Raw genomic sequence first — 56,736 nt, forward strand, 5'->3', positions numbered from 1 at the left:
CTGATGTACCGGGCCGTCGGCCTCAACGATTCCCATATCGGGCTGATCATCCTTTATACCGCCTTCAACCTGTCCTTTTCGGTGTGGCTGATGAAGGGGTTCATGGACGAGATCCCGAAGGAGTATGAAGAGGCAGCGCTGGTCGACGGCTACACCCGCATGGAAGCCTTCTTCAAGATCGTGCTGCCGGAGGCCGCCACCGGCATCGCCGCGACCGCGGTTTTCTGCTTCATCACGGCGTGGAACGAGTATGCTTTCGCGCTGATCATGACCAACCGCCGCGCCCAGACGGCGCCGCCCTTCATCCCCAGCCAGGTCGGCGCCGGCCTGCCCGACTGGACGGTGATCGCCGCCGGAACCTTCCTGTTCCTGCTGCCGGTCGCAATCTTCACCTTCCTGCTCCGCAACCATTTGCTGCGCGGCATGTCCTTCGGAGCGATCCGCAAATGAGCTTTCGAGCCATCAACCAGAAATATCTCGAACCGGGGTCTCAGGTGCTGATGGTCCTCGGCATCATCGCGCTTTGCCAGCCGTGGAACCTGCTGCTGCACAGCTATGGCGTGACCATCATCCTGATCGGCCTGATCGGCTTCAACATCACCTCGAAGATCGCGCCGGCGGAGAAGGCCGGTACCGGCCAGGTGCGCAATCCGGGAGCAGAGCATTGACCCAGATTGAGCTTCGCGGCGTCCAGAAATTCTTCGGTGCGGTCCAGGTCATCAAGGACCTCAACCTCAAGATCGACGACAACGAGTTCATCGTGCTGCTCGGTCAGTCGGGTTGCGGCAAGACGACGACATTGAGGGCGGTTGCCGGGCTGGAGACGATCGACGGCGGTGACATCCTCATCGACGGCAAGCCGGTGCAACACCTCAAGGCCGCCGACCGCGACATCGCCATGGTGTTCCAGTCGTTCTCGCTCTACCCGCATATGAGCGTCTATGAGAACATTGCTTTTCCCTTGCGCGCGACGCGCAAGAGCAAGGCCGAGATCGATAGCGAGGTGCGCTCGGTCGCCAAGACGCTGCAGATCACGGAACTGCTGGCCAAGAAGCCGTCGGCGCTGTCGGGCGGCGACATGCAGCGTGTGGCCATCGGCCGGGCTCTGGTGCGGCGGCCGAAGGCGATGCTGATGGACGAGCCGATCGGCGCCCTCGACGCCAAGCTGCGCGAAGAGATGCGGGCCGAGATCAAGCGGCTGCACATCAAACAGGGCTCGACCACCATCTATGTCACGCACGACCAGATCGAGGCGATGAGCCTCGCCGACCGCATCGTGATCATGCATGAGGGCGTGCTGCAGCAGGTCGGTTCGCCCGACGAGGTCTATTCGCATCCGGCCAATCTGTTCGTGGCGCAGTTCGTCGGCAGCCCGGTGATGAACGTCGCCGATGCCGCGATCGCCGAGACCGCATCGGCGGCCTCGGTCACCGTCGGTGGCGCTGCCGCCGGCTTCGAATTTCCGCGCACGCTTTTGTCCAAGCTCAACGGCCATGCCGGCGGCCAGCTGGCGCTCGGCATCCGGCCCGAAGGCGTGCTGGTGCGCCATGAAGCGGCGGAGGGTTTCTTGCCGGTCGAGACACAGATCGTCGAGCCGCTCGGCTCGTTCGACATTGTCGATCTCAAGGTCGGCTCCAAGATGCTGCGCGCGCGCACCAAGAGCGGCTTCGTCGGCGGCCCGGGCGAAAAGGTCTTCGCCAGGATCGATCCGACGCAAGCACATTTCTTCGACACGGCAAGCGGCAAGTCGCTTGAGGTGAGGCTCTGATGGCTCATATCCAGCTCAAGAATATTTCCAAGAGCTTCGGCAACCACACCGCACTGGCCGGGCTCGATCTCGAGATCGCCGATGGCGAGTTCTTCGTGCTGCTCGGCGAGACCGGCGCCGGCAAGACGACGACGCTGCGCATGATCGCGGGTCTCGAAAAGCCGACCGAGGGTCAGGTGTTGATCGACGGCGTCGACGTCGCCGACTGGGGTGCGGCCGAGCGCGACGTGGCGCTCGTGCTGCAGCAATATTCGCTCTATCCGCGCTATACGGTCCGCGAAAATCTCGAATTTCCGCTGAAGCCGAAGATACGTCGGCTGCCGGATGCCGAGATCAAGGACCGTGTTGCGCGGGCGGCCAAGACACTGCGGATCGAGCATCTGCTCGACCGCAAGACTGACCGCCTTTCAGGCGGCGAAATGCAGCGCGTCTCTATCGGGCGCGCCATCGTGCGCAAGCCGCGCGTGTTCCTGATGGACGAACCGCTGTCGGCGCTCGACGCCAAACTGCGCGAGGCGCTGCGCACGGAACTGAAGAACCTGCAGATCCAGCTTGGCGCCACCTTCCTGTTCGTCACCCACGACCAGATCGAGGCGATGTCGATGGGCGACAAGGTGGGCGTGCTCAACCATGGCCGCATCATCCAGACCGGCACGCCGTACGAGATCTATAACAATCCGCGCGATACCTATGTGGCGAGCTTCGTCGGCTCGCCGCCGATGAACCTGATCGATGGCAAGCTGGTCAACGGCCGCGCGGTGATGGCGCCGCTGAATTTCGAACTGCCTTTCTCTGGGGGTGCCAAGGCGGGCGGTGCGACCGACGGTCGCCCGCTCGTCTTCGGTATTCGACCTGAGGATGTGTATCTTGAAAGCGGTGCGCCGGTCGAGGCACGCGTCCACGATGTCGAGAACCATGGCGTGGAAAAGATCCTGACTCTGCGGGTCGGCGACACGACGCTGCGCGCCACGGTGCCGGCCAGAACCGATGTCCAGATCGAGCAGCCGGTGCGCTTTGCCTGGAATCAGGACAAGGTGGTGCTGTTCGACAAGGGCAGCGGCGTGAGCTTGCGGCACGCCAGCTAATTTAGACTACATCCACTCCCAACTTGCGCAGCGGCCCATCACGGTTTTCGGGCCGCTGTCTTGGTGATGGCTGCAACGAAGCACTTGAGGCTTTCCTCGACATAGGTGGCCACCTCGATCGTCGGGTCAAAACTCCACCACAGCAGTGAGCCCTGCCAATGCGATGCCATCAGCAGGCCGATGTCGCGCGGGGTGTCGGGCGTTCCGGCGAAGCAAGCTGCAAGGGCCTCGCTCAGGAACGCTTTCCAGGCGGCGCCCCGCGCCCTGAGCACGGGGTCGCGCAGATCCTCGCGCAGCACGAGCAGGCCTTCGGCATAGGCTTCGATGCCGCCATAGCCCTGCGATAGTCCCACCAGAAGCTCGATGGCGCCTGCCGGGGTTTTGGCAACCGTGGCCGTCAGCATCCTGGTCTTGTCGTCGAGACCGCCCCAGGCACAGAGCAAGGTGCGCTGCTTCAGCTGCGCCTTGTTTCCAAAGCGCTGCACCAGTGTCGCGCCCGAGAGGCCGCAGGCCTTTGCCAGCCGCTCAAAGGTGAGCGCCTCGGGGCCTTGATCGTGAATCAATCGCAGCGCGGCTTCCAGCACCTGCTCGTCGGATTGCGTTTTTGGTCGAGTCATCTTGACATCCAGATATAACCGAATGATCATATATATATAATGTGAGCGGCGAAGGCCAGCTGGATTAATCATTGTTTCGTTTGGGAGCGTACCATGACATTGCAGGGAAAAGTCGCTTTGGTCGCCGGCGCCACGCGTGGCGCAGGGCGGGGAATCGCGGTTGAGCTCGGTGCCGCCGGCGCCACCGTCTATGTCACGGGGCGCACCACACGCAGCCAGCAATCCGACTATGCCCGGCCCGAAACCATCGAGGAGACGGCGGAGCTGGTTTCTTCGCATGACGGCAAGGGCATTGCCGTGCAAGTCGATCATATGGTGACTGATGATGTGCGCAGTCTGGTCGAGCGCATCCGGGCCGAACAGGGTCGGCTCGACATTCTGGTCAACGATGTCTGGGGCGGCGAAAAGCTGTTCGAGTGGAATAAGCCGGTCTGGGACCACAATCTGGAAAACGGCCTGCGCCTGTTGCGGCTCGGCATCGACACGCATCTGATCACCGCGCATCATGCGCTGCCGCTGATGATCGAGCGGCCGGGCGGGCTGCTGGTCGAGGTCACTGACGGCACCGCCGAGTACAATGCCGATCACTATCGGCTGTCGCCGTTCTACGATCTCGCCAAGGTCGCGGTGAACCGAATGGCATGGGCACACGCCAAAGATCTTGCTGCGCATGGCGCCACCTCGGTGTCGCTGACGCCCGGATGGCTGCGTTCCGAAATGATGCTGGAGGCGTTTGGCGTCACTGAAGACAATTGGTGCGACGCCACCGCCAACGTGCCGCATTTCGTCATTTCCGAAACGCCGCGCTTTGTCGGCCGCGCGGTCGCGTCGCTTGCGGCGGATCCGGATCGTGCGCGCTGGAACGGCCAGTCGCTGTCCAGCGGTGGGTTGGCGCAGATTTATGGCTTTACCGATCTCGACGGCTCACGCCCGGACGCCTGGCGCTATGTTCCGGAGGTACAGGACGCCGGCAAACCTGCCGATGCGACGGGTTACCGGTAAGCTTAGACCGAGCGGCCATCGAAGTCGAAAATCGACAGACCGGCAGCATCAATATCCGCAACGCAGTTAAGGTTGACGTAGGCGCTGCGTTCGTTGCCCTGACTGACATCCTCGGCGAAGGGATGGATGCCGCAGGTCCGGCAGAAGCGATGCGCCAATACGTGATTGTTGAACGTATAGGTGCCGAGATCATCGCCCCATGCGAGCACCTTCAGGCTGTCATGCGGGATGGCGCATAACAGCACGCCCTTGCGCCTGCACATCGAACAATTGCACCGCACGGCGCCGGTCAGTTCGGCTTTGAATTCGAACGCTACCTTGCCGCAGTGGCAGCTGCCTTTGTACAGCATCAGTCTCTTCCTATCGCTGGCAGGTGCAAAGGCACGCTGTCCGGGTTATTCCTTCCGCTGACTAGCGGCCCATATGCCTTAAAGACGCTCCACCTTGACGGAATCCGACATCGACATGCAATCAATCCGCGATCGTCTCGAGATCATCCTGTCACGTCTTGCCAATTGCGCGGCAGGCGAGAAGGTGTTCACCAAACTCTATGCCGAGGCGGCGCGCGCAGCGGCCGAGGCCACCGATGCGCGCAAGAAGGCCGGCGTATCGCTCGGGCCGCTCGACGGCGCCATCATCTCGATCAAGGATCTGTTCGATGTCGCCGGTGAATCGACCACGGCCGGTTCGCTGATGTTGAGGGACACCGCGCCCCGTCGGCACGACGCTGCGGTCGTCAACCGTCTGCGCCAGGCCGGCGCCGTCATCATCGGCAAGACCAACATGACCGAATTCGCCTTCACCGCCATCGGCGACAACATGCACTACGGCACACCGGGCAATGCCGCCGACACCAGCCGCATTCCGGGCGGTTCGTCGTCGGGCGCCGCCGTGTCCGTTGGCGAGGGGACGAGCGACATTTCCATCGGCTCCGACACCGGCGGTTCGGTGCGCATCCCGGCATCGCTGAACGGCGTCGTCGGTTTCAAGCCGACGGCGCGGCGCGTGCCGCTGACTGGTGCCTATCCCCTTTCTGCGACGCTGGATTCGATCGGGCCGCTGGCGCTGAGTGTTGCTGCGTGTGCCCTGGCTGACGCCGCGATGACGGGCGAGCAGATGCCGCAACTGCACCTGCCGTTAGCGCTTGCCGGGCTTCGTGTCGGCATTCCGCGCGGCCTGCTTTTCGAAGACACGGAAACGGAGATTGCCGCCGCGTTCGATCGCAGCCTTGCCGGGATCGAGCAGGCAGGCGCGTGGCTCACGGACATTTCGATCGACGACCTCATTGCCGATCTGCGCCTGGCCACCAAACGCGGCTCGATCGCGGCCATGGAAGGTTCTGAAATCCATGCCGACTGGCTGGCGACGGGCGCATCGGTGCCGGTCGATCCCCATGTCAGCGGGCCGCTGTCGCGGGCGGCGGCCATACCGACGCCGGTTTATATCAGGGCAATGCGTCGTCGCGCGGCACTGTGCATAGCCATGGACGAGCGGTTGGGTTCGGTCGATGTGCTAGCTCTGCCGACCACGCCGGTGACAGCGCCGACTATCGTTTCGATGGCCGAGGATACGGCTCTGCGTGAACGCACCGAAGGTCTGCTGCTGCGCAATACCCAGGTCGCCAACCAGTTCGACCTCTGCGCGATCTCGCTGCCGATGCCCGGCATGACGCTGCCGGCCGGACTGATGCTGGTGGCGCGCAATGGCCACGACCACCATCTGCTGCGCATCGCGGCTGAAGTCGAGCGGCTGCTCCGATAGGCAGCGAGCCGTAGGTCGGCAGTCAACGTGCCGCGCAGCGCTTGCGCTCGCTTTTCTTGGAGGAGCGTTCGATTTTGGTAACGACCAGCATCGGCGGATCGTTCGGCTGGCCGCGATGCTGGATCGATCCTCGGACGACGAGTTTTCCAGCATAAAGCTTGTCGGAGAGGTCAGGTGCCGATCTGTCCAGCGGCGGCAATTCCGTAGTGTTGAGCTCCACGCCTTTAACGACATTGCCGGTGGTCAGATCCAGCGCATTGCCTGACGGGCAGGGCGCCATCATGCAGACGATCCCATTGCTGCAATAGACATAATCGCTGCTTTGTGCCGCCGCGAGCGAAGGTAAGGCCACGATCGACGACACTGCCAGAACCAGAGATGCGAAGCGAAAACCGGACATGGTTCACGCGTCCGCAGGAAACCGTCTGCGGTAATGCTCGACCACGTCGGGATTGCGCAGATTGACAGGCAGCCGGTTGGCCAGCACCAGCAAGGTCTCGCCGGCCGCGCCCACGCCCATGCGCATCATCGATTGCTCGGTAATCCCCGCCATATGCGGGGTGACGATAACATTGTCGAAACCGAAATAGGGATGGTTTGCCGGCAGCGGCTGCGTGGCAAAGACGTCGAGTGCGGCGCCGCCGATCCGGTCTTGGCGCAAGGCCTCGATCAGCGCCTCGTCGTCGATCACCGGTCCGCGCGAAATGTTGATCAAAAGCGCGTCCGGCTTCATGCGGGCAATGCGTTCGCGGCTGATCAGGCCGCGCGTTTCCGGCGTCAGCGGGCAGCAGAGCACGATAATGTCGCTCTGTTCGATCAGCGCATCGATCGACAGGAAGCCGATCCTGTCGGGTGCCGGCTGCATGCTGCGGGTCGTCGCCACGACGTCGAGGCCGAAGCCGTGCGCGGCGATATGGGCGACCGCCTGACCGATGGCGCCGAAGCCGATGATGCCGATGGTCTTGCCGGCAAGCTCGCTGGCATGGCTGGCGTGGTCGCGGCCGGCATTCCAGCCCTTGGCGCGCAAGTCGCGGTCGACCGAACGGAAGCGCCGAAGCAGGGCAAGGGCCGCGAACATCACATATTCAGCGACCGAACGCGCATTGACCGCCGGCACGTTGGCGACCAGCACGCCGGCCACGGCCGCGGCCTCCATGGGCACCATGTCGAGCCCGGCACCGTGGCGGACCGCTGCTCTGAGTTTCGTGGCGTTTTCGAACAGCGACGGCGGCAGCGGTGCGCGAACGATGATGACGTCGGCATGCTTCGCCTCGGCGGTCAGCGTTGCCGCATCGAGCGCTGAGGCGACGACGAGTTCACCGGCGCCCGCCAGCATTGCGGAGGCACGCGGATGCAGCGTGTGCGTCGACAGGATTCTGGGCATGGGGCTCTCGTGTTTGTCGCAAGCGAAAGCGCTGCGCGCTTTCCCGGGAAAACCGTTTCACACTTTTCCTGGAATTGCTCTAGGCTTTCTCAAATGCCAGGCTTTGCGCTTGCGCCTCGCGGCCCTCGATGATCCCCTTCCAGTAGCTTTCCGCGCCTTGCAGGTGGGCGCTCATCAGCGCCTGGGCGAGATTGCCGTCGCGACGCAGCAGCGCCTCGTAGATCTGGATATGCTCGGCATGCGAGCGCACTGAGCGCTCGGGATCGTTGAAGTAGATCGGCAGCCGCTGCTCGCCCATCAGGTAATAGACGCTGCAGATATTGTGGAAGACGCCGTTCTTGGTCGCCCGCACGATTTCGAGGTGGAATTCGCGGTCTTCCTTGGCGAGGCCTTCGCCGGCGGCGATGCACTCCTCCGAGGCTTTCAGGATCTCCCGCAGGCGTTCGAAATTCTCTTCGGTGGCACGCGAACAGGCAAGTTCGGCGGCCTTGATCTCGTGGATCTTGCGCAGTTCGACGGTCTCGTAGATCTGCACCGGATCGAGCGGCAGGCCCGCGCGGGCGAAAAGAGCCAAGGCTTCTACACTGGCCTGCCTGGTGTCGACATAGATGCCGGATTTGGCGCGGCGCTCGACGATGCGCATGGCCTCCAGAATGGCCAGCGCCTCGCGGATCTGGCCGCGGCTGACACCGAAATGCTCCGCCAGCTCGCGCTCCGAGGGCGTGCGGCCGCTCTCCTTGTCCGAATGGGCGAACAGATAGGCGGCGAGTTCGGCGAGAAGGTTCTTTTCTTTCATCGTCAACCGCGTTGCGCGTGCGCCTCCAGGAACCGCTCCGAAATGGTGAATCCCAGACCCGGCTTTTCAGGGATCGCTATCATACCGTCCCTTGCTTCGACAGTCTCTTCGATAAGATCGTGGATCATGGGGTTGGCGCCGAGCGAATATTCGACGGTAAAACTGGCAGGCGAGGCCGCACAAACATGCAGGCCGGCGAAGAAGCATGGCGCGCCGGCCCACAGATGCGGGGCAAAGCGCAGATTGAAGGCACTGGCGATGGTGCCGATCTTCATCGCCTCGCTGATACCGCCGCAAAAGGCCGGATCCGGCTGGAAGATGTCGGCGGATTTCAGCACCGCGAGATCGCGGAAGGCGTAGCGCGTCGCTTCGCTTTCGCCGGTGGCGATCGGGATCGAACCCGAGGCGCGCACCTCGGCCATACCAGCCTTGTCGTCGGCGATAACAGGCTCCTCGAACCAGGCGAGGTCGAGATCGCTGGCCAGGCTGATGAAGCGCTTGGCCTCGGCCACCGTATAGGTGCCGTGCGCGTCGACCATCAACTCGACGTCAGGACCGAGCGCCTGCCGTGCGGCGCGGACGCGGGCGGCGGAAATGTGCGGGGCGCCGTCCATGGCGCCGACGCGCATCTTCAGCGCCTTGAAGCCGCCTTTGGCGATGTAGGATTTGAGCTGCTCGCCGATAGCGTCGGCGGCAGCCCAGCCGCCGGAGGCGTAGGCCGGCATGCGGTCGAGCTTGCGGCCGCCGATGAGCCGCCACACCGGCTGTCCCAACGACTTGCCCAGAATATCCCAGAGCGCGATATCGACGGCGCTGATTGCCGCAATGCTCATGCCGCGCCGCGCCAGCTGCGGCATGGCATGGCCGGCGCGCGCGGCACTGTCATGGCGCACGCCGTTGTAGAGCAACTCCCAGATCATGCCGATGTCGGCGGGGTCGCGGCCGATCAGCTGCGGCCCGACCTCGTGATTCAGCATGTAGACCAGCGCACCATAGCTGCCGGCGCTGCCGGCGGCGTTCTTGCCCTCGCCCCAGCCGATCAGCCCGTCGTCAGTCTCAATGCGCAGGATGGCGGCGTCGAACGTCGTCACCTGGCCAAAGTCGCTGCGATGCTGCTTCGCGGCCTCAATCGGCACGCGGACCCACCACGCCTGGACCGTTTTGATGCGCATCCCGATCGGCTACTTGATCAGCGGCAGCAGCGTTTCGGCCGTGATGCGCATCTGGTCGGTGTAGAATTTCTCCGTCAGCACGCTGGAGCCGTGATCCTGGATGAACTTCAGCTGTTCGGGAGAAATGTCGACCGGATTGCGCTCGACCATGTCGGGATAGGGCGCGGCGGGTGTGCGGTCGACTGGCGCGACAAATTCGTTCGTCAGCGCGCCGTCATAGCCGACTTCCTTCAGCGTCTGCACGATCCGTGGCCAATCAATCTGGCCAAGGCCGGCGGCAAAGCGGTTGTTGTCGGCAACGTGGAAGTCGAACAGCCGTTTGCCGACCTGACGGATCGCGTCATGGACGTTAAATTCTTCCATATGGATGTGATAGGCGTCGAGGCAGACGCCGCATTCGGGGCTGACCGCATCGGCCAGGGCCAACGCCTGCGCGCCGCGGTTGAACAGATAGGTCTCGAAGCGGTTGAGCGGCTCGACCGCGATCTTGACGCCGACCTTCTTGGCATGGGTGAAGCATTCGCGGGTGGCGTCGACCACCCACTTCCATTCCTCTTCCTCGGTGCCGTCCGGTACCACTTTGCCGACGGTCGCGGGCACCAGCGTTATGATCTCGCCATCAAGTTCGCTGACCATGGTCAGCACGTCCTTGACGTACTGCACCGAGCGTTCGCGCTGGCCCTGGTCCCTGGCGGCAAGGTTGCGTTCGCCCAGCATCAGCGTCACCGACCCCCAGCAGCGGATGCCGTACTCTTTCAGCAGCGCGCGGGTCTCCTTGGTCTTGTATTGCTCGGGCTCGCCGGAAATCTCGATCGACTCGTAGCCGAATTTCTTGATGCGCTTCAGCGTCACCTCCAACGGTTCCGCGCGCATCCAGTTGTGCGTCGAAAGATGCATGGTCTATCCTTCCCAGAATTCGTCTGTGCCAGTTCGCCTGCGATGCGCCCCACAAGGCGCGTCGCGTGTTTCCTCCCCAAGGCGCTCCAGCGTTTTTGCGCAACTGGTTCGACCAATTGGGCCCTAATGGAGGTCTACAGCAATTTTTGTCGCGCGGCAAGAACCGCCGCCATGCGATACCGGCATCTGTGTACCGTATTGATTATGCTGGTATATATCGCCAAAAATGGAATGCCCTGGCAGCTTTGCGCGCGAGTCAAATGGCTTGACCCATTTTCGGTATTTGGTAATACCAGAATGCCGATACGAGAATGCACATCGCAAGAGACCAAAGAGGCTGGCCCTGCTTTCATCAGGCGCTATGCTTGGTCCTTGGAAAAATGAATTGGGAGGATGCCGATGCCGTCGACAATGAAGGGTCCGGGGCTGTTTCTGGCGCAGTTCGCGGGGGATACCGCGCCGTTCAATTCGCTGGGCTCGATCACCAAATGGGCGGCCGGTCTCGGTTACAAGGGCGTGCAGATCCCGACCTGGGATGCACGCCTGTTCGACCTCAAGAAGGCGGCATCTTCCAAGACCTATTGCGACGAGGTGAAAGGCATCTGCGCGGATGCCGGCGTCGAGATCACCGAACTGTCGACGCATCTTCAAGGGCAGCTGGTGGCGGTGCACCCGGCCTATGATGCCCAGTTCGACGGCTTTGCACCGCCTGCGGTGCACAACAACCCCAAGGCCAGGCAGAAATGGGCGGTCGAACAGATGGAGTTCGGCGCCAAGGCCTCGAAGAATCTTGGCCTGAAAACCTCGGTGACTTTTTCCGGCGCTCTGGCCTTCCCGTATCTCTATCCCTGGCCACAGCGGCCGGCCGGGCTGATCGAGGAGGCCTTTGCCGAACTCGGCAAGCGCTGGAAGCCGATCCTCGACGTCTATGACGAGAACGGCGTCGACGTCGGCTATGAGATCCATCCCGGCGAGGACATCTTCGACGGCGCCACCTTCGAAATGTTCCTCGATGCGGTTGGCGGCCACAAGCGCTGCAACATCAACTACGACCCATCGCATTTCCTTTTGCAGCAGCTCGACTATCTCGAATTCATCGACATCTATCACGAGCGGATCAAGGCCTTCCATGCCAAGGATGCCGAGTTCAATCCGACGGGGCGGCAAGGCGTCTATTCCGGCTATCAGAGCTGGACCAATCGCGCGGGGCGATTCCGCTCGCTTGGCGACGGGCAGGTCGATTTCGGCGGCATCTTCTCCAAGCTTACCCAGTATGGTTACGATTCCTGGGCGGTGCTGGAGTGGGAGTGTTGCCTCAAGCATCCGGAGGACGGCGCGGCCGAAGGCGCGCCCTTCATCCAGCACCACATTATCCGGGTGACGGAAAAGGCCTTTGATGATTTCGCCGGCGGCACCACCGACAAGAAGATGCTGCGCGCCATGATGGGTATTTGAGACAAGCAGGAGAAAGACATGGTCGGCGCATCGAAGTCGGAAGCGGGAGGCGGCCCGATCCGCTATGGCATGGTTGGCGGCGGCCAAGGCGCCTTCATCGGCGCGGTGCACCGGATCGCGGCGCGCATGGACAATGACTTCGTGCTGGTGGCCGGCGCCCTGTCGGCCAATCCCGAGCGCGCCAAGGCTTCCGCCGCCGAACTCGGTCTCGACCCGGCGCGCAGCTACGCCTCCTATGCCGAGATGGCCAAGGCCGAGGCCACGCGCCCGGACGGCATCGAAGCGGTGGCGATCGTCACCCCCAACAATGTGCACGTGCCGGCGGCCAAAGCGTTTCTCGAGGCCGGCATCCACGTCATCTGCGACAAGCCGCTGGCGACGACTTTGGCCGAGGCCAAGAAGCTCGCGGCCGTGGTTGAAAAGACCGGCAAGGTGTTCGTGCTGACGCACAATTACACTGCCTATCCGATGATCCGGCAGGCGCGCGAGATGGTGGCCAAGGGGCAGCTTGGCGACATCCGCATCGTTCAGTCCGAGTACCCGCAGGACTGGCTGACCGAGGATCTTGCCGCCACCGGCCAGAAGCAGGCGGCGTGGCGCTCCGACCCCAAGCAGGCGGGCGCGGGCGGCGCGCTCGGCGACATCGGCACGCATGCCTACAATCTGGCGCGCTTCGTCTCGGGTCTGGAGCTCGATTCCCTGTCGGCCGATCTCGACGCTTTCGTGCCGGGGCGGCTGCTCGACGACAATGTCAATGTCATGCTGCGCTTCAAGCCGGTCGGCAAGGTGCATCCGGCCAAGGGCATGATCTGGGCGAGCCAGGTGGCGCCCGGCCACGAGAACGGGCTGAAGCTGCGCATCTACGGCTCGAAGGGCGGCCTGGAATGGGTGCAGGCCGATCCGAACTATCTCTGGTACACGCCGTTCGGCCAGCCCAAGCAGCTGCTCACCCGCAACGGCGCCGGCGCGCTGCCAGTTGCGGGGCGCGTCAGCCGCGTTCCGTCTGGCCATCCGGAAGGCTATCTCGAAGGCTTCGCCAACATCTACCAGGAGGCGGCGCGGGCGATCCGCGCGGCACGCAAGAAGGGCGGCAAGCCGGGCAAGGACGTGGTGTTCCCGACCATCCAGGACGGCGTCGAAGGTATGGCGTTCATCGAGGCCTGCGTGAAGTCATCGAAGAAGAACGGGGCGTGGACGAAACTTTAGGGAGCGCCTGCGCCAAGTCTCTTCTCCCTTCGGGGAGAAGGTGGCCGCGAAGCGGCCGAATGAGGGCGCATGGTGCGAGGTGCGAAAGAAACCAGCGCGCGCCGTCAAACGGGGAGGGGCTGTCGATGAAAATCGGCATGTGCATGTTTTTGTGGACGACTTCCGTGTCTAAGAAACACGAGCCGTTGCTGCGCGACATCAAGGCGACCGGCTTCGACGGCGTCGAGATACCGATCTTCTCAGGCACGCCAGAGGACTACAAGAAGCTTGGCGATTTGCTCGACCGCATCGGGTTGGAGCGCACGGCTGTTACGGCGATGGGCGACCCGGCGATGAATCTGATTTCGCCGGATGCCGCGACCCGCAAGGCCGGCATCGGCTACATGAAATGGGCGATCGATTGCGCCCAGGCGCTCGGCGCGAGTACGCTGAGCGGGCCGCTGCATTCGACGCTCGGCGCCTTCTCCGGCAGCGGGCCGACCGCTGCCGAGAAGAAGCGCTCGATCGCCTCGCAGCGCGCCATTGGCGATCATGCCGGCAAGCGGAACATTACCATCGGGTTGGAGGCGCTCAACCGTTTCGAGTGCTATCTGCTGAACACGATGGCCGATCTGTCCGAACACGTCGACGCCATCGACCGGCCGCACATCAAGGCGATGTACGACACCTTCCACGCCAATATCGAGGAGGCCGACCCGATCGGCGCCTACATGAAGCACCGGCGGAATGTCGTGCACATCCACATTTCGGAGAACGATCGCGGCGTGCCGGGGCGCGGGAACATTCCGTGGAAAGAGACTTTCTCGGCCATCCGCAAGAGCGGCTATGACGATTGGCTGACGATCGAGGCGTTTGGCAGATCGCTGAAGGATCTGGCGGCGGCGACCAAGGTGTGGCGGGATTTTTCCGAGACGCCGGAGGCAGTTTATCGCGAGGGATACAGGCATATCAGGGATGGGTGGAAGCGGGCGGCTTAGCCGCTCACTTCCTCATCCACGGGCGGAGCGGGAGCGCAGCGGACGCGGAGACCCGAGGACCCATGCCGCGACTGTCGCGCGCCGCAGCGGTGCAGGTAGGAGATGCGAATGGACGCCTCTTTTTGCACCGCTGGATTTTAGCGCAGACGTCACCGAATGAATCCTCGGGTCTGCGCCGCGTCGCTTCGCTCCTTGCAACGCCCATGGATGAGGAAGGGACCGGGCTTTTCGCAAATCGCCGCGGTATGCGATCTGCCTCAACTCGGCACTTATCGCTCCACCAGATTTTTTCGGATGTCTTGCCCCACCTCGATCACAGCCTTGATCAACCCCGATTTCTCATGCGCCCAGCGGGTGAGATCATCCGGCGTGCCGGCCAGCGTGGTGCGGTGGGTGACGAGTTTTGCCAGCGGCACGGCGCCGTTGCGGATCGAGGCGGCGACGTGGTCGAAATCGACTTTCAGCGCGTTGCGGCTGCCGATCAATGTCATTTCGCGCTTGTGGAATTCCGGGTCGGAAAAGACGATGTCATCCTTGACGACGCTGACCAGCACGAGCGTGCCGCCATGCGCGACATGGGCGAAGGCCGACTGCACCGAGGCGGTGTTGCCGGTGGCGTCGAAGACGACGTCGAACCCTTCGCCGCCGGTTGCCTCGCGCACCAGTTCGGCTGCCGCTTTTTGTGAACCGTCGAGCGTGGCGAAGCCGAGTTCGCCTTTTGCAAAATCCAGCCGCTCCGTGCTCATGTCGAGCAGGCTGACATCGAGCCCGGCGATGCGCGCAAACAGCGCTGCGCCAAGGCCGATCGGCCCGGCGCCGATGACCAGCGTGCGGGCGCCTGGTTCGGCGCGGGCACGCCGCACGGCATGCGCGCCGATGGCGAGGAATTCCACCGCCGCCGCGTCGGCCAGCGACAAGCCGTTTGCCGGATAAAGATTCTGCGCCGGCACCAGGATCTGCTCGGCCATGGCGCCGTCGCGATGCACGCCAAGCACTTCGATCCTGACGCAGCAATTCGGCTTGCCGTTCCGGCAGGCGATGCATTTTCCGCAAGCGAGATAGGGATTGATGATGACGGGCTCGCCCACGGCAAGGTCGACATCTTCGCCGGTCTCGACGACGGTGCCCGACACTTCATGGCCCATGATGCGGGGATAGGCAAGGAACGGGTGCTTGCCTTCGAAGATGTGGTAGTCGGTGCCGCAGATGCCGACATGGCTGACGGCAACCAGCGCCCAGCCGGCAGGCGGCGCTCCTGGCGCCGGCCGGTCTTCCAGGACAAGCTCGCCGGGCGAGCGGCAGACAACAGCTTTCATTCGGCAATTCCAGTGTTCAAAAAGGCGCCGGTCCGTTGTTGAGCGGACCGACACGGAAGGTCAGGGAGGATTACTTGCCGCGACGGCGCAGCCCGTCGAAATAGACGATGATTATGATCAGCGCGCCGGTGATGATGCGCTGCCAGAACGAGTTGACGTTGAGCAGATTGGCGCCGTTGTTGATGGTGGCCAGGATGAAGGCGCCGAGCAGTGGGCCATGCACCGAGCCGACGGCGCCGAACAGCGAGGTGCCGCCGATCACCGATGAGGCGATCGCCTGCAACTCCCAACCTTCCGCCTGGGTCGGGTTGCCGATGCCGATGCGCGCCGCCAGCAGCACGCCGACGAAGGCCGCGCATAGGCCCGACAGCGTGTAGGCCATGTAGATGGTGCGCTGGACATTGACGCCCGAGAGGCGCGAGGCCTCGGCATTGGATCCCACAGAGAAGAGATAGCGGCCCCAGCGGCTGTGGTGCAGGAAGATGTAGGCCGGGATACCGACCAGGATCACCATCCAGAACAGATTGGGGATGCCGACAAAGGAACTGCGCGAGAACGCGGTGAAGCTGTCGCTGTTGATGTTGATCGAATTGCCGTTGGTCATCAACAGGCCGATGCCGCGCAACGAGGTCAGCGTCGCCAGCGTGATGATGAAGGGCGGCAGGCCCATCTTGACGATGCCGAAGCCATGGAACAGGCCGATGGCAACGCCGACCAGCAGCGTCACCAGAATGGCGACCCAGATCGGGAAGCCGGCATTGATCATCATGGCGACAATGACGGTGGCGAAGCCGACCACGGCGCCGACCGAGAGGTCGATGCCGCCGGTGATGATGACGAAGGTCTGGCCGACCGCCATGATGGCGATCATCGAGCCCTGCCGCAAAAGATTGGCGATGTTGTTGGAGGAGGCGAAGCTCGGCGTCGCCACCGACAGCACGATCCAGAGCAGAACCAGCAACGCCAGAAGCGTCAGCCCGAACAGGACGTTGTAGTTCCGTTTCGGTTTTTCGATCGCGGCGGTTTCGATGCTCATGGTTCCTCCCGTTTCTTCTTGTCTGGACGGCGTTTTCAGCCGATCGCCTGCGTCAGCACGTCTTCATGGCTGGCGGCGCGAAAACCGTGGCTGGCGACCAGTTTGCCGCGCCGGAACACGTGCAGCGTATCGGCGAGCTCGTAAACCTCGGGCAGATAGGACGAGATCAGGATGATGCCGGCGCCCTTGGACAACAGTTCCCCGAACAGGCGGTAGATCTCGGCCTTGGTGCCGACATCGACGCCGACGGTCGGCTCGTCGAAGATGAACAGCTTGGCGCCATGCGCCAGCCATTTGCCGATGACGATCTTCTGCTGGTTGCCGCCGGACAGGCTGGAGGCCAGGGCGCCGCGCGTCGGCGTTTTGATGCGGAGGCCGGCGATCTGGCGATCGGCCTCGGCCTTTTCCTTCGCACCGGAGATCAGCATGTTGCTGGAGATGCGCTTGTAGATCGGCAGGTTGAGGTTGAGGCCGACCGGCAGGTTCAGGCACAGGCCCTGGTCGCGGCGGCTTTCCGGCGCCAGCGCCATGCCGAGCTTGATCGCGTCGTGCTCGGAATTGATGTGGACCGGCTTGCCTTGCCAAAGGACCTGTCCGGCCGACTTCTTGTGGCGGCCATAGAGCGTGGTGACGAACTCGCTCCGCCCGGCGCCGATCAGGCCATAGAGCCCGACGATCTCGCCGGCGCGCACCGTCATCGAGACGTCTTCGAAACCCTTGCCCGACAGGTTTTTCGCTTCAACGATCACGGCACCGGGGGTGAAATGCTCCTTATGGTAGACTTGCTCGATCGAGCGGTTGATCATCATCTTGACCAGCTCGGCGTCATTGGTCTCGGCAATGTTGCGGGTGCCGACCAGCGTGCCGTCGCGCAGCACCGAGACGCGATCGGCGAGTTCGAACACCTCTTCCATGCGATGGCTGATGTAGATGATGGTGACGCCTTCGCCCTTGAGCCTGCGGATCAGCGTGAACAGCTGGTCGGCTTCCTTGCGGGTGAGATAGGCGGTCGGCTCGTCGAAGATCAGGAATTTGGTGCCGCGCACGGTGGCGCGGGCGGCGGCGATCAGCTGCTGCTGGCCGATGGTGAGGTCACCCAGCATGACATGCGCCGGCAGGTCGAAGCCGAGACCGTCGATGATCTTCTGCGCTTCCTTGACCATGGCGCGCTGCTGCAGGATGCCGAAGCGCGAATTCTCCTCGCCGAGGAACATGTTGGCGGCGACGGTGAGATGGCGACAGAGCACGACCTCCTGATGCACGGCGTTGATGCCCAGCGCCATTGCCTCGTGCGGGGTTGCCAGCGCTGCCGGCTTGCCCTCCCAGACGACATCGCCGGAGGTGCGCGGCATGACGCCGGTCAGAAGCTTGATCAAGGTGGATTTGCCGGCGCCGTTCTCGCCGACGATGGCGTGGATCTCACCTGCCTTGAAGGCAAGGTGAACGGGCTTCAGCGCATGCGTGCCGGGATAGCGCTTTTCCAGCCCGTGCAGTTCGAGGATCGTCCTGCCGGGCGCTAGCGTTGGGGCCGGGTGCAGTTCCTGCGCCATGGGCGTCATGACAATCCTCCCAGATTGGCCTTACGATTGGCACGTCGCGATGCAGTCAAGCCGCATCGTCGAGGTGATTCAAGCCGGTGGATATTCAAGCTTGTATCCGGTGTTTCCGGGGCGCGAGGCCCCGGAAAGGATTTTTGGTCGACGGGCTCAGAGCTTCGGGTTGAGCAGGGCGTCGATCTTGGGGTCTTTCATGTTTGCCTTGGTCACCAGGTTGGCGCCTGTGTCGACATTGGCCTCGACCTTCTCGCCCTTCGAGGCGGCGAGCGCGGTCTTGATGCCGTCATAGCCCATCCGGTACGGATCCTGGACGACGAGCGCGGAAATGACGCCGTCATTGAGGAACTTGATCAGCTTCTCGTCGCTGTCGAAGCCGACCAGCGCCAGCTTGCCGCCAAGGTTGTTCTCGGCGACTGCCTGACCGACGCCCTGCGCCATGATCAGGTTGGACGCGAAGATGCCCTTGAGGTTCGGGTTGGCGGTGATCAGGTCGGTGGCGATGTTGAGACCGGTCGTTGCCTGGCCGTCGGCATATTTGTCGGCGACGAGCTTCAGCCCCGGATATTTCGCGGCCAGCTGCTCGGTGAAGCCCTGCTTGCGCTGCTCCAGCGAACCGGCGCCCGGCGCGTTGGTGATCAGCGCGACGTCGCCCTCGATCTTGCCGCCATTGGCTTCGCCGATGGCTGCTGCAAGACCGTCAGCGGCGACGCGACCGCCCTGCACATTGTCGGTGGTCAGGAACGAGGTGAACGCCTTGGAGTCGGCGCCGGAGTCGATGCCGATGACCTTGACCTTGCTGGCCGCTTCATCGATGGGCTTGCCGAGCGCCTTGAATTCGGTCGGCGCGATGACGATCGCGGCCGGGTTGCCGGCGACGGCATTCTCGAGGATCGAAACCTGGCCGTTGACGTCGGTTTCAGCCTGGGCGCCGAGTTCGGGTACGTTGACGCCGAGATCCTTGCCGGCCTTGCGGGCGCCGGCCAGGACGATCTGCCAGTAGAAGGACGTGGTGTCCTTGACGATGATCGGAATGGTCACGTCCGCCGCCGAAGCCGGCGCCGTGTGCAGCGTGCCGGCAAGCATCGAGGCGGCAGCAAGTGCCATCAGTGAGCGGCGGTTGAGAATGCTGGTCACGAATTTCATTAGGAATCCTCCCTAGATCGCCCGGTGAAGGTTGCGGAAGCTCCATTTGGATAGGCGCGGCCCAAAAGGAACTTTATCAATAAAAAACAGTTGCCCTTTTTGATAGTGCATCGGTCCGGCCGACGCAAGCGGTGTTTCATATAGGCCTGCGCATGGCTCGGCGGGGAAACCTCCCTGCCGATCCTCAGTGCCACGTCCAGACGCTCCCGATCCTCCTTGATCATCATGGAATATTAATTCCACCGTCGAGTCAATATGGAATATTCATTCCTTCTTGAGAGCCGTGATCGTGGCGTTTCGTCAGCCGAGCTCCTGAACGATGGTGTAGGGAGTGTAGCGGGCGAATTCCGCTTGCGGCACCTGGACGTTGAACAGGTCGAGGTTGCGCGTCAGGTTGGCGGGCTTGGCCGTTCCGGTCAGCACGCTGGCCACGACAGGCTCCTGCAGCGGAAACTGCAATGCAGCCGCCGCCAGCGGATATCCGCCCTCATCAGCGATTTTCTCCATCGCCCCAACACGCTCGAGTATGTCCTGCGTCGCCGGCAGATAATCGAAATGCGCGCCGTGCACCGGCCCGGTCGCCAGGATGCCGGAGTTGAAAACGCCGCCGATGATGAGCGAAGTCTGTCGCTCACGACACAGCGGCAGCAACTCGGCTTCAGCCGAGCGGTCGAGCAGCGAATAGCGGCTGGCCAGCAGGATGCAGTCGAGCGGTGCTTCGCGCAATACGTCGAGGCAGATCTGCACCTCGTTGACGCCGAGCCCATAGGCGGAAATCACACCGGACGTTTTAAGCTCTTCCAGCGCCTTCAACCCGCCGTCCACCAGCTGGCGAAAGTGCAGCTTCGTCTTCTCGACGCCATGTGTGTAGGTGCCGATGTCGTGCACAAACAGGATGTCTATCCGGTTCAGCCCGAGCCGCGCATAGGAGAACTCGACCGAGCGCATGATGCCGTCATAGGAGTAGTCGTAGTCGAGCGCGAAGGGCAGCGGGTCGACATAGGAATGATCGGGAACCTGGTCTTCCGGCACCGGGCGGAACAGCCGTCCGACCTTGGTCGACAGCACATAGGAATCCCGCGGCTTGTAGCGCAGGAAATCGCCGGTCCGCCGTTCCGACAGGCCGAAGCCATAGAAGGGCGCGGTGTCGAAATAGCGCAGGCCGGCATCCCAGGCTGTCTGCAGCGTCTCCATCGCCGCTTCGCGCGGACAGGCCCGGTAGAGCCCGCCGATCGCCGCCCCGCCGAAGCTTATCTCGGTTACCTCGAGCGCAGTCGTGCCGATGCGGCGTTTGTCCATCCACAGCCTCCCCTTGTGAGCCGTCTTTGCAGCCCGCTTTTTTCGTCGGTGGTTAGAGCGTCGCGCCGAGGTGCCACGGCACGAACTCGTTGTCGCCGTAGCCGAACGCCTCGCTCTTGGTCTTGCGGCCCGATGCCGTCTCGACGATGAGTTCGAAGAGTTCCCGGCCCATGCCGGCGATGGTCTTCTCACCCGAAGCGATGACGCCGCAATTGACGTCCATGTCCTCTTCCATCTGGTGGTACATGGTCGAGTTGGTGGCGACCTTGATCGACGGCGTGGGCCGGCAGCCGAAGCAGGAGCCGCGGCCGGTGGTGAAGACGATGATGTTGGCGCCGCCCGCCACCTGACCGGTCGCCGAGACCGGGTCGTAACCGGGCGTGTCCATGAACACCAAGCCACTGCCGGTGACCTTTTCGGCATAACCGAAGACGCCGTTGAGCGGAGTCTGGCCGCCTTTGGCCACGGCGCCCAGCGACTTTTCCAGGATGGTGGTCAGGCCACCGCGCTTGTTGCCGGGCGAGGGGTTGTTGTCGATCGAGGCGCCGTGCTTGGCGACATGGTCCTCCCACCATTTGACGAAACCGTCGAGCTTCTTGGCGATCTCCGGCGTTGCCGCGCGATAGGCGAGCAGATGTTCGGCGCCATAGATCTCCGTCGTCTCCGACAGGATGCCGATGCCGCCGACGCCGGCCAGGATGTCGACCGCCGCTCCCAGCGCGGGATTGGCGGTGATGCCCGACATGCCGTCGGAACCGCCGCATTGCAGGCCGACGACGATCTCCGAGACCGGGATCGGCTCGCGCTGATACTGGCCGACTTCCTCGGCGATTTCGGCGAGCACGCCCATCGCTTTTTCGACCGATTTGCGCGAACCGCCGGCGTCCTGGATGTTGAAATGGCGTTTTCCCGCCGCCGCACCTTTCTGGCCGTAAAGGGTAAGCTGGTTGACCTCGCAGCCGAGGCCGACCATCAGCGCGCCGCCGAAATTCGGGTGGCGGGTGTAGCCGGCGAGCGTGCGGTGCAGCACCATCATGCCGTCGCCGGTGCCGCTCATGCCGCAGCCCTGGCCATGGACGATCGGGACGAAGCCGTCGATCCCCGGATATTTCGGCAGCAGCACGCGGTTGGCCTCGTCGGCGATGGCGTGGCAGACGGTGGCCGAGCAATTGACGCTGGCGATGATGCCGATGAAGTTGCGGGTGCCGGCACGGCCATCGGCGCGACGATAGCCCATGAATGTCCGGGCGCGGTCAGCTTCGGTGGCGTGCTCGGCCTCGCTCGGCGGCACCACCGGCAGGCGGCCGGATTCAAAAACCAGATTGTGCGAATGGACGTGGTCGCCGGGCGCGATGTCCTGGGTGGCGCGGCCGATGGCCTGGGCATACTTGACCACCGCCTCGCCGGCGGCGATAGGCTTGATCGCCACCTTGTGGCCGGGCTCGATCAAGGCCGTGGCGACGGCGCCGCCGGGCAGAGGGGTGCCGATCTCGATGCGGCCATTGGCGACCGCGACATTGTCGGCGGGGGACAGAAGAATGCTGTTCGAGGCGTTCACGGGCAGTTTCCTGGGTCTGTTCCTGGGGATGCGCGGATTGACACGCGTCTGTTTACATATAATGTCTTTTATCGTGAAAAAACATTTGTACGTCAATTGTTTTTTCAGGAGGAGACCATGCGTCCGATGGACGCTTGGCTTGTGGGGAGCGGCGTCTGACACGCAGAGCGTTTTGCTTTGCCGGGTGAGCGCCAGGACATATGTGATATCGCGCTTCAAGCCAGCCACAGCAAGCGCCGGCGCGCAACGGGGCAGGGATGTCGAAGAGCAACAACGTCTACAAGGACGCTTACAACAGGGGTCTGCGGCTGCTCGATGAGACGCAGAGCCTGCCGTCGGAGCCGGAGCTGGGCACTTTGCTTGGCGTCAGCCGTACCACCGTGCGCACCATTCTGGCGCGCATGGAAGAGACCGGGCTGATCGCGTGGAACAAACGCAGCAAGACAGTGCTCAGGACGCCGAAGCCGGATGATTTCTTCCCCGAGGAGGAGACAGACACACTGGCCCAGATCATCGAGCGGTCGTTTATGCGCAGGTTGCTGGCCGGCGGCGCCGAGGCCGGCATGCAGATCAACGAGCTCGAACTGGCGCGCGAGATCGGCGTCGGCACCACCAGCGTGCGAGAGTTCCTCATCCGCTTCTCCCGATTCGGCCTGATCGAGAAGCGGCGCAACAGCCACTGGGTGCTGAAAGGATTTACGCGAGCCTTCGCGCTCGAACTCACTGAAATCCGCGAGATGTTCGAGATACGCTCGGCGGCGGCCTTTGCCGCCTTGCCTGGGGACAGTCCGGTCTGGGCGGATCTCGACCGGCTGGAAGACGAGCACCGGCTTCTGGCCAGCGAAATCGCCGTCCGCTTCAACGAATTCTCTGAGCTAGACGAGCGCTTCCACCGGCTGATCCACCGGGCGTCGCACAACCGCTTCATCGTCGATTTCTACGACGTCATCGCCATGATCTTTCACTACCACTACCAGTGGAACAAGGCGCAAGAGCGCGAGCGCAACGAAGTCGCGGTGAGCGAGCATCTCGCCTACATCGCGGCGCTGAAATCGCGCGATCTCGGCAAGGTCGACGCCGCCTGCCGCAAGCATCTGAAGTCGGCACGCCACACGCTGTTGACGTCGATTCCGGAAATCGGCGGCCGCCCGGCTTCCTGAGCGCGACGTCCGAAGGGAGGTTATGCGCACAAGATCTTTGCCTATGCATGTCGTTATCCCAAACCGCAGCGCACTTTTTGGCGACATGGATTGAACGCGCCGCGTTGCCGCAGCGATGATTTGGCGATTTTCCGCCGACATGCCGCGTGCTAGATATCCAAGCGTTGCTGCGTGAAGAGGCAGGTCTTTGGACTTCCGGCGTAAGAGATGGAGCATGACGGCCGCCTTTGTCGCGGCCTGTGTGCTGCTGCTCCAGTCGACGCTCGGCGTGTTTGCCTTCGGCATTGCGCCGGATGCCTCGCAACTCGACGTTTTCGGCAACGTCATCTGTACACATGAGGGGGCGGTCCAGCTTCCCGGCGGCGATCCGCACCAGCAGCATATGCCGGCGTGCTGCATGCTCGGCTGCAGCATGGCCTCCGTCGCCTATGCGCCGCCGGCAGGCGTCGGCCTGGCGCCGGTCAGCCAGTACTTGGAAACAGTCGCTTTTGCCCCGCCGGCAGTCAGGCATCCCGACGTCACGCGCGAGCGCTCTCCGGCCAATCCGCGCGCGCCGCCGCTTGCGGGCTGAAAACCGCCGCTCGCTTTGCGTAACCTGCGCAGGCGATAATCATCCAATGACAAACACGTTCGCAGCCCGACAACGGCGCGACCTTATATTCATGGAGCCTACCCATGTTCCGTTTTCTTCGTGCCGGCGCGTTGCACCGCAGCACCCGTTTATTCAGCACTATCGAGCAGCGTCTCGGCAGCGCCCTGTTCGCCTTTGCACTGTTGTTCGTCGGCTCCCATTCCGTCCTTGCGCATGAATTCAAGGCCGGTGACATCGAGATCAAGCATCCCTGGTCGCGCGCCACGCCGGCCGGCGCCAAGGTTGCCGGCGGCTATTTCACCATCGTCAACAAGGGCAGCGCGCCGGACCGGCTGCTGTCGATTGCCTCCGATATTTCGGGCAAGGCCGAACTGCATGAAATGGGAGTCAAAGACGGCGTCATGACCATGCGCCCGGTCAGTGGCGGCCTGGATATCCCGGCGGGCGGCAAGATCACGCTGGGTCCCGGCGCCTACCACGTGATGTTCATGGATTTGAAGCAGCCGCCTAAAGAAGGCCAGATGTTTGCCGCCACGCTGACTTTCGAGAAGGCCGGAACCGTGACCGTCGAGTTTGCCGTGCAAGCCATAGGCAGCGCGCCACCCCTCGAAGACAACGACTGACCAATCAATTTGCCAACCGATTTTTCGAGAGGGACCATCATGAACAAGTATCTTTTGCCGGCCGCTGCATTTCTTGTCCTGGGGACGAGCGCTGCCTTCGGCCATATCACGCTCGAAACCCAGGAAGCGCCGGTCGGTTCGACCTACAAGGCCGTGCTGCGCGTGCCGCATGGCTGCGAAGGCAAGGCGACGATTGCCGTGCGCGTGCAGATCCCGGAAGGGGTGATCGGGGTGAAGCCGATGCCCAAGCCCGGCTGGACGCTGCAGGTCAAGAAAGGCAAGTACGAGAAATCCTACCAGCTCTATGGCGAGGCGGTGACCTCGGGCGTCAAGGAAGTCGACTGGAGCGGCGGCAGCCTGCCGGATGAATTTTATGACGAGTTCGTCTTCCGCGGCACGTTGGCCGCCGATCTGCCGGCCGGGCAAAAACTCTATTTTCCGGTGGTGCAGGAATGCGATGGCGCCACCACGCGTTGGATAGAGATTCCGGCGGCTGGTCAGGATGAGGATGCGCTGGAAGATCCGGCGCCCGGCCTCAACCTGCTGCCGAAGAAATGATGCATTGGCGGCGCGCTGCTTCGAAGCGGCGCGCCACTGTTTTGGTGGATGGCATGAACGTGGCCTGTTTCCAGCGGATGGAACGGACAGCCGGCAGGTGCTTCGGCCTGCTGGCCGCGATCCTGCTGCTTGCCGTCCTTGCCACGCCAAACCAGGCCTTTGCCCATGTGGCGCTGATCAAGGCCGAGCCTGCCGACGGCGCGGTTCTGGAGCGAGCGCCGACGCAATTTTCGCTGACCTTCAGCGAGCCTGTGTCGCCGCTGGTGCTGACCTTGGTGCGGCCCGACGGTACGCCTGTCGCTTTGACCTCGTTTCGGTTGAGCGACCAAACGGTTGAGATCGACAATCCACAAAAGCTCGGGCCGGGCACCCATGTCTTGAGCTGGCGGGTGATTTCCGCCGATGGCCATCCGGTCGGCGGCTCGGTGCTGTTTTCCGTTGGCGCGCCAAGTGCGGCGCCGGCGGTGGGGGAAGCTGTCGATATAGATTTGCGGTCAGCGATCTGGACCGGCAAGGTTCTTCTCTACATCGGGCTTTTCCTCGGCATTGGCGGCGCCTTCGCGCTGACATGGCTGGCGCAAGGCCAGCGCTCAGGCCAGCGCTTCGTCATTGCCGCCATCCTGTGCGGGCTGGTCGCAGCACCCCTGTCGCTCGGGTTCCAGGGGCTAGACGCGCTGGGCGCGCCACTCGCCCGGCTGGCGCAACCGGTGGTCTGGCGGACGGCGCTTGGCACCAGCTTCGGCTGGACGGTGCTGATTTCGCTGGCGGCGCTCGGGCTTGGCCTGCTGTCGTTGGTCGGATCGCGTGCTGGCGCCAGGCCGTTGGCGCTCGCCGGGCTGGCCGGTGTGGGTGCAGCCCTTGCCGCCAGCGGCCATGCCAGTGCAGCCGAACCGCAATGGCTGACGCGGCCTATGGTGTTCCTGCATGGCGCCGGCATCGCTTTCTGGGCTGGAGCATTGCTGCCGCTCGGCCTGGCGTTGAGCAGCCAATCGGTGGAAGCCGGGGCGTTCCTGCGGCGGTTTTCGCGCGCGATCATGCCCGTGGTGGTAGTGCTTGCCGCCGCCGGTGTGGTGCTCGCCATCATCCAGGTGCAGACACCGGCGGCACTGGTCAACACCGCCTATGGCCGGCTGCTGCTGATCAAGCTGGCGCTGCTGGTGTTTCTGTTCACGCTGGCGGCGGTCAATCGATGGCGGCTCACCGCCTTGGCCGAGGCCGGAGCGACGGAAGTGCGGCGACGGCTTAGCCGCTCGATCTCAGTCGAAATGCTGATCGTGCTCCTGATCTTCGGCGTTGCCGCCGGCTGGCGCTTCACGCCGCCGCCACGGGCCCTGGCAATCGCCGCGGCACAACCGACGTCGACCCATATCCACACTATGAAGGCGATGGCCGACATCGACATCACGCCCGGCCATACCGGGGAGGTCACCGCCTCCATCGTCATCATGACCGGCGATTTCGGCCCGCTCGACGCCAAGGAAGTGACGCTGGTGCTGTCCAAGCCCGATTCGGGGATCGAGCCGATCAAGCGTCCGGCGACCAAGCCAGGCGACGGCACCTGGCGCGTCGATAATCTCGTCATTCCGATTCCAGGCCGCTGGACGGCGCGGCTCGATATTCTGGTTTCGGATTTCGAAGTGGTAAAGATCGAAGCGCCGATCGATATCCGCGCCGAGTGATATTCAGCCCGCCTGCGAAGGGCGCTCAGCCGAGTTCCTGGGCTAACCCGATGAGATGCCCTTCCGGCCCGCGGATGTAGCAGAGCCGATACACGTCCTGGTAACGGACGACTTCACCGGCCAGCTGCGCGCCACGCTTGCGGAGCCTTTCAAGCGTGTCGTCGATGTCGTCCACGGTAAACATGACGCGCAGGTAGCCCAGGGCATTGACCGGGGCGTTGCGGTGATCGGCGACGACCGTCGGCGTGAGGAAGCGGGAGAGCTCGAGCCGGCTATGGCCATCCGGTGTGCACATCATGGCAATCTCGACGTGCTGATCGCCGAGCCCGGTGACACGTCCGGCCCACTCGCCTTCGATCGTCGCCCGCCCTTCCAGTTCGAGGCCGAGCTCGCGAAAGAAGGCAATCGTCTCGTCGAGGTCATCGACGACGATTCCGACATTGTCCATCCGTTTGACTGCCATAAGTTCAACCTAACGTCATATGTTCGATCGGCAAGGCGTCGCCTGGTCACCAACTGACCCTTCCTGACTCGGTCTGACACAACGCAGACGCAACACAATTCGGCGAGGCGGTTGACGTGGCGCGAAAGGCCCGTCAATCATCTCGCCGAAAAATGGGCATCCCGAAAAACGCGGCCTCAACAAAATCCGAAAGCAGGGAAGAAACGATGGAAAAAGCCGAAATAGGCCTGATCGGCCTTGGCACAATGGGCTCCAACCTCGCGCTCAACATTGCCGAGCACGGGCACCGCATCGCCGTCTTCAACCGCACCAAGGCGCGCACCGATGCCTTCCTCGAAGGCGCCGGTTCGCTCAGGGACATGGTGGTGCCCTGCTACAGCCTGGAGGAACTGGCAGCTGCGATCAAGCCGCCGCGCCCGGTCATCATCATGGTGCTGGCCGGCAAGCCGGTCGACGAACAGATCGAAGCGCTGCGCGGCGTGTTGTCTGACAACGATATCGTCATTGATGCCGGCAACGCCAATTTCCGCGATACGATGCGGCGCTTTTCGGAACTGTCGGGCTCAGGTCTCACCTTCATCGGCATGGGCGTATCCGGCGGCGAGGAAGGCGCGCGCCATGGACCGTCGATCATGGTCGGCGGCACCGAAGACTCCTGGAAGCGCGTCGAACGCGTGCTGACCGCGATCTCGGCCAAGTTCAAGGATGAACCGTGCGCTGCCTGGCTTGGCACAGACGGCGCCGGGCATTTCGTGAAAACCATCCACAACGGCATCGAATATGCCGACATGCAGATGATCGCCGAGATCTACGGCATCCTGCGTGACGGTCTCGGCATGGGGCCGAAGGAGATCGGCAAGGTCTTCGAGGACTGGAACAAGGGCCGGCTCGATTCGTATCTGATCGAGATCACCGCCAAGGTGCTGGCCGCCGACGATGCAAAGACCGGCAAGCCGGTGGTCGACATCATCCTCGACCGTGCCGGCCAGAAGGGCACCGGCAAATGGTCTGTCATCGAGGCGCAGCAGCTCGGCATTCCGGCGACGGCCATCGAGGCGGCGGTGGCGGCCCGCGTGCTGTCCTCGATCAAGGATGAGCGGCAGGCGGCCGAAAAAGCCTATGGCAATATCGGCGTCACCGAGATCTCCGGCGACAAGGCGGCACTTCTGAAAGACCTGGAGCTGGCGCTGCTCGCCGGCAAGATCGCCGCCTATGCACAAGGTTTCGCGGTGATGAGCGCCGCCTCGAAGGAGTTCAACTGGAACTTGCCGATGCCGACCATCGCCAAGATCTGGCGTGCCGGCTGTATCATCCGCTCGCAGATGCTCGACACCATGGCGGAAGCCTTCGGCTCGGGCGGCGCGTCCACCAACCTTTTGATGGCGCCGGCTTTCACCACCATGATGCAGGAGGCGCATCCGTCGCTCCGGCGCATCGTCGCAAGAGCGTCGGAGGCCGGTTCGCCCGTGCCGGCGCTGGCGTCGGCGCTTGCCTATTTCGACAGCTACCGCCAGGGCCGCGGCACCTCGAACCTGATCCAGGCGCAGCGCGATTTCTTCGGCGCGCATGGTTTCGAGCGCATCGGCGAGCAGGGGGCTTTCCATGGCCCATGGGGCAGCGGCGCTGCCGGCTAGGGTCAGGTGAGGCGGCCTCTCAGGTCGTGCCAGTCAGCCCTGATACGCGACGACGTCGCCTGGCTTGACCACAGTCTGCAAAGAGCCAGGTGCCGCGCCGCCTATCCAGCCCAGCACGGCGCGGGCAAGCTCGGTGCCGGCGAGGCGGAAGTCTTCGTTGACGATCAGCAACTCCCGGCGGAACAGATGCAGCAGTTCCGACGATTGCTTGGATACGACATCGACGTCGCGGCCGAGTTTCAGGCCGGCATCCTCGATGCCGGCGACGATGGCCAGCGTTGCTGCGGCGGCGCTGCTGACGAAACCGTCCGGCCTGACGTCGCGGCGCATCAACTGCGCGGTCCGCGTCCTGATCTGATCGATCGACTGGTCGATCGAAACAGCGTTGAACGGCACTTCGCTGGCGTCGACCTCGCTCAGTGCGTCGGCAAAGCCATTGACCGTGTGGTCGTAATAGGTGAGCCCGACCGGCGGCGCTACCAGCGCCAGCCGGCGCCGGCCGACGCTGGCCAGATGGCGCACCGCTTCGGCGGCGAAGGCGTAATTGTCGAAGTCGTGATAGGGGTGGACAAGCCCCATATCGGTGCGGCCATGCGTGGCAAAGGGTATGCCACGCTCCAGCATGTAGCGGGCGCGCGGATCGTTGGGCTGCGTGCGTGAGATGATGACGCCATCGGCCGAGCCGGACTCGACCAGATACTTTACCGGGTCCAGCGGATCCTGCGAGCGCGAGTAGGGCGTGACGATCAGGTGATAGGGTGTGTCGGCAATGACCTCCGAGACGCCGTAGATGATGTCCGAGACAAAGCTCATGATCTCGCGCTCGGTATTGAGCACGAGGCTGATAACATTGGTCTTGCCAGTCCGCAGGCGCACGCCGGCGCGGTTCGGCCGGTAGCCGATCTGCCTGGCGACGAGTTGAACCCGCCGCCTGGTCTCGGCGCCGATCTCGGGTGCATCCTTCAGCGCGCGCGAGACGGTGGTGACGCCGAGCCCGGTCATGAAGGCAAGCGTTTTCAGCGTCGGCCGCTCATGCGCCGACGCCTCGTCGTCCTTCTCCGTCTGGTCCCTGTCCATTCGTCCCGCCCCGTCAGGCGCATAGCAGCCGCCGGACCAGCCGACAATCGCTTCGATGACGATGTGGCACGGTTCTTCGCCGTCAGGCCTCAATATACTGAAACGTTACAGATTTCCAACATCGCAGCGCGTGGGTCTCTCAAGCCATGGTTGGCAGGGTTTTGGCGGCCAGAAACGTTGCGCGACAATCAGGTTCGAGACGGTTTTCTTGCGCTGCAGCATGATTTTGCAGCGCAGCACCCGGTTTTGCGCGGAGTTTGCCGGTTTGCACGCAACGAATTTGTTCGCGCCTCGAAAAAACATTCGAGCGCGTTTATCTCAGGGGTTGCACGCACCGCATAATTGCCGTATCGAAAATCTGTAACGTTTCAGATTCTGGGAGGAACCGAAATGCGCTATAGACTTTTGACCGCTGCCCTTGCCGCGGCGGCCGCGCTTCAGCTTGCCGGCCCGGCGGCCGCCACCGACCTGGAAGTCACCCATTGGTGGACGTCGGGCGGCGAGGCGGCGGCGGTTGCGGAATTCGCCAAGGCCTTCGACGCGACCGGCAATCACTGGGTCGACGGCGCCATTGCCGGATCCGGCGGCACGGCACGGCCGATCATGATCAGCCGCATCACCGGCGGCGATCCGATGGGCGCCACCCAGTTCAATCACGGCCGGCAGGCCGAAGAACTGGTGCAGGCCGGCCTGATGCGCGACCTCACCGATGTCGCCACCAAGGGCAAGTGGACGGAAATCGTGCGGCCGAAGAGCCTGCTCGACAGTTGCACCATAGACGGCAAGATCTACTGCGTGCCGGTCAATATCCACTCCTGGCAGTGGTTGTGGCTGTCGAACGAAGCCTTCGAGAAGGCCGGCGTGCCGCTGCCGAAGGACTGGAATGAATTCGTGGCGGCAGCGCCCGCCCTGGAAAAGGCGGGCATCATCCCGCTCGCTGTCGGCGGACAGGCCTGGCAATCTTCCGGCGCCTTCGATGTGCTGCTGGCGGCGGTCGGCGGCACCGATGCATTCCTCAAGGTCTACAAGGACAAGGACGCCAAGTTCGCCGCTGGGCCCGAGATCGCCAAGGTCTTCAAGGCCGCCGACGATGCCCGCAAGATGGCGAAGAACACCAATGTGCAGGACTGGAACCAGGCGACCAATCTGGTCATCACCGGCAAGGCCGGCGGCCAGATCATGGGTGACTGGGCGCAAGGCGAGTTCCAGGTTGCCGGCAAGGTCGCCGGCAAGGACTATGCCTGCCTGCCGGGCCTCGGTCTGAACGAAGTTATCGCCACCGGCGGCGACGCCTTCTATTTCCCGCTGCTCAAGGATGCCGACAAGTCCAAGGCGCAGGAGGTGTTGGCAGAGACGCTGCTCGACCCTAAGACTCAGGTCGCCTTCAATCTCAAGAAGGGCTCGCTGCCGGTGCGCGGTGACGTCGATCTCAATGCGGCGAACGACTGCATGAAGAAGGGTCTGGCCATCCTCGCCAAGGGCGCCGTCATCCCGTGGACGGACCAACTGCTTTCGCAGGATACCCAGAAGCAGAAGGAAGATCTCTTCGCCGAATTCTTCGCCAAGCCGGACCTGACCATCGAAGACGCGCAGAAGCGCTTCGCCGACCTCATCGCTTCGGCAGACTGACGTTGGAGGCAATACACCTCGCTCCCGGCCTTGCGAAAGCAGGGCCGGGATCGCACCGCCCTTACCCAGCCGGCTGACGAGATGAGCAAGAGCGAACGCCCCAACCCGCTGTTCCGCAACATCAATGCGAAGGTCGCCTCGATCCCGATGATCCTCACCGCGTCGGTGGTTTTCGTCGGCGGCACCGTCTGGACGGTGTTCTATTCCTTTACCAATTCGAAGCTGCTGCCACGGCTGAATTTCGCCGGGCTCGACCAGTATTACCGGCTGTGGGCGACGCCGCGCTGGCTGATCTCGATCGAGAACCTTTTGATCTACGGCGCGATCTCGCTGGTGTTCTCACTGGTCATCGGCTTCCTGCTTGCAGCGCTTCTCGACCAGAAGATCCGTTTCGAGGACACGTTCCGCACCATCTTCCTCTATCCGTTCGCGCTTTCCTTCATCGTCACCGGCCTGGTATGGCAGTGGCTGCTCAATCCGGATTTCGGCATCCAGCATGTGGTGCGGGACCTCGGCTGGACGAGCTTCAACTTCGACCCGCTCTACAATTCCAGCATCGTCATCTACGGCATTTCGATTGCGGCGCTGTGGCAAGGCACCGGGCTCATCATGTGCCTGATGCTGGCCGGCCTGCGCGGCATCGACGAGGACATCTGGAAGGCAGCGCGGGTAGACGGGATCCCGATGTGGAAGACCTATCTGTTCATCGTCATCCCGATGATGCGGCCGGTTTTCATCACCACGCTGGTCATCATCGCGTCGGGCATCGTCAAGGTCTACGACCTCGTTGTCGCCCAGACCAGCGGCGGCCCCGGAATCGCCTCCGAAGTGCCGGCCAAATATGTCTATGACTACATGTTCTTCGCACAGAATCTTGGCCAGGGCTTTGCCGCCTCGACCATGATGCTGCTCTCGGTGGTGATCGTCGTCGTGCCGTGGGCCTACCTTGAATTTGGAGGCAGGAAGCGTGGCTGACCCGGCCGTCCCTTTGCCCGCCAGCGCGGGTGCCGCCGAGCGCGAAGCCTCGGGGCCGCGCGGGCCGAAGCCGCGGCATGTCTTCTCGCGCCGCAATATCTTCCTCTATGGCACGTTGATCGTGGTGGCGGTCTACTATCTGCTGCCGCTCTACGTGATGGTCGTAACCTCGCTCAAGGGCATGCCCGAGATACGGATGGGCAATATCTTCTCGCCGCCGCTCGAAATCACGTTCGAACCGTGGGTAAAGGCGTGGGCGACCGCCTGCACCGGCCTCAATTGCGACGGGCTTTCGCGCGGCTTCTGGAATTCGGTGCGCATCACCGTGCCGTCGGTGCTGCTGTCGATCGCGATCGCCTCGGTGAACGGCTATGCGCTCGCCAACTGGCGCTTCAAGGGCGCCGACACATTCTTCGTCATCCTGATCGTCGGCGCCTTCATCCCCTATCAGGTGATGATCTATCCGATCGTCATCATCCTGCGCGAGATCGGCCTCTACGGCAGCCTCAGCGGCCTGGTGATCGTCCATTCCATCTTCGGCATGCCGATCCTCACGCTTTTGTTCCGCAACTATTTTGCCTCGATGCCGGAAGAGCTGTTCAGGGCGGCACGGGTCGACGGCGCTGGCTTCTGGGGCATCTTCCTGCGGATCATGGCGCCGATGTCGCTGCCGATCTTCGTCGTCGCCATCATCCTGCAGGTGACCGGCATCTGGAACGACTTCCTGTTCGGCGTCGTCTACACCCGCCCCGACACCTATCCGATGACGGTGCAGCTCAACAACATCGTCAATTCGGTGCAAGGCGTGAAGGAGTACAACGTCAACATGGCCGCCACCATCCTGACCGGCCTTGTGCCACTCATCGTCTACTTCATTTCCGGCAAGCTTTTCGTGCGCGGCATCGCCGCCGGTGCGGTGAAAGGGTGATGGCGATGACGGCAGCCAACGGCACCAGCGTTTCGATCCAGGACCTGTCCCTGAATTTCGGCTCTGTATCGGTGCTGCAGACCCTCAATCTCGAGGTCGCAGAGGGCGAGTTCATCGTGCTGCTCGGTCCCTCGGGCTGCGGCAAGTCGACCTTGCTCAACTGCATCGCCGGGCTGCTCGATATTTCCGAAGGCTGCATCTTCATCAAGGGCAAGAACGTCACCTGGGAAGAGCCCAAGGATCGCGGCATCGGCATGGTGTTCCAGTCCTATGCGCTTTATCCGCAAATGACGGTGGAGAAGAACCTGTCGTTCGGCCTGCGCGTTGCCGGCGTGCCCAGGGATGAGATCGCCAAGCGCATCGCCCGCGCCGCCGAGATCCTGCAGATCGAGCCGCTTTTGCAGCGCAAGCCCGCGGCCTTGTCCGGCGGCCAACGCCAGCGCGTGGCGATCGGGCGAGCGCTGGTGCGCGACGTCGATGTCTTCCTGTTCGACGAGCCACTATCCAATCTCGACGCCAAGCTGCGCTCGGAACTGCGCGTCGAAATCAAGCTTCTGCATCGCAAGCTGCAGAACACCATGATCTACGTCACCCACGACCAGATCGAGGCGATGACGCTGGCCGACCGTATCGCGGTCATGCGCGGCGGCGTCATCCAGCAGCTCGACGCGCCGCAGACGATCTACAACCGGCCGGTCAACCGGTTTGTCGCCGGCTTCCTCGGCTCGCCGGCGATGAATTTCCTCGAAGGGGAGCTGGAGGCCAGTGCTGCTCCAGTGTTCAGGACCGACGGTGTTTCGGTGCCGCTCGATCGCTATACCTTTGACGGCACGGAGCGCCCGGCCGGCGCTTGCGTGCTGGGCATCCGGCCTGAACATATCGCTTTCGGTGACGCTGCAAAGTCGATGCCGTTTTCCGCCGGCGGTTCGGTCGAGATCGTCGAGCCGATGGGTTCCGACACGCTGGTGTGGACGAAGCTTGCCGGCCGCAACCTCTCCTTCCGCGTCGAGGCGGAACGGACGCTGCGCAGCGGCGATCCGATCCAGTTCGGTTTCGATCCGGCGCGCGCCTCGCTGTTCGACGCCGCGACCGGCAATCGCCTGTGACCCTCTAGAATCATCCGCAAACCATCCTCCCAAGAACGATCCCCCTAATCGCGAAAACGATCCCCCGAAACATCCCCAAGCCTTAACCACCCAAGAAACGGACAGAGACGATGAACTGGTCATTCCAACTCTACAGCGCCCGCAATTTCCAGCCGTGGGACGGCATCCTGAAAATGCTTGGTAAGCTCGGCTACAAGGAAGTCGAAGGTTTCGGCGGCGTCTATGACGACCCCAAGGCGTTCCGCGCCGAACTCGACAAGAACGGGCTTTCGATGCCGACCGGACATTTCTCGATCGATGCGCTGGAGAATGATTTCGACGGGGTACGCAAAACAGCCGATGCGCTCGGCATCACGCTGGTCATCTGTCCCTATCTCGTGGCCGAACAGCGCCCGGCCGACGCTGCCGGCTGGCGCGGCTTTGGCGAGCGTCTGGCCAAGGTCGGCGAGACCGCAAAAAAAGCCGGCTACGGCTTTGCCTGGCACAACCATGATTTCGAGTTCAAGACACTCGCCGACGGCTCGGTGCCGCAGGACCATATCCTGTCGGCTGCGCCCGACATCGGCTGGGAGATGGACGTCGCCTGGGTAATCCGCGGCGGCGTCGATCCGCTGCCGTGGATCGAAAAGCACGGCAAGCGCATCAGCGCCATCCATGTCAAGGACATGGCCAAATCAGGCGAAGGCCTTGACGAGGATGGCTGGGCGGATGTCGGCCACGGCACCATCGACTGGGCCGGCCTGATCAAGACACTTCGGGCGAAGAGCGCGGCCAGATACTACGTCATGGAACAGGACAACCCCAACGACATCGAGCGCTTCGCCAGCCGCTCGCTCGCATCCGTCAAGGCTTACTAGGAACAATCATCATGGCAAAGAAACTGGGTATCGGCGTCATCGGCTGCGGCAACATCTCGAAAGCGTATTTCTCGCTGGCGCCGCTGTTTCGCGGCATCGAGATGCGCGCCTGCGCCGACATCAACATGGACGCGGCGAAGGCACGGGCGAAGGAGTTCAAGCTGCGGGCCGAGACCGTCGAAGAACTGCTCAAGGATGACGAGATCGACATCATCGTCAACCTCACCATCCCGGCGGTGCACTACGAGGTGTCGAAGCAGATCCTCGATGCCGGCAAGCACGTCTATTCGGAAAAGCCGTTCGTGCTGTCGGTCAAGGAAGGCCTCGACCTCAAGAGCCGGGCCGAGAAGAAAGGGCTGCGCATCGGTTCGGCTCCGGACACTTTCCTCGGCGGCGCGCACCAGCTGGTGCGCAACCTCATCGACACCGGCGCGCTCGGCAAGATCACCAGCGGCACCTGTCATGTGATGGGCCACGGCATGGAGCACTGGCACCCCAATCCCGATTTCTTCTTCCAGCCGGGCGCCGGGCCGGTGCTCGACATCGGGCCTTACTACATCACCAACCTGATCCAGCTGATCGGGCCGGTGAAGCAGGTGGCGGCCTTCGCAACGACGCCTGCCAAGGAACGCACGATCTCATCGAAACCGCGCGCGGGCGAGAAAATCCCGGTCAACACGCCGACGACGATCCACGGGCTGCTGGAGTTCGAGAACGGCGCCGTGATCACGCTCAACACCAGCTGGGACGTCTGGGCGCATGGTCACGCGCCGATGGAACTCTATGGTGAGACGGGCACGGTGTTCGTGCCGGATCCGAATTTCTTCGGTGGCGACGTGCGCATAACCAAGGCGGCAAAACCGGTGAAGAAACTGCCGAAATGGCAGCATCCGTTCGGCGTGCCCAACGAAATGCACGGCCAGGGCATGATGGCCAACTACCGCACCGCAGGCCTTGCCGACATGGCGCTGGCGATCGCCGAGGGCCGGCCGCATCGTTGCTCGATGGAGCTCGCGCTGCATGCCGTCGACGTCATGACCGGCCTGTTGCGGTCGGGCGAGACCGGCAAGTTCGTCGCCATGCAGACCAGCTGCGAGCGGCCGGCTGCACTCGGCGTCAAGGACGCAAAAGAACTGTTGGCGAAGCAGAAATGAGGTAGAAGGGTGTGGGCGCGCGCGCGCCGACACCCATACAATCCAGGATCTGTACCCATGCGCTGGCAGCCGGCTGAACACCGCTATGAGAAAATGCTCTACAACAGATGTGGGCGATCCGGCCTGAAACTGCCGGCGATCTCGCTCGGCCTGTGGCACAATTTCGGCAACGACACGCCGCACAAGACCAAGCAGGCGATCGCGCGCAAGGCCTTCGATCTCGGCATCACCCATTTCGATCTCGCCAACAATTACGGTCCGCCGCCGGGCTCGGCCGAGATCGCCTTCGGCGAGATATTGCGCACCGACTTCGCCAGCTATCGGGACGAGCTGATCATCTCGACCAAGGCGGGCTATGAGATGTGGGCAGGGCCTTATGGCGAATGGGGCAGCCGCAAATATGTGCTGGCGAGCCTCGACCAGAGCCTGAAGCGGATGGGGCTCGACTATGTCGACATCTTCTATTCGCACCGCTTCGATCCGGATACGCCGCTTGAGGAAACGATGGGCGCTCTCGACCATGCGGTGCGTTCCGGCAAGGCGCTCTATGCCGGCATCTCGTCCTACAATTCGCAGCGCACGCGCGAGGCCGCCGACATATTGAAGCAGCTCGGTACGCCCTGCATCATCCATCAGCCGAGCTATTCGATGCTCAACCGCTGGGTCGAAGAGGACGGACTGCTCGATACGCTGGAAGGGCTCGGTGTCGGATCGATCGTGTTCTCGCCGCTGGCGCAAGGCATGCTGACCGACAAATATCTCGGCGGCATCCCCGAGGGTAGCCGCGCCAGCCAAGGCAAGTCGCTGCGGCCCGCCTTCATCAACGAAAAGACCATCGCTAACATCCAGGCGCTGAACGCGATCGCCGGCAAGCGTGGCCAGACGCTGGCGCAGATGGCGCTAGCCTGGGTGCTGCGCAAGGGCCGGGTCACCTCGGCGCTGATCGGCGCCAGCCGGCCCGAACAGGTCGAGGACTGCGTCGGCGCGCTCAAGGTGCTCGAGTTCAGCGATGCCGAGCTCGCCGAAATCGACACTTACGCACGCGAGTCCGACATCAATCTGTGGGCGGCGTCGGCCGAGCGCAAAGGCCCGCCGCGGAAGTAAGCGGAACAGCCGGCACCGGACATGAATCAAAACGGCGGGAAAGATCCCGCCGTTTTGCGTTTATCAAGCTTCGGGCCCGTTCAGGGCTTCTTGGCCGTGCCGAGACCGGCCTTGGGCGCCGCCGCGGCTGCGGGAGCCGGGGTCTTCATCTTGGCTTCGATCCAACCCGTATAGTTGGCCAATCGCGTGTAGATGCCATAGGCATTCTTGTGGCCGCAAGCGGCGGTGCCGTCGGACGGACCTTCGCCCCAGGAGACGACGCCGACCTGGACCGGACCGTTGGCGCCGGTCATGAACAGCGGACCGCCGCTGTCGCCGTTGCAGGCGTCGCGTTCGCCGCTGTCGGTGCCGGCGCAGATCATGTTCTTGGTCAGCGGATCCGACATATCGGCGGCGATCGCATTGGCGGCGGCATCGATGCCCTTTTCCGAATAACGCATCCGATGCGAGAGATCGCCAAGTGCCGCCTTCAGGTCATGCGCATAGATCGACTTGATGCCGCTGTTGCAGGCAGCGCTCGGCTCGAGATCGAGATCGGCCACCATCAGCGCGGTCGGGAAGGTGCCGTCCTGCATCTTGCCCCAGCCGATGACCGTGGTCTTGCCGCTGTCTGGCGTCGGCTCATTGGTGATCTTGATGACCGGCGCATCGGCGGGCTCCGCCAGCCGGAGCAGGCCGAGATCATTGTCCAGCGTCTGTTCGCTGTAGCCCTCGTTGACGATGACCTCGACCACCTTGTAGCGCTTGCCTTCGGTAAGATCGGTGGCGCCGGTCAGCACGGTCACCGTGTCGGGCGAAATCGGCCGGCCCTTGTCGTTGAGGCAGTGCGCCGCCGTCAGCACCCATTGCGGAGCAATCAGGCTGCCGCCGCAGAATTGCGCGTTCGGCTGCGAGGCCGGGCTGGGGTCCAGCCGGGCGCTGGTCAGCAGCGCCACCTGGAACGGATAGGCCCCTTTGTCGGCTTCCTTGCCGCCATAGACGCGGTCGGCCCCGTCGGGATTCTCGGCCTTGGCCTTGTCCCGGGATTCGGCGACGCGCTGCATCGGCGAGACCGCCGCTTCCGGCCTGGCGGCGTCGTCGGCTGCATAGAGCGCGTTGACGGCGGGGAAAGCGGCCGCGATGCCCAGCAGCGATGCAGCGGCAAGCGGCCTGAACCGATGGATAATGTTCACCTTGAAACCCTCCTGAGATGAAAAATGCCGAGCCATGCCGCCATGACGCATAACCAACAGAAGCGGTACCGGTACCTCGATCGCCTTCTGCCAGAACGAACGACATCCGCGCGGTCATAAAACCGAAATACGACTTTTGCTAATCGTGCCCCATCGGGCAGAGCCCACCCAAACCCTATAGCCCCCCACGGGCTACGTGGAAGCGATTTGTCATTGCCAATGTTGGATTATTTTAGGCAGTATATCGACGCGGGTGCGTTTGGCGGAGGGCTTTAACGAGGCCGCCCGGACCGATGATCCGATACGGGCGGGTAACCAAACTAATTTTTTAACTCCACCACGATCTCGACAATATTTCTGTATTTTGCTCCACTCCTTGCTGACTTTTGGGAGAGTCTCACCATGACGAAACTGACAAGCACTATCATTGCGTCCGCACTGCTATCCACCGCACTGTGGACGATGCCTGCCTTCGCCGCCGATCCCGGCTCAGCGAATGCCGGCAATGGCGAAAGCATGCGCGATCTCGGAACGGGCGACTACCAGCCCGGCCGTGCAAAGCCGATCGCGCCGCCGAAACTGACCGAAGATGAAGCCAGCCGGGCAGCGCCGCTGACCGACGAGGGCACGGCGGTCAAATCCTATGGCATCGTCGGACGTTCCGCCGATGGCAAGGACATCAAGATCGATGCCGGCGAGACGCTGAAGGACCTTGTCATCAAGGAACTGAATGCGCCCGCTAACGCACCAGCGGCCAACAAGACCGGGCTGACGGGCGGCGACGAAGCCGGCCGCCAGGTGTTCGGGGCCGACGACCGCGAGCAGATCAAGAACACCAAGACGTACCCGTTCACCGCGATCGGCTATATCGAAGGCAAAGCCAAGAGCGGTTACGGCAGCTGCTCGGGAACCCTGATCGGTCCGCGCACGGTGCTCACCGCGGCGCATTGCCTCTACAGCAATGAAGACAAGGCTTGGCTCGACGACGTCATCTTCGTGCCGTCGCTCAACGGCAACACCGCCGACGATGCACCGTTTGGCGCTTTCAGCTACGAGAGCGTCTATATCTTGCAGGGCTTCATCGACAATTATCAGGGTTACTACGGCTCGGTCATTCCGTGGGATCTCGGCGTCATCACGCTGAAGCAGGATGTCGGCACCAATCTCGGCTGGCTGGGTTATGCCAACTATGAGAACCTCGGCGATTTCACCGCAAACATCGTTGGCTACCCCGGCGACAAGCCGATGGGAACGATGTGGAAGGCGACCTGCGAAGTGAAAGCCGAAAACGTCGGCGCGGAGTATTTCCAGTATGACTGCGACACCTATCCGGGATCGAGCGGCAGCTCGGTCTACGCCTATGATAATGGCGCCAAGCAGCGCGTCGTCACCGGCGTGAACGTGGCCGAAAGCCCCAACGCCAACACTGCGGTGCGCCTGAACGCCGCCAACGTGGCGTGGATCAACAGCCTGTACAAATAAGGCTGAATGATCTTTCGCCGGCAAACAGCGGCGATAACCAGCACTACCAAACCGGCGGCGGGACGTTCCTGCCGCCGGTTTTTTTTGTATCGAAACACCTCTCTTGCACTGTGTTGCAGCGGTGCTTACGCTAGGCGATCCAAGGGGTTGGGTAAGATGGCGCGGGCAAGAATGATCTTCGGGGTCAAAGCGATGGCGGCTGCATCCATGCTGGCCGCACTGACATGCTTTTCCGCTATGGCCGATCAAGGCGGTGCCGCACCCGATGGCGCCTGGGCCGAGCGGGTGCAAATCCTCTATCAAAGCGAAACACGTTCGGTGCTGCGCAAGAATGTACGGGTCTGGGATTCCCACCCGGAATTGGGTCTTGATTTCACCTGGGAGCCGGCAGCCGGCGTGTCGCCGGACCGCACCGTCGCAGCCGACGGCACCGTCAACGGCAAGGGCAGGCTGGTCTGGCGCGTACGCGGCTCGGCGAGCTACGACCCCAAGACGATCTATTCCAGCTATTTCGGCGAGATCAGGAATGGCCGCCCCGAAGGACAAGGCCGGCTGGAGCTGCGTTCGGGCGAGATTCTCGACGGCCATTGGGTCGCCGGCCAGCTCGACGGCCATGCGATCCATGTCGATGCCGACGGCAATCGCTATGAAGGGCAATTCAGGGCCGGTGTGCCGAATGGCGAGGGCAGGCTGGAGACGAAGACAGGCGAGATATTCGTCGGCTCTTTTGCCGATGGGCTGAAGGACGGCAAGGGCCGCACCCGGCTGCCCGGCGGCACCGTCTACTGGTCGCAATGGGCGATGGGCAAGGAGATCGGCGGTGCGCGCCCCGATGTGCTGGCCGATGCCAGAGTGGGCGGGTTGCTCAAGGCGCAGACCGGCGGCGGTTCCGCCGACAAGGTCGAGATCGGCATTGCCGTCGACCAGCGCATGACGCAGCAGGCCGACATGCAGTACCAGCATCTGGTGCGCGACGAAGACATCGCGATCTATCCGGTGTCGGACCAGTACAACGATGCCTGGAACGGCACCGGAGAGATTCGTACCGGCAATGTCTATGAAGGCATGGACTGGGAGACGGCGCCGGCCTTCGCCGAAGTCGACCTCAAGACCACCGACCAGTCGAGGGTCAAGATCGACAGCCTGGAAATGAAGGTGGCCGCGAGCGAGGCCTACCGCAAGCCGATGCTGTCGATCAGCGAGCACTATGGCTGCGTCGGCTTCCGCCCCGACTTCTCGATCGTCAACAATGGCTGGGGCGACGTGAAAGACATGAAGATGTCGATCCAGTTCACCAGGACCGACGAGGAGGACAACGCGACCGGCGAGCCGAGCCGCATGTTCACGAAGGACATCGGCACTTTCGGCGATGGCGTCGACGTCTCGATCAAGGACGTGCTGACTGAAGCCGGCGTCGACACAACCACGCTCGAGACCGAGCGCTTCACCTGCCCGTCAAGGGACAGCCTGGATGTCTGCCGCGCCCAGGTGGCCAACAAGGTCAAGTTCGGCGACGTTGCCGATTACATCAGCGGCAGCGTCGAGAAAATGAGCGTGACCGGGATTGGCAAGCTCGATTATTCCTGGGCGGACGATCAGGGCGCTGTCTACCAGCAGAGCGAGCCGTTTCGCGTCATCGTCTCGCTGGTCAGCATCGAGGTCCCAGAATCGCTCGCCGAATGCGGCGATGGCGGCGGCGCGTCGCCCGAAGCGCTGCGCTACCAGAACATCGAATTTCCGATCGGCAAGACCGATTACAGCATCCCCATGCCGGTGCGCGGCAACAAGAATCTCAGCGCCTACACGGCACGGCTGAAAATGTGGTCGTCAATGTCGTCGATCCATCGCTTCAGCATCGCCGCCCATTTCGCCGATGGCAGCACACGCGAGAGCAAGCCGGCCACGTTCTTCTATTTCAGGCCGAAGCAGTCGCTGTTCGAAACCAGCACCAAGCCGGCGGTCTGCTATCTGCCGGAAGATCTGCAAGGCTGTTGAGGTCTTGTCACGTCCTTTCGGGAATCGCGTCATTTCGAGCCCATCTCGAAAAAATTGGGCAGCGGGATCAGCCGGGCAAAGATCGTGCCCTGGCTGAACACCCTGAGTTCCAGCATCGACCCGGACGATCGTTCGGCTTTCTGGTCGAACAGGAAATTGCCGAGCGAATAGATCTCCGCAACATCGCCGCCGCCGAGCGGCAGGATCGCCTCGCTCGATACATGTGGATGACCGCCGACGATTGCCGTGACACCGCGCAGCCGCATCTGGTCGGCAAGCATCTCCTCGCGAGGCGACGGCTCCGTCTTGTACTCGCGGCCCCAATGGACGAAGGCAATCACCGGCCGCTCGGCATTGTCGTGCAACAGCCGGTCGAGCAAAGCAGGCGTCAGAAGGTCGGTGTTCCTGGAGCCGTTGGTATCGATGTCGGTCAGCCCGACCAGGTCGAGATCGGCAAGCGCCAGCGTCTCGCCCTGCCCGAAATGGGCGATGCCGGCCGCATCGAGTGCGGCCAGCGTCTCGGCATAGCCTGACGGGCCGAGGTCGTAGGCGTGATTGTTGGCGAGGCTGACAGCGGCGACATGCAATTTCTTGAGCATGTCGATGGCGAGGTCTGCGGGCATGGCCAGCGTCATGTCGTCGATCGCTTCAGGGACGTTGGGCAGGATCACGCCTTCGAGATTGACGATCAGCGGCCGCGAGCGGGTCAGGGCCAGCACGCTTTCGACGATCTTCTCGGCAACACCGTCGCGGACCAGGATCTTCTTCATGGCGCGGCCGAAATTCACGTCGCCCGCGAAATAGTAGAGCTTGTCGTCGGGACGGGCAGGATTGTTGAAGCCGGGGCCGAAGGCGCCGAACAGCGCCACGACATAGCTGGTGGTGCGCTCGACATAGTCGCTTGAATGCGCCTGCGAGTTCTCGTTGGCGACGACCAGCGGCGCAGCACCGAACAGTTCGCGCTGCAGCCTGGTCTGGATATAGAGCGCACCGACCGAATCGGCGTGATCCGGCTGGCGCAGCGCCGCGATGCCGTCGAGCGAACCGGCGGCGAGCATGTTCAGCGTCTGCTGGTCGAAACGCCTGGCTTCGTGCTGCGGCAGATAGTGGGAGAAATCGGTGGATTCGACGATCAGCGTGTCCTTGTCGACGATCGCTTTCAGCGCCTGCGCCAGCCGGTCCCAGTCGGCTCGCTTGGCTTTGACCGACATCGCCACCGGCACGATTTCAGCTTCGGGGAAATAGTGATGCAGGAAAGGCAGCATCGCCTGCACGCCATGCTCCCTGGCGAACAGGCAGGAGTCTTCGACCATGTCGCTGTTCGCTTCCAGAAGGTGCACGGCTTCCGTGTCGGCCTGGACTGGACCGAGCACTGTTTCAAAACCGCGCGGCGTCGTGGCGAAGAGTTTCTGCGTCTCGTGGAAATGGTCCGGCGACAGGATGACGATGCGCTTGTAGCGGAAGCCGGACGCGGCGTGGAAACCGAGTGCGACGAGATCTGAGACGAGCAGGTGGTGGGGGACTGTGATGCCGGTGAGGCGTTGGTTGGACGGCTCGATTCTGGCGACGGCGGCGATGGCGTCGGTGAAGAGTGTGGGGTCGGAGTAGAAGGACGGGAAGTTTGTGTCGCCGGGCGGGCAGGTGATGGGGGCGGCAGACGCTTGGAGAGGAGACAAGGTGAGGAGGGTGACTGCAAAGATCAGCAGAATGGTCTGCGCCCAGGCACCCCCCTCTGTCCTGCCGGACATCTCCCCCTCAAGGGGGGAGATTGGCAGCTTGATCGCCGGCCCATCTTCTGAAACTTCGATGATTGGCGAAGTCGCGGATGTCAGCTGATCTCCCCCCTTGAGGGGGAGATGCCCGGCAGGGCAGAGAGGGGTGTCCGGGCGCAAACCTCTCACGGCTCAGCCAGCACAATGTTCTCCACGCCGCCGACATAGTAGAACGGCTTCTGCTTGGACGCGGTCAGCCGCAGCACTTCGCGCGAGATGTAGTCGGCGAGGCCGAACAGCGTCACGCCGCCGTCGGAGGTCTTGGCCCGGCCGCGCAGGCCTTCGAGGATCGAATAGGTGAAGACGCCATGGCCGAGCTCGGGCAGTTCGGCGGCGGTGTTGTTGGCAGCGGTGGCCGAGAAGACGACGATGCGTGCGTCCTGCGCGTCTTTTTCCAGGCGCGGGTTGAAGGCGTTGGCGGCGTGGCAGGTGTCGAGCAGCATGAAGCGCATGCCCTTGGCCCGCTCAACCGATTTCTGGATGTCGCCCCAGTCGACCAGCGAGGAGCGCTTCCAGCGGTCGGCATCCTGTTTGCGGCCGTCCGTGGGGATGAAATAATAGTCTTCGTCGATGTTGATGCCGTGACCGGCGACGAAAATGATGGTGGTGTCGTTCTCGCCGGGTCTGTCGAGGAAGTCGGCGAGCTGGTCGTCGATGGTGTCGGAATCCGGTTCCAGGATGGTGTCGGCGCTGGCGACCTTGAACACGTCCTTGCCGGAATCGGGCGCCTCATCCAGCGCTTCGCGGTTGACCAGAACCAGCGTCTCCATCGCCGAAAACAAGGGCGCGGATTTCTGCGAGATCACCTTGAGGAATTCGGTGGCGTCATCGACGGGATAGCGCAGATCGCAGGCGTGGCCGGCGCATGCATCGGTGAGGAAAGGATATTTGTCGACGCCGATCACGGCGACGTAGAGCTTGCCCTTGTTGGCGGGCTTTTCGGTTTTCCTGCCAAGTGCTGTGACACTGCGCTCGGTCAGATAGCCGAACTCGTTGGTGCCGGTGATGCGAATGGTGTTCTCGCCATTCTCGACCGGCACTTCGACGATGGTGCTCTTGCCGCCATCGGCCGAGCGCGCCGTGACATTGCCGACATTGCGGCTGTTCGACAGGATCGAAAACCCGGCGACGTCGGCGCCTGCTTCCTGCACGCCTGATATTTCGACGGCGACATAGCCTTCGCGGACACTGCTCTGGTCGGCGGCAAGCTTGATGCCGAATTCCGGCGGTTTGCGCTCGAGCAGCTTTTCCAGCTGGCGGTCAACGCCGGGACGCATTTCCTGGACCGCCTGTTCGGCGCTGCGCAGGATGATGGCCCGGCGCACCATTTCCGGGCTCCAGAGATATTTCTTCAGCTGGCCGGCGCTGATGAAACGCCCTTCGTGGTCGCGGCCCTGATTGACGTGCCAGCCGATCAACTTGTCGCCATCGGCGGAGGAATAATAGTAGCCCTGCGGCATCCAGGCGATCCATTCGGAGTCGGCGAAGAACATCGACACGATCAGTTTGTGGCTCTTCAAATTCCACAGCCGCACGGTCTGGTCGGCGCTGCCGGTGACCAACAGCCTTTCCTTCTCGACGGCAACCATGGCGTTGATCTCGCCGGTGTGGCCGGTGAATTCACTCGATACCTCGGCGGTCGCGGTTTTGTATTCCAACAGCGTGCCGTCGCTGCCGCCGGTGATCAGGCCAAGCCCATTGCCGATCAGCGTGTAAGCCGAATGGAGGAAGCCATTGGTGGCGGAATTCTCGATGCTGTGCATCACCTTTCCGCCGCTCGCGATTTCGAGCACGGCATTCTCCAGGCCGTCCTTGCCGCCGGGGACGGCGCGAAGCAACCACCCACCGTCGGTCAGTGCCGCGCGGGCATAGGCGCCCTGTTCCGCCAGCGCCTCCGGGTCCTCGAAGAACCGCTCGGCCGTCGGTAGCGCCAGTACCTTGTCCAGCGTGCCCTGCAGCTCGGGACAGGACACGCGTTCAGGGCAGGGGTTGGTGTTGCCCCAAGCGATGGAGCTGCTCGCCGCATCGATCCCGATCGCCGTCACCGGTTCGCCGACCCCTTGCAGCAGCGCCTTGCGCTCGCCGGTCATGGGGTTCCAGACCTGGATGGCGTTGCGGGTGCCGCCGGCTGTCGCCACCAGCGAGCCGTCGGCATTGCCGGCGCCAGCAAAGACCGTGCCGTCATGGCCGTTATAATCGAGCAGTTGCTCGCGGCTGTCGGTATTCCAGACCGCCGAGCGATGCTTGTCGGCGCAGCGATAGCTGCATGACGCCACAAGCCGCGAACCCGTGGCGAAGCTCAGAGCGCCGATCTGGAAATCCTGCTTCGGCATGGCGCGGACGAATTTGCCGGTGCTGGCCTGCCAGAGCTGGACGTCGCCGTCCTTGCTGCCGGTGGCGAACAGCCTGCCATCCAATGACACGGCGAGTGCGGCGACGCCGACATCGCGCAGCGGTTCGGCCTCGGCGGGCAAAGCGATTTCCTCTGACTTGGCGATGTCCCAGAGCCTTATGCCGTTGTCGGTGGTCGTCGCCACCAGCCGGGTTCCCGCAGCGGCGAAGGCGAGCTTTTCCACACGCCAGGAATCGGCATCGAGTTTTTCCGCCAGCGTCCAGCCCGACGCGGATTTGTCGTCCGCCCGCCAGAGGTAGACGAGACCATCGCCACCGCCGGCGGCGAGCGTGTTTCCGTCGGGTGAAAAGGCGACATCATACATGGCATAGTCAGCGGCCTTGAGCACGGTTTTGATCTTGCCGGTGGTGAAATCGAACAGCCTGACATCGCCATAAGGGGGCTCGTCGCCGATGCCGGCGCCGAAATAACCGCCGGCGGCGATCGTCTCGCCATCCGGCGACACGGCAATCGCAAAGACCTTGCCGTCATTGCCATTGCCAAGATAGCCGCGGATGGTGCGGAGCGTCACCCCGCTCTGCCAGTCCCAGATGCGGATGGTCTTGTCGTCAGATGCGGAGACCAGTTCCTCGCCGTCCGGCGTGAAGGCAAGGTCGGTGACCCTGGCGCTGTGGCCGCCGGTGTTGAGATCGAGATGGAAATCGAGGTCCTCGGCACGGGCGACCGACGCCAGCGCCAGAAGACCGAGCATGACCAGCCACCGGAAAGCACGCAGGGCATGGGAGCTGACCGGCACCTTGTTGCGCCGCTATTTGGAGTCGGCGGACGGCGGCGACCCGTGACGCACATAATTCTCGATCGCCTGGGCATAATTGGCGGAACCGGCCTTGCGTTCTTTTTCGATGTAGCCGGCAAAATAGCTCCAGAACGACACCGCATAGTCGCGGAAATAGGCATCGGCGACATCGCGCGAACAGAGCTTGCCCTCAACGCAGATGGAGAGACGATTGAGGAAATAGACGATGCGATCAAAATTGTCGTTGAAATCGGCGATCGGCATGGTGCCGCCGCCGGCAGTCATCGCCTCGATGCCAATGCGTTGCCGGAAGACCTGTTCCTCGGTCGGCGACGGCGTGGCGCTGAGCAGATTGTCGTATTTGGCGTTGAGCGACGACAGGCGCTCCTTGAGCGCGCGCTGCGCCTGCTGAAAATCCTTGCTTTCCCAAAGCTCGACCAGCGACATCGTCTGCTCGACGCGCTTCTGTTCCTGGTTTGCGAGAAACTGGAAGACCGAGAAGGCCAGGGTGAAGACGATCGCCAGGCGCACGGCGAGACCCGACCAGGCATAGATCAGCATGCGCCAGTCGCGGTCGGTGAACGGGTTGGCTTCCTTCTTGATCTCGTGACTGCTCGGCCACGGAAAGCCTTCGGTGGTTTCGGGCAAGGTCGCCGGCTTCTTGGCCGGCGGAGGCGCCGATGTGACCGGCGATTTCTGCGTTGCAGTGCCCCCCGGCCTTTTCATCCGCAGCTGTCCAGTTGGATGATGGCGGTGGGATCGAGCACGATGCCGGGTGTCTCCAGCTTCTTTTTCAGGCAATCGAGCTGCGTGCGCGAAATCATGAACTGCACGTCCGGTTCGGCAGCCGCCTTGCTGGGTGACGGCAAGGGCTCGACCACGCCGCGCGAGGCGCAGCTGGAGAGATCGACGACAACGGCCGTGTTGCCGGTCTTGGCGATCTGGTCGTACTGGTCGAGAAAGCAGGTGGCGAGCTCGGAATTGGTGACGATCTGCTTGGCGCACAGGCCGCAATTCTCGTCCGCCGAGGCGCTGGCAACCAGCAACAGGCTGCCGGCAAGGCCGACCGTCGCTGCACGCCAGGAGAGCACGGGGATAGTCACTGATGTCCTCATCTGTTGCATCCAGCCGCGGCGCATAGAAGTGTCGCGAGCCGGGAATGTTCCTATATCACGCCGGCAAGAGCCGGCGAAGCGATGTCAGGTCAGGCGCGGGGCACCGTCTCCATCGGGAAGATCATCACCGCGCCTTTGGGACCGCTCTTGTCGGCAAGCCGCATCACCGAGCGCGTCGCCGGCGCCATGCCGATGTCGGCCAGCATGTCGGAAAAACCAGGCGTTCCCGATGCGGCACGCGTCACGGCGCGCACGCCTTCCTGGGCAAGAAAGCTCAGATCCTCTTTCTCGCTCTGCGGCGGCGCCTCGGTCAGCACGGCAATCATGCGCTCCATGCCGAAGCTGGTGTCGGTGAAGGCGAGCAGCCCTTCCTTCAGGCCCTGATCGGCCTGCTGGTTGATCGGCGCCAGCCGCTCGGCGACGATATGGGTGATCGAATAGTCGCTGCCGATGTAGAGCACGTTGATGTCGACGAACTCGTCGGACCCGTTCTTGGCCGCAATGTGTACCTGATCGCCCGGCGAAACGCGCGGCACCGTCGAGGATTCGATCGGCTCCAGCACATCGCTGTCCTGGCGCTTGATCAGGAACTGGACGCTGACCTCGTCCGGCCGGTAGTCGGACGCCGCGGCGAGCCGCGACAGGCCGGTGGCGCGGAAGATCGTGGTCAGGTTCTTGGCTGTGTTTTCCGCAAGCTTGTCGCGGCCATCCTGATGGATGACGATGCGCGGCGGCTTGCTGCCGTCCTTCAAGCTGATGTCGCCGGACGCCGGCAGGAACCACAGCGCCGGTTCGTCGCTGGCGTTGGCGGCAGCGCCGTCCATGGATTTTTCGCGCAGCACCGCAAGCCGCAGATCGGCGCTCTTGCCGGGCTCGACCAGCGCGATGTGGAAGCCGGACTTCGGCTTCGCCACCAATTCGTCCAGAACCGAATTGACCAGCTCGGTTTCTTTATCGAGCCCTGCGGTCGGCGCCGGCTTTGCCACCAGCAGCTTGTAGTCGACTGCGAGTTCGGCAACGCGCGCATAGGCGCCGGCGGGCACCGCCGTCGGCGCAAGCGCCGGCTTGCCGTCGAATTCGACCGGTGCGAGCTGGCTTTCGAGGTTTTTTGCCAATTTCACTTCGAGATAGCCGACGGCGTCGGAGAGCTTCGACAGCGCCGAAGGCAAAATGGCGAGCTTGCTGCCGGGGGTCAGACCCTGCAGCAGCCCGGCGCCGATCGCGACATCGCCGTCCTTGACGGCAATCGGCCATTGCATGACGGCGTCGGTCTTGTCGGTGCCGAACACGCGGGCGTCCAGTTCGCCCTCGAACAGGGGCGTCGGCCTTGTGCGGCCGTCGGCCGAATATTGCTGCAGCACGGCCTGGCCGAGCTGGCGATAGGTGACGTTGGGGTTCTCGGCCAATTTCGACAGGATGGTGAAGGTGAACAGGCCGAAGCGCGGCGCGTCGGGCGTGCCCTTGGGCAGCGGCATTTCCGGCGTCGTCTCGACCGTCTGCGCGGCATAGAAGGCGACCAGCTTGCCCCTGGCGATCGGCTCTGCGCCGGTCGGCGTCAGGTTGAAGGCCGGCTTGCGGCCGCCATTCTCGTCGAAACCGCGCGATGCGCTTGCCGAGATGTCGTCATAGGCCTTCACCGCCGCTGCTCTCGCCGCGTTGTCGCCGCCGACGAGGTCGGCGAACTCGACCTTGCGCTCCAGTTCGTCATCGACTTCCGCGGCGCGCGTCGCGGTGCCCGAATGGCAGCAGTCGAACACCACCCAGACAAAGGCGCCCTTGTCGCGGATGGCGTCGAGTGCGGCGCCGACCTCGTTGTCGACCAGCGCGTTCGGCACGCCCTCTTCGCGGTTGATCCATTTGTCGATATCGGACGGCAGGAAAATCTCGTCGAGGCCGTCGGTCTCGTCACCGGCCTTGGCTTGCGGCTGCTGGGCGCCGTGGCCCGACAGATGCAGATAGACGAAATCGTCGCGTTGCACCTTGCCGGCGAGGTCGGCAAGGGCGGCCTTGATCGCCGCATGCGTCGGCGGGCCGTTGGCGCCTTCGACGTCCTTGGCGAGCAGGATCACATTCTCGGCCGAGAACTTCACCGGATCGGGCGTGTTCTTCAGGAGATAGTCGCGCACCAGGCCGGCATCGTTCTTCGGCCCGATCAGCCAGTTCTTCTGCGGCAGGTTCGGATAGTCGGTGCAGGCAACCAGCAGCGCGTGATAGGTGCGCGAGGCGGCGAGAGCGCGGAACGAAACCGTACCGGCAGCCACAAGCGCCGACGTGCCGACGAGCAGCGTCCGTCGTGTCAGTTTGATCATAATTGCTTCCCCAAGCCCGATCGAATTTGCAAGTGCGGCACCTTTCGTCGCGAATTTTGTCAGTATTTTGAATGTGGTCGGTGCCGTCAATCGGCGGTGGTGGTCATGGTGTCGATGGCGATAACGGAAACAGTGGCAAAAAGCCTGCTTCATCGCTATCTCAAGAGAATTGAGACCGTCGCATGGCAGAAATGATTTGCGAGCGGCGCTGGATCAAACAGATGGAACGTGATGTCGTCCGAGAACCGCTCCACACTTTTCGGCATCATGCTCTAAACGATCGGAAAACGGGATCATGGCGGCAAGGGATGTGCTGACGAAGAATCAGCTGAGCGTGCTCGAAAAGCTCGAGGCCGCCAGCGGACCGCTCAGCGCCTATACGCTTCTCGACCAGCTGCGCGAGCGCGGTTTCCGCGCGCCGCTACAGGTTTACCGGGCGCTCGACAGCCTGGTGAAGTCAGGCTTCGTGCACCGGTTGGAAAGCCTCAACTCCTTCGTCGCCTGCGCCGAACCGCACGACCATACGCATTCGATGACAGCCTTCGCTATCTGCGACACATGCGGGCAGGTGATGGAGATGTCCGACCATGACGTCGACCATCGGCTGGACGAATGGGTGCGCTCGACCGGGTTTGCTGCGAAGAAGGCGGTGATCGAGTTTCGAGGGACGTGTGCCAAGTGCCTGGCTGAGGCGGCTTAGCTTGCTTCCTACTTGAGCCGAGGCGGTGCGCTATTCTCGAATTCGTTCAAGAATGTCTCATAGACGACGTACCGCGTAGGCCCAGGTGTTAGCTGCTCCATAAGCAGGGGTTTCACCTCGTCGAGCCAAGATAATTTGCCAAGGCCAGACCCGATTTTTGGCAAGGCGATGGATTCTACCCGGTTTTTGTCGGCCCATTTCACAAGCCCGCGAACTGCTTTCCGTAAATAGGGAAGCGTGGCGTGATACATATCTGGCTGGGTTGCCAGATAAATGAAGCCCGGCCGATTGCCGTCTGGCTCCAATGTCCAGATATGACCGCCAATAAACCTGCCGGTCCGAGCATATTTCTTGAACGCAGCCTGCACATTCGGCCACTTTTTCGAAATCTTCAGCGCAAGTCCGGTGCCAAGGCCCTCTTGATTGCCCTCTGCCACGCCTTGAGCGATATAGCTTTCCTTGGCGGCCAGCAGGTCTCCCGTGACAAAGACAATCATCGCACCTTCAATGCGCCTCGTCCCAGTTGTTCGCCGCCCGCGCATCGACATGCAGCGGCACCGACATCGAGATGGCCGGCATCGGCGCGTTCTCCATCACCCTGCGCACCACGGGGATCGTCGCCTCGACTTCCGCTTCAACCGTCTCGAAGATCAATTCGTCATGCACCTGCAAGAGCATGCGGGCGGACAGGCCGGCCTTTTCCAGCGCCTCGTCCATATGCACCATGGCGCGGCGGATGATATCGGCAGCGGTGCCTTGCAGCCTGGCGTTGATCGAGGCGCGCTCGTTGAAGGCACGGATCGACGGGTTTGACGACCGGATCTCAGGATAGTGGATGCGGCGGCCGAAGATGGTTTCGACGAAGCCATGTTCGCGCGCATAGGCCTTTGTTGCCTCGATATAGTCGCGGATGCCGGGGAAACGCTCGAAATACTTCTTGATGTAGGCGCCGGCCTCCTCGCGCGGGATCGACAGCTGGTTGGCGAGCCCAAAGGCCGAGATGCCGTAGATGATGCCGAAATTGATCGCCTTGGCGCGGCGGCGCACTTCGGACGGCATGCCTTCGACCGGCACGTTGAACATTTCCGAGGCGGTGATGGCGTGGATGTCGGCGCCATCGGCGAAGGCCTGCTTCAACTGCGGGATCTCGGCGACGTGGGCAAGCACGCGCAGTTCGATCTGGCTGTAGTCGGCCGAGACCAGTTTCTGGCCCTTGTCGGCGATGAAGGCCGTCCTGATCTTGCGTCCCTCCGCGGTGCGCACCGGGATGTTCTGCAGATTGGGATCGGAGGAGGACAGCCGGCCCGTCGTCGTTGCGGCCAGCGCATAAGATGTGTGCACGCGCCTGGTGTCGGGATGGATGAAACCGGGCAGCGCGTCGGTGTAGGTCGATTTCAGCTTGGTCAGCTGACGCCAGTCGACGATCTTGCGCGGCAGTTCGTGGCCTTCGGCGGCGAGGTCTTCCAGAAGCTGCGCGGAGGTCGACCATTGCCCGGTCTTGGTCTTGGAGCCGCCGGGCAGGCCCATGCGGCCGAACAGGATGTCGCCGAGTTGCTTTGGCGACCCGATGTTGATGCGCTCGCCGACAAGGCCGTAGATTTCCTCTTCCAGCCGTGCCGCGCCTTGCGCCAGCTCGCCGGAGAGCCGCGACAGAATCTGGCGGTCGACCGAGATGCCGCGCTGCTCCATACGCGCCAGAACCGGCACCAGCGGACGCTCCAGCCGCTCATAGACCGAGACCAGGCCCTTGGCGGCCAGCCGCGGCTTCAGCACCTGCCATAGCCGCAGCGCTACGTCGGCATGGCCGGCGGCGTAGGCGGTCGCCCGGTCGATGTCGACCTGCTCGAACCCGACCGAGCTTCTGCCGGAACCGGCGAGGTCCTTGAGCGGCGTCGTGGCATGGCCGAGCCATTTGTCGGCAATCGAGGACAAAGTGTGGTGGCCGGTGCCGGCGTCGAGCACATAGGAAATCAACATCGTGTCGTCGAAGGGTGCGATATCGATGCCGTGGCGGCTCATGACGACGATGTCGTATTTGGCGTCCTGGGCGATCTTGAGCACCGATTTGTCTTCCAGCAGCGGCTTCAGCAGCGCCAGCGCCTCGCGGACCGGAATCTGGTTCTCCAGCGTGCCGCCGCCGAGCAGGTCGCCGGCGCCGCTCTTGTGGGCGAGCGGCACATAGGCGGCGCGGCCGGGGCCGATCGCCAGGGAGAAACCGATGAGGTCGGCCAGCATCGGATCGGAAGACGTGGTTTCGGTGTCGAAGGCGACGATCCCGGTCTCCTTGGCTTGGGCCAGCCAGGTCTTGAGCGTCGCCGTGTCGCGGATGGCGACATAGGCGGCGGGATCGATTTTGGCCGCAGCGGCCGTTTCCAGGCGAAGTGCGGCAAGCAGCGAAGGGGCGTCGCCGGCCCTGGCGGTTTCGGTTTTGGCTTCATCCTGTGTTGCCGCAGGCGCCGCTATGCCGGAACCGACATCGGGGCCGTGCGCGGTGTCGGCGCGCTCGACGGTGACGGCGACAGCCTGCACATCGCCGGCTTCGGTGCTGGTCGCTTCAGCAACGCGCCGGGTCAGCGAGGTGAATTCCATGGTTTTGAGAAAGCCGATCAGCTTCGGCCCATCCGGCGCATGCAGCACGAAATCGTCGAGCCCGTCGGTCACCGGCACGTCGTTCTTCAGCGTCACCAGCTGGCGCGATATGCGCGCCTTGTCGGCATTGGCGATGATGGATTCGCGCCTCTTGTCCTGCTTGATCTCGCTGGCCCGGGCGAGCAGCCCGTCAAGGTCGCCGAACTGTTCCAGAAGCTGCGCCGCCGTTTTCGGCCCGATGCCGGGTACGCCCGGCACATTGTCGACGGAGTCGCCGGTCAGCGCCTGCAGGTCTATCATCTTTTCCGGCGGCACGCCCCATTTCTCGATGACTTCGGGGATGCCGATCTGGCGGTCCTTCATCGGGTCGTACATGCCGACCGTGGGTCCGACCAGCTGCATCAGATCCTTGTCGGAGGAGATGATAGTGGTGTCGCCGCCGGCCTCGCACGCCAGCCTGGCATAAGTGGCGATGAGGTCGTCGGCCTCGTAGCCTTCGATCTCGATGCAAGGCAGGTTGAAGGCCACGGTTGCCTGGCGGATCAGACCGAATTGCGGGATCAGGTCTTCGGGCGGTGCGTTGCGGTTGGCCTTGTATTCCGGGTAAAGATCATTGCGGAAGGTTTTCGACGAATAATCGAAAATGACCGCTAAATGCGTCGGCACGATGCCTACATCGGTGTTGCGGGCGTCCTGCATCAGCTTCCACAACATGTTGCAGAAGCCGGAGACCGCGCCGACCGGCAGCCCATCGGATTTGCGGGTCAGCGGCGGCAGCGCATGATAGGCGCGAAAGATGTAGCCGGAGCCGTCGATAAGGAAGAGATGGTCGCCTTTTTTCATGCCGGCAGGGATAGCGCGGCAGGACGGCGCGGTCCATGGCAAAGGCGGGCTTCCAACAGGTGTTGCGGCGACATGCTGACAGAGCCTGCCTGCCGATAGGTCCTGCTGCTGTTTGCCTCGGCGCTCACGGCTATGTTACAAAAGTGTAATTTTTGTGCCCTTGAAACGCCACGATCCGAGACACAAATAAAGGTCATCGGCAGTTTTCGCCGAGTCCGGAGCAAGGCCCGTCCCCCGCCTATCCCGGACAATTGCGGCAGCCTATCCCCCCTCTCCGGGCTGCCGCATCGTTTCGAGTAAAAGACCGCCGTGGTTCCCCTCCACCACGGCGGTTCTTTTTTGCCTTCTGACAAGTGTTTACGGTCCGTGGTCCAACGATCGCGGGCTTTTCGTTTTGATGCGCTGCCTTTACGGTCCCGGCACCGAAAAGAAAGGCCCGCAGTAATGTCCACCATTTCCTCCGTCCTCGACCGTCTCGACAAAAATCTCGACCAGAGCCTGGAGCGCCTGTTCGGCCTGCTCCGCATCAAGTCGATCTCCACCGATTCAGACTATGCCGCCGACTGCCGCAAGGCCGCCGAATGGCTGGTGGCGGACCTCAAGCTGATCGGCTTCGACGCTTCGGTGCGCGACACGCCGGGACACCCGATGGTGGTTGCGCACCATGAAGGCCCCGCCGGTTCGCCGCATGTGCTGTTTTATGGCCATTACGACGTGCAGCCGGTCGATCCGATCGAGCTTTGGGAGAACGACCCGTTTGCGCCGGCGGTCAAGGAGATCGAGCCCGGTCACAAGGTAATCACCGGCCGTGGCTCGGCCGACGACAAGGGGCAGCTGATGACCTTCGTCGAGGCCTGCCGCGCCTGGAAGCAGGTGCATGGCAATCTGCCCTGCCGCATCACCATCCTGTTCGAGGGCGAGGAGGAGTCCGGTTCGCCGTCGCTGAAGCCGTTCCTCGAGGCCAATGCCGATGAGCTCAAGGCCGATTTCGCTCTGGTCTGCGACACCGGCATGTGGGACCGCGAAACGCCGTCGATCTGCGTTTCGCTGCGCGGAATGGTCGGCGAGGAGGTCACCGTCAAGGCCGCCGATCGCGACCTGCATTCGGGCCTCTATGGCGGCGCCGCCGCCAACCCGATCCGCATCCTGGCGAAAATCCTCGCCGACATCCATGACGAGAACGGCCACATCACCATTCCCGGCTTCTATGACGGGGTCGAGGAGACGCCGTCGCAGATCCTGAAATCCTGGGAGACATTGGGCGAGACAGCCGAGACCTTCCTCGGACCGATCGGCCTCTCGATCCCGTCGGGCGAAAAAGGCCGCTCGGTGATGGAACTGACCTGGGCGCGGCCGACGGCCGAGTTCAACGGCATCATCGGCGGCTATACCGGCAAGGGGTTCAAGACGGTGATCGCTGCGGAAGCATCATCGAAAATCTCCTTCCGTCTTGTCCACAAGCAGGACCCCGAGAAGATCCGCGCCGCGTTCCGGGAATTCGTCGAGGCGCGCATTCCCAGGGACTGTTCGGTCGAATTCCACCCGCATGGCGGCGGGCCGGCAATTCAGCTTTCCTACGACTCGCCATTCCTGGCCAAGGCCAAGACTGCGCTGTCGGATGAATGGCCGAAGCCAGTGGTGACGACGGGCAGCGGCGGCTCGATACCGGTGGTCGGCGACTTCCAGACCTATCTCGGCATGGAATCGCTGCTGGTCGGGTTCGGCCTCGACGACGACCGCATCCACTCGCCCAACGAGAAATACGAGCTGACCTCCTTCCACAAGGGCCAGCGCTCCTGGGCGCGCATTCTCGATGCGCTGACGCGCTGAGGAGGCTGGGAAGTTTTCTTGTTGATTTTTCAGCGGATCGCGGCGAGGACGAGTTACGCCGCGATCCGGAGACAACTATGCCCGACATCCGCTTCCACAAGAACGATCTGCCCGACCTCGCCCACTACAATGTCGACGCGGTGGCCATCGATACCGAGACGCTGGGCTTGAACCCGCACCGCGACCGGCTGTGCGTGGTGCAGATCTCGCCCG

Annotated in this window: 50 protein-coding genes (2 of these 50 running past the window's edge); 27 read left to right on the forward strand and 23 right to left on the reverse strand. The window is 62.9% G+C overall.

The genetic code is table 11. The features are described 5' to 3' along the window. The 4 genes in view from NKI06_RS03965 to NKI06_RS03980 are tightly spaced (each overlapping or abutting the next) and all read left to right on the forward strand, a layout consistent with a single transcriptional unit that may run on beyond the window. Positions 1-450: the final stretch of a carbohydrate ABC transporter permease gene (locus NKI06_RS03965; protein WP_352984152.1), read on the forward strand. Its footprint begins 510 nt before the window's first position; the window shows 450 of its 960 coding nt (coding positions 511-960); the start codon falls outside the window, past its left edge; its stop codon occupies positions 448-450. Beyond that, positions 447-668 carry a hypothetical protein gene (locus tag NKI06_RS03970; RefSeq protein ID WP_023669846.1) on the forward strand — a complete coding sequence of 74 codons (222 nt, stop codon included), beginning with the start codon at positions 447-449 and terminating at the stop codon, positions 666-668. The genes NKI06_RS03965 and NKI06_RS03970 overlap by 4 nt, the downstream gene beginning before the upstream one ends. Beyond that, entirely contained in the window at positions 665-1,768 is a 1,104-nt protein-coding gene (locus NKI06_RS03975) for an ABC transporter ATP-binding protein (protein WP_023683000.1), read from the forward strand. Before NKI06_RS03970 ends, NKI06_RS03975 begins: the two co-directional genes overlap by 4 nt. Further along, on the forward strand, positions 1,768-2,853 hold the full coding sequence (locus tag NKI06_RS03980) for an ABC transporter ATP-binding protein (RefSeq protein WP_023740794.1): 1,086 nt from the start codon (positions 1,768-1,770) through the stop codon (positions 2,851-2,853). The genes NKI06_RS03975 and NKI06_RS03980 overlap by 1 nt, the downstream gene beginning before the upstream one ends. Before the next feature lie 38 nt (positions 2,854-2,891). Here NKI06_RS03980 and NKI06_RS03985 read toward each other — a convergent pair whose 3' ends face one another. Then, positions 2,892-3,470: a TetR/AcrR family transcriptional regulator gene (locus tag NKI06_RS03985; protein WP_352624931.1), complete on the reverse strand. Its 579-nt coding sequence runs from the start codon at positions 3,468-3,470 to the stop codon at positions 2,892-2,894. Between the two features lie 93 nt (positions 3,471-3,563). Between NKI06_RS03985 and NKI06_RS03990 the strand changes: the two genes are divergently transcribed. Next, positions 3,564-4,472, forward strand: a complete 909-nt coding sequence (locus NKI06_RS03990; RefSeq protein ID WP_352984154.1) for an SDR family oxidoreductase — start codon at positions 3,564-3,566, stop codon at positions 4,470-4,472. Between the two features lie 2 nt (positions 4,473-4,474). On the opposite strand, the gene NKI06_RS03995 is transcribed toward NKI06_RS03990, so the two are convergent. After that, on the reverse strand, positions 4,475-4,822 hold the full coding sequence (locus NKI06_RS03995; RefSeq protein WP_023747011.1) for a GFA family protein: 348 nt from the start codon (positions 4,820-4,822) through the stop codon (positions 4,475-4,477). A gap of 115 nt (positions 4,823-4,937) precedes the next feature. On the opposite strand from NKI06_RS03995, the gene NKI06_RS04000 reads away from it, so the two are divergent. Then, positions 4,938-6,233, forward strand: coding sequence for an amidase (locus NKI06_RS04000; protein WP_352984155.1), 1,296 nt, complete (start codon positions 4,938-4,940; stop codon positions 6,231-6,233). Between the two features lie 22 nt (positions 6,234-6,255). Here the strand turns inward: NKI06_RS04000 and NKI06_RS04005 are convergent, their stop codons facing one another. The 5 genes from NKI06_RS04005 to NKI06_RS04025 form a co-directional block, all read right to left on the reverse strand. Next, entirely contained in the window at positions 6,256-6,633 is a 378-nt protein-coding gene (locus tag NKI06_RS04005; RefSeq protein WP_023692018.1) for a hypothetical protein, read from the reverse strand. A gap of 3 nt (positions 6,634-6,636) precedes the next feature. Then, positions 6,637-7,617 (reverse strand): NAD(P)-dependent oxidoreductase, encoded by a 981-nt coding sequence (locus NKI06_RS04010; protein WP_023737511.1) that lies wholly within the window; start codon positions 7,615-7,617, stop codon positions 6,637-6,639. Between the two features lie 79 nt (positions 7,618-7,696). After that, complete coding sequence (locus NKI06_RS04015) at positions 7,697-8,413, reverse strand: FadR/GntR family transcriptional regulator (RefSeq protein ID WP_023683008.1); 717 nt, start codon at positions 8,411-8,413, stop codon at positions 7,697-7,699. A gap of 2 nt (positions 8,414-8,415) precedes the next feature. Then, on the reverse strand, positions 8,416-9,585 hold the full coding sequence (locus tag NKI06_RS04020; RefSeq protein WP_023747013.1) for a mandelate racemase/muconate lactonizing enzyme family protein: 1,170 nt from the start codon (positions 9,583-9,585) through the stop codon (positions 8,416-8,418). A 9-nt stretch (positions 9,586-9,594) separates the two neighbouring features. Beyond that, a complete protein-coding gene (locus NKI06_RS04025) occupies positions 9,595-10,482 on the reverse strand; it encodes a sugar phosphate isomerase/epimerase family protein (RefSeq protein ID WP_023692016.1) in 888 nt (295 codons plus the stop codon). 399 nt (positions 10,483-10,881) lie between these two features. Between NKI06_RS04025 and NKI06_RS04030 the strand changes: the two genes are divergently transcribed. From NKI06_RS04030 to NKI06_RS04040, 3 genes are all read left to right on the forward strand, one after another. Further along, positions 10,882-11,937: a sugar phosphate isomerase/epimerase family protein gene (locus NKI06_RS04030; RefSeq protein WP_023747014.1), complete on the forward strand. Its 1,056-nt coding sequence runs from the start codon at positions 10,882-10,884 to the stop codon at positions 11,935-11,937. A gap of 18 nt (positions 11,938-11,955) precedes the next feature. Further along, positions 11,956-13,143 (forward strand): Gfo/Idh/MocA family protein, encoded by a 1,188-nt coding sequence (locus tag NKI06_RS04035; RefSeq protein ID WP_023740804.1) that lies wholly within the window; start codon positions 11,956-11,958, stop codon positions 13,141-13,143. 125 nt (positions 13,144-13,268) lie between these two features. Further along, positions 13,269-14,120, forward strand: coding sequence for a sugar phosphate isomerase/epimerase family protein (locus NKI06_RS04040; protein ID WP_352984157.1), 852 nt, complete (start codon positions 13,269-13,271; stop codon positions 14,118-14,120). A gap of 269 nt (positions 14,121-14,389) precedes the next feature. On the opposite strand, the gene NKI06_RS04045 is transcribed toward NKI06_RS04040, so the two are convergent. The 6 genes from NKI06_RS04045 to NKI06_RS04070 form a co-directional block, all read right to left on the reverse strand. Continuing rightward, positions 14,390-15,436 carry a zinc-binding alcohol dehydrogenase family protein gene (locus NKI06_RS04045; protein WP_352984158.1) on the reverse strand — a complete coding sequence of 349 codons (1,047 nt, stop codon included), beginning with the start codon at positions 15,434-15,436 and terminating at the stop codon, positions 14,390-14,392. A 70-nt stretch (positions 15,437-15,506) separates the two neighbouring features. After that, on the reverse strand, positions 15,507-16,472 hold the full coding sequence (locus NKI06_RS04050; RefSeq protein ID WP_023669818.1) for an ABC transporter permease: 966 nt from the start codon (positions 16,470-16,472) through the stop codon (positions 15,507-15,509). A 35-nt stretch (positions 16,473-16,507) separates the two neighbouring features. Continuing rightward, the gene (locus NKI06_RS04055; protein ID WP_352984160.1) at positions 16,508-18,031 is read right to left on the reverse strand and encodes a sugar ABC transporter ATP-binding protein; all 1,524 of its coding nucleotides are present in this window, start codon (positions 18,029-18,031) and stop codon (positions 16,508-16,510) included. A gap of 147 nt (positions 18,032-18,178) precedes the next feature. After that, positions 18,179-19,171, reverse strand: coding sequence for an ABC transporter substrate-binding protein (locus NKI06_RS04060; RefSeq protein ID WP_023669816.1), 993 nt, complete (start codon positions 19,169-19,171; stop codon positions 18,179-18,181). A 300-nt stretch (positions 19,172-19,471) separates the two neighbouring features. Next, entirely contained in the window at positions 19,472-20,470 is a 999-nt protein-coding gene (locus tag NKI06_RS04065; protein ID WP_352984162.1) for an aldo/keto reductase, read from the reverse strand. Between the two features lie 52 nt (positions 20,471-20,522). Further along, positions 20,523-22,028, reverse strand: coding sequence for a UxaA family hydrolase (locus tag NKI06_RS04070; RefSeq protein WP_023683018.1), 1,506 nt, complete (start codon positions 22,026-22,028; stop codon positions 20,523-20,525). A 257-nt stretch (positions 22,029-22,285) separates the two neighbouring features. On the opposite strand from NKI06_RS04070, the gene NKI06_RS04075 reads away from it, so the two are divergent. From NKI06_RS04075 to NKI06_RS04095, 5 genes are all read left to right on the forward strand, one after another. Continuing rightward, a complete protein-coding gene (locus NKI06_RS04075; RefSeq protein ID WP_023683019.1) occupies positions 22,286-23,188 on the forward strand; it encodes a GntR family transcriptional regulator in 903 nt (300 codons plus the stop codon). Positions 23,189-23,402: 214 nt separating this feature from the next. Further along, positions 23,403-23,759 (forward strand): DUF2946 family protein, encoded by a 357-nt coding sequence (locus tag NKI06_RS04080; protein WP_023683020.1) that lies wholly within the window; start codon positions 23,403-23,405, stop codon positions 23,757-23,759. Positions 23,760-23,863: 104 nt separating this feature from the next. Then, the gene (locus NKI06_RS04085; protein WP_023698175.1) at positions 23,864-24,403 is read left to right on the forward strand and encodes a copper chaperone PCu(A)C; all 540 of its coding nucleotides are present in this window, start codon (positions 23,864-23,866) and stop codon (positions 24,401-24,403) included. A gap of 39 nt (positions 24,404-24,442) precedes the next feature. Beyond that, positions 24,443-24,961 carry a YcnI family copper-binding membrane protein gene (locus NKI06_RS04090; protein ID WP_023683022.1) on the forward strand — a complete coding sequence of 173 codons (519 nt, stop codon included), beginning with the start codon at positions 24,443-24,445 and terminating at the stop codon, positions 24,959-24,961. 53 nt (positions 24,962-25,014) lie between these two features. Next, positions 25,015-26,640 carry a copper resistance CopC/CopD family protein gene (locus tag NKI06_RS04095; protein ID WP_352984163.1) on the forward strand — a complete coding sequence of 542 codons (1,626 nt, stop codon included), beginning with the start codon at positions 25,015-25,017 and terminating at the stop codon, positions 26,638-26,640. Positions 26,641-26,665: 25 nt separating this feature from the next. On the opposite strand, the gene NKI06_RS04100 is transcribed toward NKI06_RS04095, so the two are convergent. After that, the gene (locus tag NKI06_RS04100) at positions 26,666-27,103 is read right to left on the reverse strand and encodes a VOC family protein (protein ID WP_352984164.1); all 438 of its coding nucleotides are present in this window, start codon (positions 27,101-27,103) and stop codon (positions 26,666-26,668) included. Positions 27,104-27,309: 206 nt separating this feature from the next. Between NKI06_RS04100 and gnd the strand changes: the two genes are divergently transcribed. Continuing rightward, entirely contained in the window at positions 27,310-28,737 is a 1,428-nt protein-coding gene (gene gnd, locus NKI06_RS04105) for an NADP-dependent phosphogluconate dehydrogenase (protein ID WP_352984166.1), read from the forward strand. Positions 28,738-28,770: 33 nt separating this feature from the next. Here gnd and NKI06_RS04110 read toward each other — a convergent pair whose 3' ends face one another. Next, positions 28,771-29,814: a LacI family transcriptional regulator gene (locus tag NKI06_RS04110; RefSeq protein ID WP_023683027.1), complete on the reverse strand. Its 1,044-nt coding sequence runs from the start codon at positions 29,812-29,814 to the stop codon at positions 28,771-28,773. A 390-nt stretch (positions 29,815-30,204) separates the two neighbouring features. Here NKI06_RS04110 and NKI06_RS04115 point away from each other — a divergent pair, with 390 nt between their 5' ends. The 7 genes from NKI06_RS04115 (at position 30,205) to mgrA (ending at position 37,567) form a co-directional block, all read left to right on the forward strand. Then, positions 30,205-31,443 carry an ABC transporter substrate-binding protein gene (locus tag NKI06_RS04115; RefSeq protein ID WP_352984168.1) on the forward strand — a complete coding sequence of 413 codons (1,239 nt, stop codon included), beginning with the start codon at positions 30,205-30,207 and terminating at the stop codon, positions 31,441-31,443. 81 nt (positions 31,444-31,524) lie between these two features. Then, on the forward strand, positions 31,525-32,418 hold the full coding sequence (locus NKI06_RS04120; protein WP_023683029.1) for a carbohydrate ABC transporter permease: 894 nt from the start codon (positions 31,525-31,527) through the stop codon (positions 32,416-32,418). Beyond that, on the forward strand, positions 32,411-33,346 hold the full coding sequence (locus NKI06_RS04125; protein ID WP_023669802.1) for a carbohydrate ABC transporter permease: 936 nt from the start codon (positions 32,411-32,413) through the stop codon (positions 33,344-33,346). Before NKI06_RS04120 ends, NKI06_RS04125 begins: the two co-directional genes overlap by 8 nt. Positions 33,347-33,351: 5 nt before the next feature. Beyond that, a complete protein-coding gene (locus NKI06_RS04130) occupies positions 33,352-34,452 on the forward strand; it encodes an ABC transporter ATP-binding protein (protein ID WP_352984170.1) in 1,101 nt (366 codons plus the stop codon). Positions 34,453-34,562: 110 nt separating this feature from the next. Further along, entirely contained in the window at positions 34,563-35,309 is a 747-nt protein-coding gene (locus NKI06_RS04135; protein ID WP_352984171.1) for a sugar phosphate isomerase/epimerase family protein, read from the forward strand. Positions 35,310-35,320: 11 nt separating this feature from the next. Beyond that, complete coding sequence (locus NKI06_RS04140) at positions 35,321-36,463, forward strand: Gfo/Idh/MocA family protein (RefSeq protein ID WP_352984172.1); 1,143 nt, start codon at positions 35,321-35,323, stop codon at positions 36,461-36,463. 57 nt (positions 36,464-36,520) lie between these two features. Further along, a complete protein-coding gene (gene mgrA, locus NKI06_RS04145; RefSeq protein WP_023683033.1) occupies positions 36,521-37,567 on the forward strand; it encodes an L-glyceraldehyde 3-phosphate reductase in 1,047 nt (348 codons plus the stop codon). An 80-nt stretch (positions 37,568-37,647) separates the two neighbouring features. On the opposite strand, the gene NKI06_RS04150 is transcribed toward mgrA, so the two are convergent. Then, positions 37,648-38,739 carry a S1 family serine peptidase gene (locus tag NKI06_RS04150; protein ID WP_023713445.1) on the reverse strand — a complete coding sequence of 364 codons (1,092 nt, stop codon included), beginning with the start codon at positions 38,737-38,739 and terminating at the stop codon, positions 37,648-37,650. Between the two features lie 402 nt (positions 38,740-39,141). Here NKI06_RS04150 and NKI06_RS04155 point away from each other — a divergent pair, with 402 nt between their 5' ends. Beyond that, positions 39,142-40,221, forward strand: a complete 1,080-nt coding sequence (locus NKI06_RS04155; RefSeq protein WP_352984173.1) for a trypsin-like serine peptidase — start codon at positions 39,142-39,144, stop codon at positions 40,219-40,221. A gap of 192 nt (positions 40,222-40,413) precedes the next feature. Then, on the forward strand, positions 40,414-42,216 hold the full coding sequence (locus NKI06_RS04160) for an MORN repeat-containing protein (protein WP_352984175.1): 1,803 nt from the start codon (positions 40,414-40,416) through the stop codon (positions 42,214-42,216). Positions 42,217-42,245: 29 nt separating this feature from the next. Here the strand turns inward: NKI06_RS04160 and amrB are convergent, their stop codons facing one another. The 5 genes from amrB to NKI06_RS04185 form a co-directional block, all read right to left on the reverse strand. Next, a complete protein-coding gene (amrB, locus tag NKI06_RS04165; protein WP_352984176.1) occupies positions 42,246-43,964 on the reverse strand; it encodes an AmmeMemoRadiSam system protein B in 1,719 nt (572 codons plus the stop codon). Positions 43,965-44,113: 149 nt separating this feature from the next. Then, positions 44,114-47,092, reverse strand: coding sequence for a hypothetical protein (locus tag NKI06_RS04170; protein ID WP_352984178.1), 2,979 nt, complete (start codon positions 47,090-47,092; stop codon positions 44,114-44,116). Positions 47,093-47,149: 57 nt separating this feature from the next. Then, positions 47,150-47,863, reverse strand: a complete 714-nt coding sequence (locus NKI06_RS04175) for a DUF4760 domain-containing protein (RefSeq protein WP_352984180.1) — start codon at positions 47,861-47,863, stop codon at positions 47,150-47,152. Further along, positions 47,860-48,252: a hypothetical protein gene (locus NKI06_RS04180; protein WP_027049727.1), complete on the reverse strand. Its 393-nt coding sequence runs from the start codon at positions 48,250-48,252 to the stop codon at positions 47,860-47,862. The genes NKI06_RS04175 and NKI06_RS04180 overlap by 4 nt, the downstream gene beginning before the upstream one ends. Positions 48,253-48,341: 89 nt before the next feature. Then, complete coding sequence (locus tag NKI06_RS04185; protein WP_023704223.1) at positions 48,342-50,561, reverse strand: caspase family protein; 2,220 nt, start codon at positions 50,559-50,561, stop codon at positions 48,342-48,344. A gap of 295 nt (positions 50,562-50,856) precedes the next feature. On the opposite strand from NKI06_RS04185, the gene NKI06_RS04190 reads away from it, so the two are divergent. Next, complete coding sequence (locus NKI06_RS04190) at positions 50,857-51,261, forward strand: Fur family transcriptional regulator (RefSeq protein ID WP_023669789.1); 405 nt, start codon at positions 50,857-50,859, stop codon at positions 51,259-51,261. Between the two features lie 8 nt (positions 51,262-51,269). On the opposite strand, the gene NKI06_RS04195 is transcribed toward NKI06_RS04190, so the two are convergent. Together NKI06_RS04195 and polA are read right to left on the reverse strand one after the other, a co-directional pair. Beyond that, positions 51,270-51,758 (reverse strand): macro domain-containing protein, encoded by a 489-nt coding sequence (locus NKI06_RS04195; RefSeq protein ID WP_023728547.1) that lies wholly within the window; start codon positions 51,756-51,758, stop codon positions 51,270-51,272. A gap of 7 nt (positions 51,759-51,765) precedes the next feature. Next, positions 51,766-54,693, reverse strand: a complete 2,928-nt coding sequence (gene polA / locus NKI06_RS04200) for a DNA polymerase I (RefSeq protein WP_023744079.1) — start codon at positions 54,691-54,693, stop codon at positions 51,766-51,768. Positions 54,694-55,137: 444 nt separating this feature from the next. Here polA and NKI06_RS04205 point away from each other — a divergent pair, with 444 nt between their 5' ends. Both NKI06_RS04205 and NKI06_RS04210 read left to right on the forward strand, forming a co-directional pair. Continuing rightward, positions 55,138-56,523 carry a M20/M25/M40 family metallo-hydrolase gene (locus NKI06_RS04205; protein WP_352984182.1) on the forward strand — a complete coding sequence of 462 codons (1,386 nt, stop codon included), beginning with the start codon at positions 55,138-55,140 and terminating at the stop codon, positions 56,521-56,523. 77 nt (positions 56,524-56,600) lie between these two features. Beyond that, positions 56,601-56,736 carry the 5' end (the start) of a ribonuclease D gene (locus NKI06_RS04210; RefSeq protein ID WP_023698188.1) on the forward strand. Its footprint extends 485 nt past the window's final position, so 136 of the gene's 621 nt are visible here — the first part of the coding sequence; it begins with the start codon at positions 56,601-56,603; its stop codon lies off the right edge, out of view.

Source organism: Mesorhizobium sp. M0772 (genome assembly GCF_040320135.1).
In the GTDB taxonomy this organism is placed as follows: domain Bacteria; phylum Pseudomonadota; class Alphaproteobacteria; order Rhizobiales; family Rhizobiaceae; genus Mesorhizobium.

Excerpts from the sequence above, each read along its gene's own strand:
- NKI06_RS03970 (WP_023669846.1), top strand. The coding sequence starts at position 447 with ATGAGCTTTCGAGCCATCAACCAGAAATATCTCGAACCGGGGTCTCAG.
- NKI06_RS03980 (WP_023740794.1), top strand. The coding sequence starts at position 1,768 with ATGGCTCATATCCAGCTCAAGAATATTTCCAAGAGCTTCGGCAACCAC.
- NKI06_RS03985 (WP_352624931.1), bottom strand. The coding sequence starts at position 3,470 with ATGACTCGACCAAAAACGCAATCCGACGAGCAGGTGCTGGAAGCCGCG.
- NKI06_RS03990 (WP_352984154.1), top strand. The coding sequence starts at position 3,564 with ATGACATTGCAGGGAAAAGTCGCTTTGGTCGCCGGCGCCACGCGTGGC.
- NKI06_RS03995 (WP_023747011.1), bottom strand. The coding sequence starts at position 4,822 with ATGCTGTACAAAGGCAGCTGCCACTGCGGCAAGGTAGCGTTCGAATTC.
- NKI06_RS04000 (WP_352984155.1), top strand. The coding sequence starts at position 4,938 with ATGCAATCAATCCGCGATCGTCTCGAGATCATCCTGTCACGTCTTGCC.
- NKI06_RS04005 (WP_023692018.1), bottom strand. The coding sequence starts at position 6,633 with ATGTCCGGTTTTCGCTTCGCATCTCTGGTTCTGGCAGTGTCGTCGATC.
- NKI06_RS04010 (WP_023737511.1), bottom strand. The coding sequence starts at position 7,617 with ATGCCCAGAATCCTGTCGACGCACACGCTGCATCCGCGTGCCTCCGCA.
- NKI06_RS04015 (WP_023683008.1), bottom strand. The coding sequence starts at position 8,413 with ATGAAAGAAAAGAACCTTCTCGCCGAACTCGCCGCCTATCTGTTCGCC.
- NKI06_RS04020 (WP_023747013.1), bottom strand. The coding sequence starts at position 9,585 with ATGCGCATCAAAACGGTCCAGGCGTGGTGGGTCCGCGTGCCGATTGAG.
- NKI06_RS04025 (WP_023692016.1), bottom strand. The coding sequence starts at position 10,482 with ATGCATCTTTCGACGCACAACTGGATGCGCGCGGAACCGTTGGAGGTG.
- NKI06_RS04030 (WP_023747014.1), top strand. The coding sequence starts at position 10,882 with ATGCCGTCGACAATGAAGGGTCCGGGGCTGTTTCTGGCGCAGTTCGCG.
- NKI06_RS04035 (WP_023740804.1), top strand. The coding sequence starts at position 11,956 with ATGGTCGGCGCATCGAAGTCGGAAGCGGGAGGCGGCCCGATCCGCTAT.
- NKI06_RS04040 (WP_352984157.1), top strand. The coding sequence starts at position 13,269 with ATGAAAATCGGCATGTGCATGTTTTTGTGGACGACTTCCGTGTCTAAG.
- NKI06_RS04045 (WP_352984158.1), bottom strand. The coding sequence starts at position 15,436 with ATGAAAGCTGTTGTCTGCCGCTCGCCCGGCGAGCTTGTCCTGGAAGAC.
- NKI06_RS04050 (WP_023669818.1), bottom strand. The coding sequence starts at position 16,472 with ATGAGCATCGAAACCGCCGCGATCGAAAAACCGAAACGGAACTACAAC.
- NKI06_RS04055 (WP_352984160.1), bottom strand. The coding sequence starts at position 18,031 with ATGACGCCCATGGCGCAGGAACTGCACCCGGCCCCAACGCTAGCGCCC.
- NKI06_RS04060 (WP_023669816.1), bottom strand. The coding sequence starts at position 19,171 with ATGAAATTCGTGACCAGCATTCTCAACCGCCGCTCACTGATGGCACTT.
- NKI06_RS04065 (WP_352984162.1), bottom strand. The coding sequence starts at position 20,470 with ATGGACAAACGCCGCATCGGCACGACTGCGCTCGAGGTAACCGAGATA.
- NKI06_RS04075 (WP_023683019.1), top strand. The coding sequence starts at position 22,286 with ATGTCGAAGAGCAACAACGTCTACAAGGACGCTTACAACAGGGGTCTG.
- NKI06_RS04080 (WP_023683020.1), top strand. The coding sequence starts at position 23,403 with ATGACGGCCGCCTTTGTCGCGGCCTGTGTGCTGCTGCTCCAGTCGACG.
- NKI06_RS04085 (WP_023698175.1), top strand. The coding sequence starts at position 23,864 with ATGTTCCGTTTTCTTCGTGCCGGCGCGTTGCACCGCAGCACCCGTTTA.
- NKI06_RS04090 (WP_023683022.1), top strand. The coding sequence starts at position 24,443 with ATGAACAAGTATCTTTTGCCGGCCGCTGCATTTCTTGTCCTGGGGACG.
- NKI06_RS04095 (WP_352984163.1), top strand. The coding sequence starts at position 25,015 with ATGAACGTGGCCTGTTTCCAGCGGATGGAACGGACAGCCGGCAGGTGC.
- NKI06_RS04100 (WP_352984164.1), bottom strand. The coding sequence starts at position 27,103 with ATGGCAGTCAAACGGATGGACAATGTCGGAATCGTCGTCGATGACCTC.
- gnd (WP_352984166.1), top strand. The coding sequence starts at position 27,310 with ATGGAAAAAGCCGAAATAGGCCTGATCGGCCTTGGCACAATGGGCTCC.
- NKI06_RS04110 (WP_023683027.1), bottom strand. The coding sequence starts at position 29,814 with ATGGACAGGGACCAGACGGAGAAGGACGACGAGGCGTCGGCGCATGAG.
- NKI06_RS04115 (WP_352984168.1), top strand. The coding sequence starts at position 30,205 with ATGCGCTATAGACTTTTGACCGCTGCCCTTGCCGCGGCGGCCGCGCTT.
- NKI06_RS04120 (WP_023683029.1), top strand. The coding sequence starts at position 31,525 with ATGAGCAAGAGCGAACGCCCCAACCCGCTGTTCCGCAACATCAATGCG.
- NKI06_RS04130 (WP_352984170.1), top strand. The coding sequence starts at position 33,352 with ATGACGGCAGCCAACGGCACCAGCGTTTCGATCCAGGACCTGTCCCTG.
- NKI06_RS04135 (WP_352984171.1), top strand. The coding sequence starts at position 34,563 with ATGAACTGGTCATTCCAACTCTACAGCGCCCGCAATTTCCAGCCGTGG.
- NKI06_RS04140 (WP_352984172.1), top strand. The coding sequence starts at position 35,321 with ATGGCAAAGAAACTGGGTATCGGCGTCATCGGCTGCGGCAACATCTCG.
- mgrA (WP_023683033.1), top strand. The coding sequence starts at position 36,521 with ATGCGCTGGCAGCCGGCTGAACACCGCTATGAGAAAATGCTCTACAAC.
- NKI06_RS04155 (WP_352984173.1), top strand. The coding sequence starts at position 39,142 with ATGACGAAACTGACAAGCACTATCATTGCGTCCGCACTGCTATCCACC.
- NKI06_RS04160 (WP_352984175.1), top strand. The coding sequence starts at position 40,414 with ATGGCGGCTGCATCCATGCTGGCCGCACTGACATGCTTTTCCGCTATG.
- amrB (WP_352984176.1), bottom strand. The coding sequence starts at position 43,964 with ATGTCCGGCAGGACAGAGGGGGGTGCCTGGGCGCAGACCATTCTGCTG.
- NKI06_RS04170 (WP_352984178.1), bottom strand. The coding sequence starts at position 47,092 with ATGCTCGGTCTTCTGGCGCTGGCGTCGGTCGCCCGTGCCGAGGACCTC.
- NKI06_RS04175 (WP_352984180.1), bottom strand. The coding sequence starts at position 47,863 with ATGAAAAGGCCGGGGGGCACTGCAACGCAGAAATCGCCGGTCACATCG.
- NKI06_RS04180 (WP_027049727.1), bottom strand. The coding sequence starts at position 48,252 with ATGAGGACATCAGTGACTATCCCCGTGCTCTCCTGGCGTGCAGCGACG.
- NKI06_RS04185 (WP_023704223.1), bottom strand. The coding sequence starts at position 50,561 with ATGATCAAACTGACACGACGGACGCTGCTCGTCGGCACGTCGGCGCTT.
- NKI06_RS04190 (WP_023669789.1), top strand. The coding sequence starts at position 50,857 with ATGGCGGCAAGGGATGTGCTGACGAAGAATCAGCTGAGCGTGCTCGAA.
- NKI06_RS04195 (WP_023728547.1), bottom strand. The coding sequence starts at position 51,758 with ATGATTGTCTTTGTCACGGGAGACCTGCTGGCCGCCAAGGAAAGCTAT.
- polA (WP_023744079.1), bottom strand. The coding sequence starts at position 54,693 with ATGAAAAAAGGCGACCATCTCTTCCTTATCGACGGCTCCGGCTACATC.
- NKI06_RS04205 (WP_352984182.1), top strand. The coding sequence starts at position 55,138 with ATGTCCACCATTTCCTCCGTCCTCGACCGTCTCGACAAAAATCTCGAC.